The following is a 53,631-nucleotide window of genomic DNA, read 5'->3' as shown; positions in this document are numbered from 1 at the left end:
GCGAACAGGCCGGGGGGGCCCCCCCACACGAGGCCGCGGGGCCGGGGCCCCCACCCTCGCCGGCCCGGGGGCCGGCCCCCCCCCCCCCCCCCGCCCCTCTCGTCGTTTCCGGGTCAGCCGCGCAGGTGCTCCTCGGAGACCTCCCAGAGCCGCTCGGCGGCCTCCGGATCGCGGGCGTACGGGGCGTAGCCGGTGCGGGTGCCCGGCTGGTTCGGCCCGGCCTCCTGGCAGTCCTCGAAGTACCGGCCACCGACCCCGGCGACCAGCGGCGAGGCGGCGACCAGCACCGAGGTGGCCGCTCCCTGCTCGGTGTTCTTCCAGCTCGGCGAGTCCCCGCCGCCGCTCTCGGCGCGCAGCCGGGCCAGGTCCTCGTCGCTCACGTAGCGCTGCAGGTTGGTCCGGATCGCGCCCGGCATGAGCGCGTTGGTGTAGATCCCGTCGTCGGCCCAGCGCCGGGTGGCGTCCACCGCGAAGAGCACGTTCGCCGTCTTGGACTGCCCGTACGCCGCCCACGGGTCGTACGCCCGCTCGCGGAAGTGGATGTCGTCGAACACCACCGGCGAGCGCAGGTGCGCCGAGGAACTGACCGAGACGATCCGGGCGCCGCCCGCGGCCGCCAGGGACCGGTACAGCCCGGTGGCCAGCGCGAAGTGCCCGAGGTGGTTGGTGGCGAACTGCATCTCCCAGCCCTGCTCGGTGCGCATCTCGGGCGAGGCCATGATGCCCGCGTTGTTGACCAGCATGTGCAACGGCCCGTCCCAGGTGCGGACGAAGGTGGCCACCGAGCCGAGGTCCGCCAGGTCGAGCGGGGCGATCAGGATCCGGTCGTTGCCGGTGGTGCCCGTGATGTCGGCGGCGGCCCGCTGCCCGGCCTCGGTGTTGCGCACCGCGAGGGTGACGTCGGCCCCGGCAGCGGCGAGCGCGCGGGCCGTCTCGACGCCGATGCCGGAGGCGCCGCCGGTGACGACGGCCCGCCGGCCGGTCAGGTCGAGGCCCGCGACCACCTCCAGGGCGGTCGTCTCGCGCGAGAACGGCGTGGTGACGGGTGTGCTGGTGGCCATGATCCATCCTTCTCAGCGGCGGCCCGTGGTGCCCGCGTCTTCCCCGGGTGGCGGCGACGTAACGCGGGACTGGCTCCCCCACCAGCCGGCCTGAGCAGAATCGGGCGCGCCGCGGACCCGGCGCTGACAGACTCGTCCGGTGAGCGGCTTCGGGTGGCGGGGACGGCTCGGGCCGGCCGTGCCGGTGGCACCCGGGGCCCGGGTGGACCGGTTCGAGGTCTTCTTCGACCTGGTCTTCGTCTTCTCGTTCTTCATCATCACCCGGGCCACCGCGCTCGAGGTCACCGGCGGCGCGCTGCTGCACGCGCTGCTGGTGCTGGCCGTGCTCTGGTGGTCGTGGGTGGTGCACAGCATCGTGGCCACCCGGATCCGGCTCGGTGAGGGCTTCGTCCCGGTGCTCATGACGGTGGGCATGGCGGCCCTGTTCACCTTCGCCCTGTCCCTGCCGAACGCGTTCCGGGACCCGCGGGGCAACGCGGCCGGGCCGATCGTCGCGGCGGTCAGCTACACCGTGATCCGCGGCGTGCACCTGCTGCTCTACCTGCACGCCGTGCGGGACAGCCCGACGGAGCGCCGGCAGCTCCTCCGGTTCACCCCCGAGCTGGTGGGCAGCACCCTGCTGCTGGGGGTCGCCGCGCTGATCCCGCCGAAGATCGACGACCTCTTCTCGTCGGCGGCGATCCGGGACGGGTTGTGGGCGACCGTCGTGCTGCTCCAGTACTCCACCGGTCTGATCGCGGGCACCTGGGGCTGGGGCGTCGCCTCCGCCGAGCACTGGACCGAGCGGTACGACCTCATCCTGATCATCGCCCTGGGCGAGTCGGTCATCTCGGTCGGCGTCGGCAGCAACCTGCTCGGCCAGCCGCCGACCTGGCCGGCCGTGGCGGCGGCTGTGCTCGGCATCTTCTTCACCGCGGCGCTCTGGTGGGCGCACTACGACATGGTCGGGCCGGCCGCCCGGATCGCCCTGCACGCCGCCGAGGACGGTCCGCGCGTCGCCATGGCCCGGGACGCCTACGGCTACCTATTCCTGCCGATGATCGCGGGCATCATCCTGTTCGCGCTCGGCGCGGAAATGATCGTGCACCAGATCGCCGACCCGCACGTGCCGCAGCACCTCTCCGCGCAGGGCCCCGGCGTCCCGCTGCTCTTCGGCGGGGTCATCTGCTACATCTGCGGCAACATGCTCTTCCAGCTCCGTACCCTGCGCACCGTGAGCTGGACCCGGGTGGGCGCCGTGCTACTGCTCGCCGTGAGCATCCCGGTGGCCGCACACCTGCCGGCGCTGGCCGCCCTGGCACTGCTGACCGCGATCACCATCGGCATGGTCGCCGCCGAGGTGGTGGTCTTCGACGAGGGCCGGCGGGCGCTGCGGGGGTTGGTCTTCGAGGAGCGCACCAGCCACGAGGCCCACGAGGCGGCCTACCGGGCGCGCTGGCACGAACCGCACGAGCGCGACGAGGCCGAGTGAGGCCCCCCGTGCTCTAGACTGCTGCGCAGCGTCGCGGTGCACCCGGCAGGAAGGCCGCCGTGGGCATGGAGGCGCGGGACGGCAGGGGACCATGTGCACCCATCCCACCCACCGAGCGCGCGGCTGACCGCCCTCGGCACCCAGTTGATCGAGATCCATGACTGGCTCCGCGAGGAGCTGGCCGGGCTCCGCGCGAGCCTCGACTCCCCCGACGGCGACGGCGCCGCCCTGACCCGGGAGCTGCGCGCGCACTGCGTCGGCTTCTGCGCCGCACTGGACCGGCACCACACCGGCGAGGACGGCGGCGCGTTCCAGGCCCTGGCCGAGCAGGCGCCCGAGCTGCGCCCCGTGCTCGCCGAACTGAGCGCGGACCACCGGGTGGTCGCCGACCTGCTGCGCCGGATCGACGCCCTGCTCGCCGGGGCGACCGACGGCCGGTCCGTCCGGGCCGAGCTGGACGGGCTGGCCGCGCTGCTGGAGTCGCACTTCAGCTACGAGGAGCGGAAACTGGTCGCCGCATTGAACCGGCTGGGCGGCGACCCCGTGGAACTGCTCGGCGTCACGCCACCCGGAAACGGGGACATCCTCGAACGGACGGAGACCGCATGACCATCGACACCGTCGACGCCGCCGCGGCGGGCACCTGGCAGCTCGGCGACCGCACGGTCAACCGGATCGGCTTCGGCGCGATGCGGCTGACCGCGAACGCGGACGGCAGCCCCAGTGACCGGGACCGGGCGGTGACGGTGCTGCGCCGCGCGGTCGAGCTCGGGGTCAACCACATCGACACCGCGGCGTTCTACTTCTCGCCGCTGCGCTCGGCCAACGAGCTGATCAACCGGGCGCTGTCGCCGTACCCGGAGGATCTGGTCATCGTCACCAAGGTGGGGCCGGGCAAGGACCCGTCGGGGCGGTGGTTGCCGATGGCCCGGCCGGACCAGCTCCGCGGCCAGGTCGAGGAGAACCTGCGCCAGCTCGGCCGGGACCACCTCGACGTGGTCAACCTCCGGGTGTACGGCCCGGAGCCGCTGGCCGAGCACTTCGGCGCGCTCGCCGAACTGCGCGTCGCCGGCCTGATCCGTCACCTCGGCGTCTCGGCCGTGACGTCGGAGCAGGTCGCCGAGGCGCGTGCCATCGCCCCGGTGGTCTGCGTGCAGAACTCGTGGGGTCTGGGCTACCGCCGGAGCAACGACGCGCTGATCCGGGACTGCGCCGCGCACGGGACCGCGTTCGTGCCGTTCTTCTCCCTCGCCACCAGCGGGCGGGAGGCCGGGGCGAGCGGCGAGGAGCACGACGAGGTGCGCGCGGTGGCCGGAGCGCACGGGGTGACCCCGGCGCAGGTCCGGCTGGCGTGGACGCTGCGGCAGGGGCCGAACGTGCTCGCCATCCCGGGCACCGGCAACCCGGCGCACCTGGAGCAGAACGTCGCGGCGGCCACCCTGCGGCTCACCGACGACGACCTGTCCCGCCTCGCCGCCGTGCACGAGTCCGCCTGAAAGGAGGGGCCCCCGGTTAACGCCTGGCGTTGTACAGGGGGCCCTTCCTAACATCCGGGCCGGGTTCGGCCCTCGGCAGAATCGGCCCGCGCGGGCTGGCTCGGGAGGTGGCGCGGCGGGAATGCTGGGCTGATGGCGATCTTCTCCGTGCAGGCCCGGCCCACCGACGCGGCCGGCTGGACCGGCCTGGCCCGGCGGGTCGAGGCCGCCGGCTTCGACGCGCTGCTGGCCTCCGACCACCCGGGTCACGGCGCGTCGCCGTTCGTGGCCCTCGCCGCCGCGGCGGCGGTCACGTCGACGCTCGGCCTCGGCTCGTACGTGTCGAACGCCGGTGTGCGGGAGCCGATCCTGCTCGCCACCGATGTGGCCACCCTCGACGTGGTCTCCGGCGGGCGGGCCCGGCTCGGCCTCGGCGCCGGGCACACCCCGGCCGAGTGGCGGGCCGTCGGGCGCGAGCGCCCCGACGTCGCCGCCCGGGTCCGCCGCTGCGTCGCGGTCGCCGAGGCCGTGCGCGACCTGCTGGCCGGGAAAGAGGTCAGCGTGGACATCCCGGAACTGGTCGCCCGGGCCGCCCGGCTCACCGAGCTGCGACCGGTGCAGGGCCGGGTTCCCCTCACCATGGGTACGGCCAACTCGACGCTGCTGCGCTGGGCCGGCGCCCACGCCGACGTGGTCGGCCTGACCGGCTTCGGGCGTACCCTCGCCGACGGTCACCAGCACGACGTGCGGTGGCGGGGTGAGCAGATCGAGGCGCAGCTCGCGCACGTGGCGGCCGGGGCTGCCGGGCGGGACGCCCCGCCCGCGCTGGAGGCCCTGGTCCAGCAGGTGACCGTGACCGACGACGCGGAGGCCGCCGCCGCCCCGATCGCCGCCGAGACCGGGCTGCGCGTCGCCGACCTGCTCGCCACCCCGTTCGTGCTGATCGGTACGGCCGACGAGATCGTCGCCGCGGTCGCCGAGCACCGGCGCCGCTGGGAGGTCACCCGCTTCGTGGTACGCGCCGACGCCGTCGACCAGCTGTCCCCGCTCCTCCCCCGCCTGGCCGCCGTCGCCTGACCGACTCCGGCCGCCCCGGTGCGGCGCCCGGGTTGCTCAGCCGTCGAGGTCCGCGAGCGTCTCACGCAGCCAGGTCAGCTCGGTACGTGTCGTTGCCGTCGCGATCGTGAACAGCCCCTGCCGGAACGGGTCGTCGAAGTCGGCGGCGCGCAGCGGCCGGTCGCCGTCCCAGAAGAAGCTGGCCGGCTGGGTGAGGAAGGTCAGGCGCCGCCGCAGGACCGCCGCCTGGGCGGCCGGGTCGTCGAGGTGCCGCAGGAACGCGAGCAGGGTGAACCAGCGGTTCTCGTCGGTGACGAACAGTTCGTCGGGCTCACGCAGCCGGTCGAGCAGGGCCTGGCGGCCGGCGGCGGTCAGCGACAGCACATGTCGCGGTGCGGCCACCTGGCCGGGCTGGAGCTCGCGGGTCAGCAGTCCGGCCGCTTCCAGACGCTTGAGCAGCGGGTAGAGCGTGCCGTCGGCGATCGGCCGCACGTGCCCGGTCAGGGCGGCGATGCGCTTACGCAGGTCATAGCCGTGCAGCTGTTCGTCGTAGAGGAATCCGAGGGTCGCGAGTTCCAACATGATCCAGATCATACCCTCTCGTCGAGATACCCTCTTGCCTTTATACCTCGGATACAAGGTATCTTCCGTTCTATGCATAGCGCCCTCGTGACCCCGGATGGTTCCCGCATCCGCTGGGTCGAGCTCCCCGGCACCGAACCCACCCGCGTCTACCTGCACGGACTCGGTGCCAGCTCCGCGCCCTACTACGGCGAGGCCGTCGCACATCCCGCGCTGACCGGGCACCGCTCACTGCTCATGGACCTGCTGGGCTTCGGGATCAGCGACCGGCCGGCGCACGCGGCGTACACCCTGGACATGCACGCGGACCTGCTGGCCCACGCGCTGGACCGGGCGGCGGTGAAGGACGCCGACGTGATCGCGCACAGTGCGGGCGGCGCCGTCGCGGTCCTGCTGGCGGCGCGCCACCCCGGGCTGGTACGCCGCCTCGTGCTCGTCGATCCCGCCCTCGACGCGGTGGAGACGTTGCCGACAACGAAACGGCCCGGCAGCTCGGGCATCGGCGTCTACCACACCGAGCAGGCGTTCCTGGACCACGGCTGGGACGAGACGCTGGCCTTCGTCGGGCCGGAGTGGGCGGCCACCATGCGCCTGGCCGGACGGGAGGCGCTCTACCGCACGGCGATGAGCCTGCTCCGCGGCACGACCCCGGGCGTGCGCGAGGAGTTGGCGAGGCTTCCCGTGCCGCGCACGGTGCTGTACCCGGCGGCCGACGGGCCGCGGTTCGACGCGGACCGGCTGGCGGCCGCGGGTGTCGGCGCGGTGGCCATCCCGGACTGCGGCCACAACATCATGGTCGACAACCCGGGACGGTTCGCGCTGGCCGTGGCGGCCGCACTGACCAGCCAGGAATGAGACAACTCGCGTGGAGCCGCGACCGGTTGACCGGGCCGGGGTCCACCACCAGGAGTCGAACGCGCGTACGATGCGAACGATGATCGATGAACGTTTCGCGTTGCCGGCCACCGTGGACGAGCGGACGTTGCTGGAGACCTTCCTGGACTTCCAGCGGGACGCCCTGGTCCGCAAGTGCGCCGGGCTCACCGACGCGCAACTCCGGCTGCGGCCGGTGCCCTCGTCCGGCCTGTCGCTGATCGGCCTGGTCCGGCACCTGGCCACCGTGGAGCGGTGGTATTTCCAGGCGGTGCTCGCCGGCGCCTTCCCGGGCGACCTCTTCGACCTCACCGACGATCCGGACGCCCCGTTCACCGACGTCGCCCGGGCCACCGGCGCGGAGACGTTCGCGCTCTGGCGGGCGGAGGTGGCCACCGCACGGCTGATCACCGCCGAACGCCCGCTGGACGCGGTCGGCCACCACCCCGGCACCGGGAGCGCCCACTCCCTGCGCTGGATCCTCGCGCACATGACCGACGAGTACGCCCGCCACCTCGGGCACGCCGACATCCTGCGTGAGGCGGTCGACGGCCGGACCGGGGAGTGAACCGTGGCTCACTCACGGGAGTCGCGTCGGTGCCGGAGCGAAGGTCAGCGGGCAGGAGTCGGGAACGACGAGTGAGTGATTTCGCTCAACGCATCCGATCCGGCGTCCGTACCCGAAGATATGCGCATGCGGATCCTCATGGCCGGAGTGTCCGGCTTCCTCGGCACCCGACTGGTCGACCGACTCACCGCGGACGGGCACCAGGTCACCCGCCTGGTCCGCCGCGCACCCCGCACCCCTGACGAGCGGCGGTGGAACCCGTCCGCCGCGCAGCTCGACCCGCAGGTGATGGCCGACGCCGACGCGGTGGTGAACCTGGCCGGCGCGGGGGTGGGCGACAAGCGCTGGAACGACGCGTACAAGGGGTTGATCCGGTCGAGCCGGGTGGACAGCACCACCACGCTGGCGATCACCATCGCCGGGCTGCCCGCCGCCGACCGGCCCGCGGCGCTGCTCAACGCCTCGGCGGTCGGCTGGTACGGCAACACCGGTGACCGGACGGTCGAGGAGGACTCGCCGGCCGGCGAAGGCTTCCTGGCCGACGTCTGCCGGGTGTGGGAGGCCGCCACCCGCCCGGCCGAGGACGCCGGGACCCGGGTGGTACGGCTGCGTACCGGGCTGCCGCTGCACCGCGACGGCGGCATGCTCAAGCCGCAGCTTCTGCCGTTCCGGCTCGGGGTCGGCGGCAAGCTGGGCAACGGCCGGCAGTGGGTGCCGTGGATCGCCCTGCGGGACTGGCTGGACGGCGTGGCCTTCCTGCTGGCGCGCGACGACCTCGCCGGTCCGGTCAACGTGGTCGGTCCAGCCCCGGTCACCAACGCCGAGTTCACCCGGGAACTCGCCCGCCAGCTGCACCGGCCGGCGGTCATGCCGGTCCCCGCGCTGGCCCTGAAGGTCGCCCTCGGCGGCTTCGCCCACGAGGCGCTCACCAGCACGCGGGTCCTGCCCGGCGTGCTCGGCAGGGCCGGCTTCACCTGGACCCACCCGGACCTGCCGGGCGCGCTGCACGCCGCCCTCACCGACTGAGCCGGCGAGGGCGGCGGCGTGGTCAGCAGCCGATGACCCAGTAGGCGGGGCCGGTCTGCTTGAGGGTGCTCGTGTAGAAGGTGTTGTAGAGGCCCATCCGCTGGTTGCTGCCCAGCGCGTAGGCGTAGCCGCCGGACTGGTAGGCGCGGCCGGCCGTCACGTGCGCGTAGTTGCTCGCGGTGACGCAGACCGGCGCGGTGGTCGGGGTCGGCGACGCGGTGGCCGTCGGCGTCGGGCTGGGCGTGCCGCCTCCGCCGTTCAGGCCGAAGAAGAGCGCGTCGCGGTAGGTCGAGCAGATGGTGTCGAGGAAGTACGCCCCGGCGGTGCCGCACTGGTCGGTCGCCGAGCCCGGGTCGACCGGGGTGCCGTGGCCCATGCCGGAGACCCGGTAGAGCCGCACCTGGTCGCTGCCGTAGACCTCCAGGCTCGTGCCGGCCGGCAGGGCGGCGGTGCTGGTGGGGGTCTGCGAGACGCCGAGCACGTTGGTCCACTGGTCCCGCGACTCGGCGGCGTTCAGCGGCGCGACCGTGGTGTCCGCGGTGCCGTGCCAGATGGCCACCCGGGGGCGCTTGCCGGTGTAGCCGGCGTAGGCGTTGCGGACCAGGTCGCCCCACTGCGCCGGGGTCTTGTCGACGCCCGGGTTCATGCAGGAGAAGGCATTGACCATGCTGGTGGCGCAGCGGTAGGGGATGCCGGCGATGACCGAGCCGGCGGCGAACACGTCCGGGTAGGTGGCGAGCATGACGGCGCTCATCGCCCCACCGCCGGACAGGCCGCTGACGTAGACCCGGCTCGCGTCGGTGCCGTAGTTCGCCCTGGCGTGGTCCACCATCTGCTTCACGGACAGCGCCTCGCCCTGGCCCCGGGCGGTGTCCCCGGTCTCGAACCAGTTGAAGCAGGAGTTGGCGTTGTTGGCCGAGGGCTGCTGCGGCACGATCACCGTGAACTTCCACTGGTCGGCGTACTTCTGCCAGCCCGAGTTGGTGAAGTAGGTCGAGGCGTTCTGGGTGCAGCCGTGCAGCAGCACCACGGCCGGGGCGTTGGCCGGCAGGCCGTCCGGGCGGTAGGCGTACATGGCCAGGTTGCCGGGGTTCGAGCCGAAGCCGGTGACCTGGGAGAGCGTGGCGGCCTGCGCGGGCAGGGCGGCGACGAGGACGGCGGCCGCGGCCAGCACGACGCCGGCCGCCACCCCGGCCAGGCGGGTGAGAAGGGATGAGGATCGGCGCACGGCGACCTCCTGACGACGAATTGTGAACTGGGTCACTGTCGAGTTGCCGCGACGTTACGTCCGTGTTTCACGCTCCCGGAATGGCCGCCGCTCACACATTCACGAACGCCGAAGTGTGCGGCCGGGGCCGCGCCCGCCGGGTTTCGTGTCTGCCCGGCGGGTCCAGGTCCGGTTGGTAACGTCCGCTGCGTGCCGTCCTCCCCGTCCCTGGCCACCGGCCCGTCGACCGCGCCCGCCACCCGGAACCGGCGGGCCGACCTGGTGCTGGTGCTCGCCGCGGTGGCCCTCGCGCTCTGGGTGACCAGCGGGATGTGGCGGGACCCGAACGCCCTCACGATCACCGTGAACTCCAGCGACCAGGCCCTCTTCGAGTGGCTGCTGGCCTTCGGCGGGCACGCCGTGACCCACGGGGAGAACCCGCTCTTCACCCACCTGATCAACGTCCCGGACGGGGTGAACCTCGCGGTCAACACCTCGATCACCGCGTACGCGGTCGTCTTCGCCCCGCTGACGTACCTCATCGGGCCACCCGCGACGTTCCTGGTGATCCTCACGCTCAACCTCGCCGCCACCGCGGTGGCCTGGTACTGGCTGCTCAGCCGGCACCTGGTCGCCAGCCGGCTGGCCGCCGGGGTGGGCGCGCTCTTCATCGCCTACTGCCCGGCCATGGTGTCGCACGCCAACGCGCACCTGAACTGGACCGCCGGCTGGCTGGTGCCGCTGCTCGTCTGGGGCGTGCTCCGGCTGCGCCGCCCCGGGCGCGCCGTCGCCGGCGGCGTCGTGCTCGGCGTGCTGGTGGCCGTCGCGTTCTCGATCGCCGCCGAGGGGCTCTTCTTCACGGCGCTGGCGCTCGCCCTGTTCCTCCTGGTGTGGGCGCTGCACCCGGCCCGGCGGGCCGAGGCGCGGGCGGCCCTGCCGAGCTTCCTGCGCGGCCTCGGCGTGACCGCGCTCGTCTCCGGGGTTCTGCTCGCGTACCCGCTGTGGCTGCACTTCGCCGGGCCGCAGCGGTTCCACGGCACCGGCTTCGACCCGATGATCCACTCCGAGGACATCGCGGCGTTCGGGTCGTACCCCCGCCGGTCCCTGGCCGGCTGGGCCGGGCTGGGCACCTTACTGGCGCCCAACCCGACCGAGGAGAACTCCTTCTTCGGCATCCCGCTGCTGCTGCTCGCCGTGGCCTGCTTCGTCCTGCTCCGGCGGCGCGCCGACCGGGCGTTCCGGGCCACGCTCACCGCGCTCGGCGTGACCGCGCTGGTCTTCGCCGTGCTCTCCTGGGGGCCCACGGCCAAGTGGAACGGCCGGCAGACCGACCAACTGCTGCCGTTCGGGGTGCTGGACAACCTGCCGGTGGTCAACGCGGCGCTGCCCTCGCGGCTCGCCCTGGTGGTGGCACCGGTGATCGGGCTGCTGCTGGCGTACGCGGTCGACTCGCTGCGCGCCCGGCCGCCCCGGCACCGCTCCACCGAGCTGGCCTGGGCGCTCGGCTTCGCCGCCGCGCTGCTGCCGCTGCTGCCCACCCCCCTGCTGACGAGCGTCCGGGAGCCGGTGCCGGCGTTCATCACCACCGGCGCCTGGCAGCGCTACGTCTCCCCCGGCGGGGTGCTCACCCCGCTGCCGCTGACCGTGGACATCTATCCCGACGGCCAGCGCTGGCAGGCGTACGCCCTGGCGCACCGGCAGGGCGAGTTCCGCATCCCGGCCGGCTTCTTCCTCGGTCCGGGCGGGCCGGACGGCCGGGGCCGGATCGGCCCGGTCCCGCGCACCTTCAGCGCCCTCATGGACCAGGCGGGGCGGACCGGGCTGGTGCCGATCATCACCGACGGCAGCATCCGGGAGTCCCGGGCCGACCTGCACTACTGGGGGGTCGAGACGGTGGTGCTGGCCGACCGGGTGCACGGGGCGAAGTTCGACGTCGACGAGGAGGCGGTGCGGCGCACCGCCACGGCCCTGCTCGGCGCGCCCGAGCGGGTCGAGGACGTCTGGGTCTGGCGGGTGCCGCCCGCCTGACCGGCTGCCGGTCAGGCCGCTGTTCTTGCGACGAGGCTCACGGGGGCCGGTCGGTCCCGGCGGGACTAGGCTGGACGGGTGACCGTGACGACTTCCGGGCTGACCGCCGTCCGCGCCGGCCTGATCGAGTACCAGGCCGCCTGGGACGAGCAGCGCCGGGTGCACGAGGCCGTGGTGGCCGGCGAGCAGGGCGACACCGTGCTGCTGCTGGAGCACCCCAGCGTCTACACCGCCGGCAAGCGGACCGAGCCGTGGGACCGCCCGATGGACGGCACCCCGGTGGTCGACGTGGACCGCGGCGGCAAGATCACCTGGCACGGCCCGGGGCAGCTGGTCGGCTACCCGATCGTCCGGCTGCCCGACCCGGTCGACGTGGTGGCGTACGTCCGGCGCACCGAGCAGCTGCTGATCGACGTCTGCGCCGAGTTCGGGCTGGCCGCCGGCCGGGTCGAGGGGCGCAGCGGCGTCTGGGTGCCGGAGGACGACCGGGGGCCGGCCCGCAAGGTCGCCGCCATCGGCATCCGGGTGGCCCGGGGCGTGACCCTGCACGGCTTCGCGATCAACTGCGACTGCGACCTCGGCCACTACGACCGGATCGTGCCGTGCGGCATCCGGGACGCCGGGGTCACCTCGCTCACCGCCGAACTGGGCCGCCCGATCACGGTCGCCGACGTGCTGCCGGTGGTCGAGCGGCACCTGCCCACCCTGATCCAGGTCTGACCCGGGGTGCGGATCGACCTCGTCACCCTCGTCGTCGCCGACTACGACCCGGCGATCGCCTTCTTCACCGAGGTGCTCGGCTTCGAACTGGTGGAGGACAAGCCCTCGCTGACCAACGACGGCCGGCCGAAGCGCTGGGTGGTCGTCCGCCCGCCGGGTGGCGGGACCGGGCTGCTGCTGGCCCGCGCCGACGGGGAGCGGCAGGCGGCCGCCGTGGGCGACCAGACCCACGGCCGGGTCGGCTTCTTCCTCCAGGTCGACGACTTCGACGCCACCTACCGGCGGATGGTCGAGGCGAAGGTCGAGTTCGTGAAGCCCCCGCGCACCGAGCCGTACGGGCGGGTCGCCGTGTTCCGCGACCTCGCCGGCAACCCCTGGGACCTGCTCGGCCCCGCCTGACGAGGAGAGGACCCCCGATGACCGACGTGATGTCGACCCAGCAACGGATCGCCGAGGAGCTCCGGGTGCCGGCGACCTTCGACGCCGCCGAGGAGATCGAGCGCCGGGTCGTCTTCCTCGCCGATCGCCTGGTCGACACCGGCCTCACCACGCTGGTCCTGGGCATCAGCGGCGGCGTCGACTCGACCACCGCCGGCCGGCTCTGCCAGCTCGCCGCGGAGCGCGCCCGCGCCGCCGGCCACCCGGCCGTCTTCGTCGCCATGCGCCTGCCCTACGGGGTGCAGGCCGACGAGCACCACGCCCAGGCCGCGCTGGAGTTCATCCGCCCGGACCGGGCGCTCACGGTCGACGTCAAGCCGGCCGCCGACGCCGCCCTGGCCGCGCTGGTCGCCGGCGGGCTGACCTTCCGCGACGCCGCCCAGCAGGACTTCGTGCTCGGCAACATCAAGGCCCGGCAGCGCATGATCGCCCAGTACGCGGTGGCCGGCGCGGCGGGCGGGCTGGTGGTCGGCACCGACCACGCCGCCGAGGCGGTCACCGGCTTCTTCACCAAGCACGGCGACGGGGCGGCCGACGTGATCCCGCTGACCGGGCTCACCAAGCGGCGCGTGCGGGCGCTGGCCGCGGCGCTCGGCGCCCCCACCGAGCTGGTCGGCAAGGCGCCCACAGCCGACCTGGAGACCCTGGCCCCGGGCAAGCTCGACGAGGACGCGCTCGGCCTGGCCTACGAGCACATCGACGACTACCTGGAGGGCCGGCCGGTGCCCGCCGAGGTGGAGGCGGCGCTGGTGGCCCGCTACCAGGCCACCGACCACAAGCGCCAGCTCCCGATCGCACCCTGACGCGCCGGGGGGGCGGGTCACCGCACCCGCCCACCACCGGTCAGCCGGGACCGCAGCCACGGCTCGCAGAGCACGATCGCGCCGCCGACGACCCCGCCGATCACCGTCTCCACGCCCCGGTCATAGAGCAGTTGCCCGGCCGGGCGGGCCACCGCGAGCTGCCCCATGAGCAGCGCCATCGGGGTGATGAACAGCAGCGCCAGCCCGTAGTTGCGGCCCACCAGCAGCTCGGTGACGATCTGGAGCACCGCGACCACCAGCACGGTCGCGTACGGTGGCAGCGCCGGGGCCAGCAGCACGGCGCTGGTCAGCAGCCCGAGCAGCGTGCCGAGGATCCGGTGCGCGGCGCGGACCAGTTGGGCGGTGACCCCGGTGGCGCTGAGCGGGGCGACCGCTGCCACCATCGCCCAGTACGGGTGGCCGATCCCAACCGCGGTCGCCACGCCGCCGGCGAGCACCACGGCCAGGGCGTAGCGCATCGGCTGCCAGGTCCACACGTGCGCGAGCCGGGCCGGCCGGCTCCGCTGCCGCCGCAGCACGCTGCCCGCGTTCCCAACCAGCAGGGAGAACAGGGCGCTCAGCCCGGCCAGCGCGGCGGCGACCGGCACGTCCGACACCGTGTGCGGCGCCGAGGCGACCGCGCCGAACGCGAACACCAGGAACAGCGGCCCCGGCGGGTGCCAGTCCTGCGCGGCGGCCAGCACCGCGCCCAGCGCCGCGACGACCGCCGCCACCGGCACCGCGACCCACGCCCGGGACGGCAGCGCGCCGACCAGCACGCCGAGGACCACCGACCCGGTGAGGGCCGCCCCGGCGCTGGCCTGCATGGCCACCCGGGACAGGTGCACGTGGTTGCGGCCGTAGAACGAGGTGAACGCCCCGAAGACCGCGTACACGGACCAGCCCGGGTGACCGGCGGCGAGCACCGCGAGCAGCGGCACGAGGACGCTGATCCCGGCCCGCAGCGCGACCCGGTGGGCGCCCGGCGCCGGCCGCACGTGCAGCAGGCCGCGCAGCGTCGCCCGGAGCTGCTCGGCCATGCTCCTCCTTCGCCTGTGCGTCCTTCATACCGCGCCGCCCGGCGGCAAGGAGGGCCCCCTGTCAACAGACGGGTGCGGCAAGGGGCCTCTCCTTCCCTCAGGGCGTGAGGCGGTGCAGGTCGCGCGGGAAGGCGGTCACCTCCCGGACGTTGGCCGCGCCGGTGAGCCGGGCGACGAAACGCTCCAGCCCGATGGCGAAGCCCCCGTGCGGCGGCATGCCGTGGCGGAACGCGTCCACGTACCCGGCGTACGGCTCGACCGGCTCGCCGCGCGCCGCCAGGGCGGCCAGGTAGTCCTCGTGCCGGTGCAGCCGCTGCCCGCCGGTGACCAGCTCCATCCCCCGGAACAGCAGGTCGAAGCCGTTGGAGTGGGCCGGCCGCGCCGGGTCCGGGTGGGTGTAGAACGGCCGCTTCGCCATCGGATAGCCGGTGACGAAGAGGAAGACCGAGCCGTGCTCGCGCAGTGCCCACTCCCCCAGCGCCCGCTCGTGCGCCGGGGCGAGGTCCGGCTCGTCGGCCGGCGCTCCGGCGATCTTCAGCGCCTCGGTGAAGTGCACGGCGGGGATCTCGGCGGGCACCTCGGGCAGGGTGAGCCCGAGGGTGGCGACGGCCCCGCCGGCCCGCGCCGCGACCTCGGCCAGCATCCCGGCCAGGGTCTCCCGCAGCACGGCCATCACGTCCCGGTGGTCGGCCACGAAGCCCAGCTCGACGTCGAGCGACGTGTACTGGGCCAGGTGCCGGACGGTGTCGTGCGGCTCGGCGCGGAACACCGGCCCGACCTCGTAGACCCGTTCGAAGACGCCGACCATGAGCTGCTTGTAGAACTGCGGCGACTGGGCCAGGTACGCGGGCCGGCCGAACCAGTCCAGCGCGAACACGTTCGCCCCGCTCTCGGTGGACGAGGCGACCACCTTCGGGGTGTGGATCTCCACGAACTGGCGAGCGTCCAGGGCGGCCCGGAAGCCGGCCACCGCCGCCGCCGAGATCCGCAGCGCGGCGGAGCGGGTCGGGTGGCGCAGCGCGGTGGGCGCGTGGTCGAGCTGGGTGGGCAGGGTGGCGGTGAGCGCCGGCCGGTACAGGTCGAACGGCGGCGGGACGGCGGGCGGGCCGAGCGGGCGTACCGTCGGCTCGGCCAGCTCGACCCCGGCGGGCGCCGTGGCGTTCGCGACCACCGTGCCGGTGACCTCGACGACGGTCTCCTCGGGCAGCGACTCGACGGCCGCGCGCACTGCGGGGTCGGTGACCACCACCTGGGAAAGGCCGGCGGCGTCCCGGACGATCAGGAAGGCCACCGACTTGAGCAGCCGGCGGCGGTGCACCCAGCCGGCGATCCGAACGGACTCGCCGACATGGTGGGTGAGCTGGAAGGACAGGATGCGTTGCACGGCGGTTACCTCCTCGATCAATCGCAACGCGATCCCCGGGAGGTGTGGGCGAGCGGGAAACCTCGCGGTGCCACCACACCTTCGCCCCGCGGAAGCGGGGCCTCGTTCGTCGCCTTTTCACCGGGGCCAGCCGGGCGGGGTCTACTGGGCGCGGACGCCGTTCTTCCCGCAGCTCGGGAGGGTCTTCGTGGGCCGGCGCCAGACCGCCTTCCAGCACATCGGCGGCTCTCTGCGCTGGCGGATCGGCCCGCTACTCGGCTCCGTCGCAGCTCTGCCGGGCACGCTAGCACCCGCCGCCGGCACGTGTGACGGGGATTTCTGGTGGCTCGTGTCCGGTGTCACATCATTCGGGGCGTGACGCCGGTCGCCCGACGTTCATCGACGGCCGCCGACCGGCGTACGCTCGGTTTCGTGACGATCGAGCACTCCGCGCCGACGACCGAGCAGGCAGCGCCAACCGCGACTGTCGCACCTGAGGGGCGGCGCATGCTGCGGATCGAGGCGCGCAACGCCGAGACGCCGATCGAGCGCAAGCCGCCGTGGATCAAGGTCAAGGCCAAGATGGGCCCGGAGTACACCCAGCTGCGCGGGCTCGTCTCGCGCGAGGGGCTGCACACCGTCTGCCAGGAGGCCGGCTGCCCCAACATCTACGAGTGCTGGGAGGACCGGGAGGCCACCTTCCTCATCGGTGGCGACCAGTGCACCCGGCGCTGCGACTTCTGCCAGATCGACACCGGCAAGCCGGCCGAGTTCGACGCCGACGAGCCGCGCCGGGTCGCCGAGTCCGTCGCCGCCATGGGCCTGCGCTACGCCACGATCACCGGCGTGGCCCGCGACGACCTGCCCGACGGCGGCGCCTGGCTCTACGCCGAGACGGTCCGGCAGATCCACGCCCTCCAGTCCGGCTGCGGCGTCGAGCTGCTGATCCCCGACTTCAACGCGGTGCCCGAGCAGCTCGCCGAGGTGTTCGGCTCCCGCCCGGAGGTGCTGGCCCACAACGTCGAGACCGTGCCGCGGATCTTCAAGCGGATCCGCCCGGCGTTCCGCTACGAGCGCTCCCTCGACGTGATCCGCCAGGCGCGCGCCGACGGCCTGGTCACCAAGAGCAACCTGATCCTCGGCATGGGCGAGGAGCGGGCCGAGGTCTCCCAGGCGCTGCGCGACCTGCACGAGGCCGGCTGCGAGCTGATCACCATCACGCAGTACCTGCGCCCCTCCCCCCGGCACCACCCGGTCACCCGCTGGGTCAAGCCGGAGGAGTTCGTCGAGCTGCGCGAGGAGGCCGAGGAGATCGGCTTCGCCGGCGTGATGAGCGGCCCGCTGGTGCGCTCGTCGTACCGGGCCGGACGGCTCTACCAGCAGGCGCTCGCCGCCCGCGACGAGGTCGTCGCCGCCGGCTGAGGCCGGCCGTCCACCGCGTCACCCACCGCCGGCCACCCGCCGGATGCCATGATCCCAGGGATGACCGCCGGGGTACGCCAGCAGCCGCGCGAGGCCACCCGCCCGCGCACGCCCCGGCGTCCCCGACTTCCGGCGCTGCTCGCCCTGCTGGTCGGGCTCGCCGGGATCGGCTACCGGCTGGCGCTCCTGCTCGCCGACGCACCGCCCACCAACAGCGACGAGGCGACCATGGGGCTGGCCGCCCTGCACATCGCCCGCGGTGCGGACTTCCCCGTCTGGTTCTACGGCCAGGCGTACATGGGCACGCTGGAGGCGTACCTGGCCGCGCCGCTGGTCGCCCTGGCCGGGCCCTCGGTGCTCGCCCTGCGGCTGCCCACCCTGGCGCTCTACGCCCTCTTCCTCGCCCTGTCCTGGCGGCTCACCCGCCGGCTCGGCGGCGACCGCTGGTACGCCCTGCTGGTCGTGGCCGTGCTCGCGCTCGGCGCCGACCGGGTGGTGAAGAACCAGCTCATCGCCGGCGGCGGCTACCCGGAACTGAACCCGGCCGCCGCGGCGCTGGCGCTGCTCACCGTGGGGCTGTGCGCCGCCGGCCCCGGAGCGCGGCTGCCACTTCGGGCGGGCGGCGCGTCCCGGCCGGCGGCGCGGCCGGCGCCTCAGGCCGTTGCGCCCCGGTCGGCGGTGCGGCTGTCCGGCTGGGCGGCCTGGGGGCTCGTCTCCGGGCTGCTGCTCTGGGTCGACCCGTTGATCCTGCCGTTCGTGCTGGCGCTCGGCGGGGTGCTGGTGGAGCGGCGCCGGCGAGAGCTGGTCGGGCGGGCCGGGGCAGCCCTGGCCGGAGGGCTGCTGCTGGGCGCGGCGCCGATGCTGCTGGACAGCCTCCGGCACGGTCGCAACCCGCTCGCCGCGGTGCTGGCCGCCAGCGGCGCCGACGCGGCGGCGAGCTGGGGCGAGCGGCTGCACGGCGGGCTCGTGCTCGGCCCGCCCCTGGCGATGGGCTTCTGCTCCCCCGGCCACTGCGCCGGGTGGCAACTCTGGTGGGCCCCGGCGTTCCTTGTCCTGCTGCTGCTCGCGGCGATCACCGCCGGGCGCACCCTCCGCCGGCCCGTCCCGCCCGTCCCGCTCTCGTCGTCTCCGGATCTTGGCGACTTTCCGTTCGCCGCGAACGACAACTCTCCAAGATCCGGCGATGATCCCGCCGTGACAGCGGACCGGCGGGTGTCGGCGGCAGTGCGGCTCGCGCTGCTCGCGGGGGCGGCGGCGGTGCTGGCGGCCTACGCGGCGAGCAACGCCGCGGGGCGGACCCCGGTGGAGAGCGCCCGCTACCTCTCGGTCCTGGCGGTCGCCACGCCGGCCCTGCTCTGGCCTCTCTGGTCCGCCGCCCGCCGCGCCGGCCGGGCGCGGGTCCGGGCGGCCGGAGTGGCGGCGGTCGCCGTGCTGGCGGGGATGCTCGGCACCGGAGCGGTCGCGACGGCGGGCGCGATCGGGACCGTGCCGGCCACCCACGCGGAAGCCGACCGGCACCGGGCGCTCGTCGACACGCTCGGCGCGCTGGGCGTGCGACACGTGCGCGCCGGCTACTGGACGTGCAACCGGCTCACCTTCGCCACCGGCGAGGAGGTGCGCTGCGCCGTGGTCGACGACGAGCTGCGCCCCGGGTTCGACCGGCTGCCGGCGTACCGGCGGGCCGTGGACGCCGACCCCGGCGCGGCGTGGGTGGCTCCGGCCGGATCCCCGCTGGCCGCCCGGCTGGACGGGCGGGTCGGATCCGGCCCGGGCGCGCTCGAGGTGGTCACCGCCGCCGGCTGGCGGATCTACCTGCCCCGACGCTGAACCGACCGGCGGGCCGCGTCCTTCCCCGCCCGCCGAGAGGCGACGCCGAGCGCGGCGCCCGGCCGGCTCGCCGACGCCGCCTCGGCTAACCCCGCCGCTGGGCCGGCGGCGCCGGGTCGAGCAGGCCGAGGCGGTGGGCCAGTGCGGCCGCCTCCACCCGGTTCGTGACGTCCAGCTTGGCGATGATCCGGGACACGTGCACGCTCGCCGTCTTCGGCGAGATGAAGAGCCGCTCGGCGATCCGGCTGTTGCTGTGCCCCTCGGCGACCAGCCGGAGCACCTCCTGCTCCCGGTTGGTCAGCAGGTCCGGGCCGGGCCGGCCGGCGCCCCGCAGCCCGACCCGGCGGGCCAGGGTGGCGGCCTGCTCGCCCAGCGGGGCGGCGCCGAGCCGGGTGGCGATGTCCGCGGCCTCGCGGACGGCGGCGGCCACCTCGTCCCGCTCGCCGGCCGCCGCGGCGGCCTCGGCCAGCGCGAGCAGGGCCCGGCCCAGCGGGTACGGCTGCCCCACCGCCCGCCACTCCGCCACGGCCGCCCGCCACGCCGGCAGCGCGGCGGGGGTGCCGCCGGTGAGGATCGCGGTGACCTGGGCGGCGTGTGCCTGCTCCGCCGGATAGCGGACGGGCAGCACGGCGGCCACCGCGGACGCCTCGGCGGCCAGTTCGGCGTCGCCGACCAGCGCGGCCGCGGAGGCCACCGCGCTGAGCACCGGCCAGCCCTCCCGGGGCAGGTCGACCAGGCGTTCGTCGGCCAGGGCGGCCCGGCTCGCGGCGAGCGCGGCCACCTTGTCGTCCGCGGCCAGGGCGGCCTCGATGCGCAGCTCGCGCAGCGGCAGCCGGTGGTTCGGCCAGAGGTACGGCCGGGCCAGGAAGGCCAGCGCCCGGCCGACCAGCTCGTCGGCGGCGGGGTGCGCGCGGGCGAGCCGCAGGCCCGCCCGGAGCTGGAGCCAGTGCAGCCCGGAGACGCCCGGCGGGTCGATCCGGGCCGCCTCGGCGCAGGCCGCGTCGGCCTCGTCCCAGCGGCCCAGAGCGATCAGCGCCTCGGCCCGGTTCGACAGCAGGTACGCCCCGGTGGAGCGGCTGATCCCCACCCGGCGCGCCTCGCTCACCCCGGCCGCGGCCGCTTCCTCGCTCTCGGCGTACCGGCCCAGCTCGTAGAGCACGTCGGAGAGGTACACCAGCGCGCTGACCAGCGCCGGCGCGTTGCCGGTCGCCCGGGCCAGCGCCTCGGCCCGGCGCAGCTCGGCCAGCCCCAGGTCGGGGGCGTTGTCGGTGCGGCAGAGCAGGGCGATCCGGGTGGGCAGCAGGGCCACGTCCTCGCCGATCGCCTCGGCCGCGGCCATCGCCTCGTCGGCCACCGAGGCGGCCTGCGCGGGGTCGATCTTGACCAGGTGCGCGGCGATGTCGGCGAGCAGCCGCACCCGCTCCGGCGCGTCCGCCATCCCGCCCGCCAGCCGGTACGCCTCGCGTACCTCGGCGGTGCCGTCGCTCTTGCCGAGCAGGGCGAGCAGCCGGCCGCGCCGGTGGAGCAGGCGGGCGGCGCGCAGCGGCTCGGCGGCGGTGTCCACCTCGGCGAGCCCGGCCCGGGTCAGGGTGAGCGCCCGGCTGTAGTCGCCGGCCGTGGTGGCCGCGGCGAGGGTCTCCTCCAGCACCCGCAGGTGGTCCATGCCGAGCCGGTCGCCGGCGTCGGGCACCAGCTCCCACAGTTCGAGGACCCGTTCCAGCAGCCGGCTCTGCTCCGCGTACGCGTACCGGTCGCCGGCGGCACCGGCGGCCTCCCGGGCGGCGATCAGGGCGCGCGGGTGGTCGTGTGCCGCGTACCAGTGGTGGGCGATCTCGGCCGGGGCGCGGCCGGCGGCCACCAGGTGCGGCTGCGCCTCGATGGCGGCGGCGTACCGGGCGTGCAGCCGGGCGTGCTCGCCGGGGAGCAGGTCGTCGTGGACGGCCTCGCGCACCAGCGCGTGCCGGAACTCGTAGTCGCCGTCCGGGTCGGCCACCACGAGCTGGCCGGCCACGGCGGCGCGCAGCGCGTCCTCCAGCTCGTTCTCGGGCAGGCCGGCCACCTCGGCGAGAAGCTCGTGGGCGAAGCGGGTGCCGCCGGCCGCGGCGATCCGCAGCACCCGCTGGGCCGGCTCGGGCAGCCGGTCCACCCGGGCCAGCAGCAGGTCGCGCAGCGTCTCCGACAGCACCGCGCAGCCGACCGGGTCGCCGGCCGCGGCCAGCTCCTCGATGAAGAACGGATTGCCCTGGGTACGCCCGTGCACGTCGTCGACGGCGCGGGGCGCGGGCTCGACGCCGAGCAGGTCGGCGAGGACGGCGGCGGTGCCGTCCCGGTCAAGCCGGCCCAGCTCGACGCGCCCCACGCCCCGGGCCCGGTCCAGCTCGGCGAGGAAGGGACGCAGCGGGTGGCCGCGGTGCAGCTCGTCGGTGCGGTAGGTGCAGACCAGCAGCAGGCGGGTGGACCGGGCGGCCCGGACCAGGAAGTCGATCAGGTCCCGGGTGGACCGGTCGGCCCAGTGCAGGTCCTCGATCACCAGCACCAGCGGCCGCTCCTCGGCGAGCCGCCGGAACAGGTCGGCGACCAGGTCGAACAGGTAGCCGCGCGGGGTGTCGGAGACGGGCAGTCCGGTCGGCGCGGCTGCGGCCGGCACCCGGGCCAGCTCGGGCAGCAGCCGGGCGAACTCCGCCTCGTAGCCGGCGAAGGCGGCCGGGCCGTCGTGACGCAGCACGTCGCGCAGCGCGGCGGCGAACGGCGCGAAGGGCAGGCCGGCCTCGCCGAGTTCCAGGCACTGGCCGATGAGCAGCCGCGCCCCGGTCGCGGTGGCGTGCGCGCCGAACTCCTCCAGCAGCCGGGTCTTGCCGACCCCGGCCTCGCCGCCCACGAGGACGGTCGCCGGGTCACCGGCCCGGGCCCGGCCGAGCGCCTCGCGCAGCCCGGTCAGCTCGGACTGGCGGCCGACGAGGACGGTGCTGGCGGCGCGTGCGGTCACGCCGTCGAGCATGCCATGGCGTACGCCGGCGCCGTCCCGGCCGACCGGCCGGTTCCCCGCCGGCCCGGCCGCCCCCGTGACGGCCGGACCGACGTCGTGGGAACCCGGACCGATCGGGGGCGCCGGCAGCGCCGGGGCGGTCACCGGCGGGCGTCGGAGACGCGGGCGGCGTGCTGCCGGCGGCCCAGCCAGCCGCGCGGGTGGCGGCGGGGCAGGGACCGGGCGAGCCGGTCGCGGGCCGCGTCGGCCTGCAGCTCGGAGGCGTGGCTGCGGTGGATGCTGAGGAGCAGGTCTGCGTCGTTGCCGAACATCTCGGTTCTCCTGTCGTGCGGTGTCTGTCGCTGTCGACACTGACTTTCCGCGCGAAGGTGCCCCCGGGGCATGGGTGCGCAGCCTGATCTTCGGCCGCTCCCCCTCCTTACCGCGGGGCCTCAGGGGCCCGGCGGCGACGTAAGGTACTCAGCTCGGCGGTGGAGGGGCAGCCACGGATCAACGGGCCGGGCGGCGACCACTAGACTCTGCGGCATGGCAAAGCCCCAGGAGAAGGTCTCGTTCGGCCAGCGGCTGAAGCAGATCGGGATGGTGTTCCAGTTCACCGCCAAGCAGGACCGGTGGTTCGCGCCGCTGACCGCGGCGGCGGTGCTGATCCCGCTCGCGCTCACCGTGGTGGCGGTGCTCCTGTGGGGTTGGATCTGGCTGCCGATCGGCATCCTGTTCATCCTGCTGGCCGTGCTGATCGTGCTCAACCTGCGGTCCAACAAGGCGATGATGAACGCCGCCGAGGGGCAGCCCGGCGCGGCGGCCCAGATCATGGAGAGCATGCGCGGCGACTGGCGGGTCACCCCGGCGGTCAGCTCCACCACCCAGATGGACATGGTCCACCTGGTGATCGGCCGGCCGGGCGTGATCCTGCTGGCCGAGGGCAACCCGCAGCGGGTGCGCGGCCTGCTCGGCCAGGAGAAGCGCCGGCTGGCCAAGGTGATCGGCTCCGCGCCGCTGCACGACTACGTGATCGGCCAGGGCGAGGGTGAACTGCCGATCCGCAAGCTGCGGATGACGCTGATGCGGCTGCCCCGCAGCCTCGCCCCGAAGGACGTCAACGCCCTCGACAAGCGGCTCAAGGCGCTCACCGCCCGCCCGCAGATGCCCAAGGGCGCGGTCCCGAAGAACATGCGGCCGCCGCGGGGCGCGTTCCGCCAGACCCGGGGTCGCTGACCCTCGTCGTACGCGAGAAGGAGCCGGTCCCACGCAGGCCGGCTCCTTCGTCGTGCCGGGCGGGGATCAGCGGCGGGTGGGGCGGGGGGCGTCGGCCACGACCGACCCGGTGAGCCGGTCGTGCAGGCCGCGCCGGTGCCCGTCCATGATCAGAGCGGGCACCACGAGGGCCAGCAGCACGCCGCGCAGCAGCGCCCGGAGCAGCCCGATCCGGCCCCCGTCGGCCCAGGACAGGCAGCGGATCCGGGTGAGGTACATGCCGGGGGTCTGGGCGAAGAGGCCGAGGAAGAAGCCGTACTCCAGGATCAGCACCAGGACCGGGGCCCAGCCGTCCCGGACCGGGTCGGCGAAGATGTTGGCGATCAGCAGGCAGAGCAGCCAGTCCACGAGCAGTGCGCCGAAGCGGCGGCCGAGGCTCGGGGGCGTGAAGGTCGGGTCCGCGGCGGGCGGCACCGGCACGGCGGCGGTATCGGTCACAGCGGCCAGGGTAGCCAGCGGCCGGCCCGGGGCCGCCGGGTACGCCGGTCGGCACGGAGCGGGGAACAGGACCAAACCGTCAAACAGCGGCAGACCGGGGTGTTGAGCGGCCGGGATGACGCTCCGCGAGGGACGTAACACGGCGGAAACAGAGGAGACACGGCCGGGCAACCCCGCGGCCATAGCGTCGCCAGGAAGACAGCGACCGGAGTGGACCCGCCAGGAGGACCTGTGTTCGCCAATCCCGAGGAACTGCTGCGCTACCTCGCCAACGAGGACGTGAAGTTCGTCGACGTACGTTTCTGTGACCTGCCCGGCGTGATGCAGCACTTCAACCTGCCGGTGGAGTCCGTCGACGACAGCCTGTTCACCGACGGCCTCGCGTTCGACGGTTCGTCGATCCGCGGCTTCCAGGCGATCCACGAGTCGGACATGCTGCTGCTGCCCGACGTGGCGACCGCCTTCATCGACCCGTTCCGCGCGCAGAAGACGCTGGCGTTGAACTTCTTCATCCACGACCCGTTCACCCGCGAGGCCTACTCCCGGGACCCCCGCAACGTGGCCAAGAAGGCCGAGGCGTTCCTCGCCGCCAGCGGCATCGCCGACACCGCCTACTTCGGCGCCGAGGCGGAGTTCTACATCTTCGACTCCATCCGCCACGAGACCTCCGCGCACCAGTCGTTCTACTACATCGACTCCATCGAGGGCGCCTGGAACTCGGGCCGGGAAGAGGAGGGCGGCAACCGGGGCTACAAGACCGCCTACAAGGGCGGCTACTTCCCCGTCCCGCCGGTGGACCACTACGCCGACCTGCGCGACAGCATCGTCCGCCGCCTGGTCGACACCGGGTTCACCGTCGAGCGTTCGCACCACGAGGTCGGCACCGCCGGCCAGTCGGAGATCAACTACAGGTTCTCCACCCTGCTGCACTCCGCCGACCAGCTCCAGCTGTTCAAGTACATCGTGAAGAACGAGGCGTGGGCCAACGGCAAGACCGCCACGTTCATGCCCAAGCCGCTGTTCGGCGACAACGGCTCCGGCATGCACACCCACCAGAGCCTGTGGCTCAATGGTGAGCCGCTGTTCTACGACGAGACCGGCTACGCCGGCCTCTCGGACACCGCCCGCTGGTACATCGGCGGCCTGCTGCACCACGCCCCGTCGCTGCTGGCCTTCACCAACCCGACGGTCAACTCCTACCGCCGCCTGGTGCCGGGCTTCGAGGCGCCGGTGAACCTGGTCTACTCGCAGCGCAACCGCTCGGCGTGCACCCGCATCCCGGTCACCGGGGCCAACCCGAAGGCCAAGCGCGTCGAGTTCCGGGTGCCGGACCCGTCCAGCAACCCCTATCTCGCGTTCTCGGCGATGATGATGGCCGGCCTGGACGGCATCAAGAACAAGACCGAGCCGCCGGCCCCGATCGACAAGGACCTCTACGACCTGCCCCCGGAGGAGTGGGGCGACGTCAAGCAGGTGCCGGGTTCGCTGCCGGAGGTGCTGGACGCGCTCGAGGCCGACCACGACTACCTGCTCGACGGCGGGGTGTTCACCCCCGACCTCATCTCCACCTGGGTGTCGTGGAAGCGGGCCAACGAGGTCGACCCGGTGCGCCTGCGCCCGACCCCGCACGAGTTCGCCATGTACTTCGACTGCTGAGCTGACAACCTGGGTACATTCGACGGGCCGTCGATCGCCGGGTACGAGCGATCGATGGCCCGTCGTGCTCGGTAGGCCGCCGAGGGCACCGGGTGCGTGTACATCCGCGGGGCCTTAGCCAGCGGTTTTGGCGATGATGCGACCCATCTCCTCCCGACCGAAGGCCCGCAGGGTCGTGGTACGGACGTTGCCCGCCCCGCCGAGCTGCAGGAGCGCCGCGGCCCCGGTTTCGTCGTCGGGCGCTTCGACGACGGCCACGAGGTCGTACGGACCGACGGTCCAGTAAATGTTCAGGAGCTTCGCCCCGACGTTCTGAGTCGCTGCGGCGAAGGCCTCGGCGCGCTTCGCGGTGTCCTTGTAGCCGCGGATTCCCTGATCGGTCCAGCTCAGCAACGCGACATACGTCGGCATGGTCCTTCACCTCCATGAGGAGACCTCATCGTAAGGTCGAATCCGGGTGCTAACGGCTGAAATCCGCATCAACTGCACACCGACCGGCGCGCGAAACCGGCCCAGCCGGCCCCGCGACAGCGGGGCCGGCCCCGGCCGGTTCGCGCGTCCGCCCTCAGCGGGCGAGCAGCGCGTCCAGCTTGGTGAAGGAGCTGCCCCAGCCCTGCTCGGCACCGGACCGCATCTCCGGCGCGAACGGGCCCTGGCGCAGCACCAGCCGGGTCCGGTCGCCGGGCTCGGCGTGGAACTCCAGCCGCAGCGTGAACCGGGTGCCGTCGGGCACGCCCGGCACGCCGTGCGCCTCCTCGTAGCCCACCAGCAGCTCGTGCTCCACCACCTCGCTGAAGGTGCCGTCGGCCGGCGAGGTCATCGCCGGGTCCTCGTCATTGACCATCACGAAGCGCTGGTGGCCCCCGACCCGGACGTCCATGTCGACGGTCTCCCGCGGCACGGACCAGCCGACCGGGGCGAACCACTCGGCGAACTGGTCCGGGTCGGTGAACGCACGCCAGACCAGCTCCCGCGGGGCGTCGAACACCCGGGTCATCACGAGTTCCTGGGTCGCCTGCGTGTCGGTCATGCTGCTGTCCTCTCTCATCGGTCTTCCCGTTCGGTCTGCGCCTGGATCCGCCTGAGGTGCGCGTCGAGCCGGTCGAAGTTGGCGTCCCAGAACTGCCGGTAGCGCTCCATCCAGGCCGTCGCCTCGCGCAGCGGCTCCGGGTTGAGGCTGCTGGACCGCCACTGCGCGCTCCGGCTCCGGGTGATCAGCCCGGCGTGCTCCAGCACCTTCAGGTGCCGGGAGATCGCCGGCAGGCTGATCGCGAACGGTTCGGCGAGCTCCGAGACGGTGGCGTCCCCCTCCGCGAGCCGGGCGAGGATCCCCCGGCGGGTCGGGTCGGCCAGCGCCGCGAAGATGACGCTCAGTCGATCCTCGGCCACTGCTTAACCATTCTGTTAATTAACGGATGCGTTAAACATAGAGGCCGAGTGGGTCGGCGTCAACCACTTCGGGAAAGTTCAGCGGGCGCGGCGGGCCCGGACCGCGGCCACCACCACGACGGCCAGCACCAGCGCGGTCATGAGGATCGCGCCCGGCGCCTTGGTGAACCGGGCCAGGTTGGTGCCGTCCGGCAGGGCGAGCAGCGAGGCCACCGCGCAGGGCGCCACGAACCACACCGTCCTGGCCACGGCTACCGTCGCCAGCGCGAGCAGCGCCAGCGGCCAGGTCGCGTACCAGGGGTGGAAGACCGGCGCGAGCAGCACGGTGGCGGCCAGGGCCAGGCCGCCCCCGGCCAGGGCCACCCGGGGCCGGGCGGCGGCCAGGCGAACCACCGGCTGCCGGACGTCGCCCAGCCGGCGCAACGCCGTCCACGACCGCCACCAGAGGACCAGCAGCAGCACGGCGAGCACGGCGAGCGCGACCGCCCGGACCACCGGCACGGCCTGCGGGTCCCGGCCCGCCAGCGCGCCCGCGTAGTCGACGACCAGACCGACCGCGGTCGGTGGGGACGTCCACTGCTCGGAGTCGCCGCTGCGGGCCAGGCCGCGCACCCAGCCGAGGCCCAGACCCGTGAGCAGGCTGCTGATCGCCAGCGCGGCCAGCGCTCCCCCGGCCAGCCAACCGCCGTCGCGCAGCACCGCCCGCCACGTGTACCGGCCCGGCACGGCGGCCAGCACCGCGAACGGCAGCACCACCACGGCGACCGCCTTCACCGCCACGGCCAACCCGAACAGCACCCCGGCGACGACCAGCGCCCGCGGCCGGCCGGGCCGGCGGACCAGCACCAGCAGGCCGAACAGCAGCAGCCCGAGGCCGACCGCGTCGCTGTGGGCGCCGGCCACCAGGTGCACCCCGACCAGCGGGCAGGCCAGCGCCAGCCAGGCCGCCCGCCGGGTCGGCACCCCCACGGCCCGGGCCAGCCCGGGCAGGCAGAGCGCCGCCAGCAGCACCCCGGCCAGGGCCAGCACGCGCAGCACCACGATCGCGCCGACCAGACCGCCCCCGAGCAGCACGGCCAGGCCGGCGAGCAGCACGAAGAACGGCCCGTACGGTGCCGGCGTGTCCCGCCAGATCGGCGACACGCTCTCCGCCCACGGGCAGCCGGCCGCCACCACGCCGACCCGGTACGGATCGACGCCGTGCGTCCACGACCAGCCCTGGCAGGCGTACGAGTAGACGTCCCGGCTGCCGAGCGGCGGCGCGGCCAGCAGCGGGACCAGCCAGAGCCCGGCGGTCACGTACGGCCACCGGCCCGACGGCGGGCCCCAGCGCAGCGACCACCAGGCACCGACCAGCAGGACCGTGCCGGCCAGCCAGCAGCCGAGCACCGCCGGCCCGTGCGGGGCGCGCCAGGCGTCGCCGAGGCTGGTCACGGCGGGGGCGTCGGGCAGCGCGCCGCCGAGCCAGCCGGCGACGGTCAGCAGCGCCGCCCCGGCGAGCCCGGCGTACCGGGCGAGCGCGGGCGCCACCGGTCGGACCGGTCCGTCGGGCAGCGCGCCGGGCTCGCTCACCGGCACCTCTCTCAGTCGGCTCCTCGGTCGGCGGGGACCGGCCGGCGGGCCGCCCGAGCCGAACGTACCAACCGGACCACCACCACGATCACCAACAGCGTCATGAGGGGCGCGCCCGGCATCTTGGACCACCGGGGCAGGCCGGTGCCGTCGGCCAGCACCAGGAACGCCGACACCAGCGCCACCAGCGCGAACCAGCCGGTCCGGCGGGCGGTGGCGGCGAGCACGGTGAGGGGCCAGATCCAGTACCAGGGGTGGAACAGCGGCGAGAGCGCGACCGTCGCGGTCAGCGCCAGGCCGGCGTGCCAGAACGGCTCCCCGCGGCGCAGCGCCCGGAACCAGAGCCAGACCAGCACCGCCACGAGGACCACCACGGCGATCCCCCGGGTGACCGGCAGCGCGTCGATGTGCGCGCCGAAGAGGGCGGCCACGTACCCGGCGCTCTGCCCGACCGCGGTGGGCGGCGAGGTCCAGGCCACCACCAGGCCGCCCTGTTCCAGGCCGCTGATGAAGCCGAAGTCGAGGCCGGCGGCCAGGGTCACGGCCACCACGGTGGCCACGGCCGCGCCGACCACCCAGGCGCCGTCGCGGACCAGCGCCCGGATCCGGTACGGCCCGACGATCGCGGCCAGCGCGGCGAACGGCACCACGACCAGCGCGGTGACCTTGACGGCGGCGGCCAGGCCGAGCAGCACCCCACCGGCGAGCAGCGGCAGCGGCCGGCCCGGCCGGGCCGCCACCACGGCCAGCCCCGCGATGAGCAGGCCCACCATGAGCGCGTCGTTGTGCGCCCCGGAGATCAGGTGCACGGGCACCAGCGGGCAGGCCAGCGCCAGCCACAGCGCCCGCTGCGGCGGCACCCCGCAGCGGCGGGCCAGCACCGGCAGGGCCCAGGCGGTCAGCCCCACCCCGGCGACCGCGAGCAGCCGGAACAGCGCCACGCTGCCGGCCAGCGACCCGGCCGCCGACACCACGGCGCCGGAGAGCACCACGAACAGCGGCCCGTACGGCGCCGGGGTGTCCCGCCAGATGTAGGAGATGGTGTCCAGCCACGGGCAGGGCAGCGCCGACACGCCCTGCTCGTACGGGTTGATCCCGGCCGAGTAGCTGGCACCCTGGCAGGCGTAGGCGTACGCGTCCCGGCTGCCCAGCGGCGGGGTGAACAGCATCGGCAGCAGCCAGAGGGCGACCGTGACGAGCACCCAGCGGGTCGAGGGCGCCCGGTCGCGCAGCGACCACCAGGCCCCGGCCAGCAGGGCGGTACCGACCAGCCAGAGACCGATGATCAGGGGCCCGTTCGGGCCCTGCCAGATGCTGACCGGGGTGGGTCGCAGGTCTCCGTGCGGCAGCGCGCCGCCGAGGTAGGCGGCGACGGCGAGCAGCACCGAGCCCGCCAGGCCGATCCAGCGCGAGAGGTGGTGAGGCACGCCGGACATGCTGCCAGTACGGTGGGTCGCGATCAGGAGGTGGGCATGCGGGGCGGTCGTGTGGTGGCGGTGTCCGCCGCGTCCGCGCTGGTCCTCGCCGTGCTGTATCTCACCCTGCCGGCCACCGGATCGGACCTGTCCGCCCAGGTGGCCCGGGCCGGCTTCTTCGCCGCACACGGGCCCGCCCTGGTCGACCTGCGCTGGTACGGCGGGGTCCACCCGTGGGGCTACAGCCTGGTCTCGCCGCCGCTCATGGCCCTGCTCGGGGTCCGCCCCACCGGCGCGCTCACCCTGCTCGCCTCGGCCAGCGCGTTCGCCGCCCTGCTGGTCCGCACCCGCGTGCCCCGCCCGCTGCTGGGCAGCCTCGTCGGGGTGCTCACGATCGCCGGCAACCTGGTCTCCGGCCGGGTCACGTACGCCCTCGGGGTCACCTTCGGCCTGGCCGCGCTGCTCGCGCTGACCCTGCCCGCCGGAGGCGCCGGCCGGGCCCGGTGGTGGCGCGCCGGGCTGGCCGTCGTCGCCGCGCTGCTCGCCTCCGCGGCCAGCCCGGTGGCCGGGCTCTTCGTCGGCCTGGCCGGGGTCGCGCTGCTGCTCACCCGCCGGTACGCCGACGGCCTGCTGCTCGCCGTACCCGCCGCCGCGCCTCTCGCCGTGACCGGCCTGCTCTTCGGCGAGGGCGGCTGGATGAACATCAGCCGCACCGACACCGTGCACGCCGTGGTGACCAGCCTCCTGGTGGCCGCGCTGGTGGCCCACCGGCCGGTGCGGGTCGGCGCGCTGCTGTCCGCGGCCGGGGTACTGGCCGCGGCCCTGCTGCACACCCCGGTCGGGTTGAACGCCACCCGCCTGGCGGTGATGTTCGCACTGCCCGTGCTGGCCGCATCCGCGACGCTCCCCCGCCGCCTGACCGACTGGCGATCCGGACGCAACCCCGCCAACCCACCGGGCGAGCCCAAGCCGGCAGGCGAACCGGCGCCGCCGGGCGAACCTAGCCCGGCAGGAGAACTGGCATCGGCGGTCGAACCGAGCGCGGCGGGCGAACCGAGCCCGGAGGGCGAACCGAGCCCGGAGGGCGAACCGAGCCCGGCGGGCGAACCGAGCCCGGAGGGCGAACCGAGCCCGGAGGGCGAACCGAGCCCGGAGGGCGAACCGAGCCCGGCGGGCGAACCGAGCCCGGCGGGCGGCCCTAAGCCCGTGGGTGTGCTCAGGCCGGCGGCGTCGGCATGGCGACGGCGGGCGGCAGCGGCGGTGGCCCTGGCCGCGCTGCTCGTGGCGGTCTGCGTGTGGCAGCCGCCGGTGGTCGTCGCCGATGTGGCCAGCGCGGATGACCCCACGGCCGACCCGGCGTACTTCGCGCCGCTGCGGGAGGAGCTGGACCGGCGCGGGCTCACCGGGCGGGTCGAGGTGCCGCCGACCCGCAACTACTGGGAGGCCGCCCACCTCGGCGAGGTGCCTCTCGCCCGGGGCTGGCTGCGCCAGGCCGACATCGCCCGCAACCCGCTCTTCTTCACCACCCTCCCCGGCGCGCCCGGCACGGGGGTCCCGCTGACCGCCGACACCTACCGCACCTGGCTGGCGGAGAACGCCGTGCAGTACGTCGCCGTGCCCGACGTCGAGCTGTCCTGGGTCGGGCGGCCCGAGGCGGACCTGGTGAGCACCGGCCTGCCCTACCTCGCCGAGGTCTGGTCGGACCCGCACTGGCGGCTCTACGCGGTGGCCGACCCGACCCCGCTGGTCGGCACGCCGGGCGAGCTGGTCCGCCAGGACGCCGCCACGGTGACCTTCCGCGCCCCCGGCCCCGGCCCGGTGCCGCTGCGGGTACGCCACGACCGCTGGCTCACCGTCTCCGGCGGTGCCACCCTTGTGCGCTCGGGCGAGTGGACGACCGTGACCGTCCCCCACGCCGGCACCTACACCCTCGGGGGCTGACCGGCCGCGCCCGTGAGCCCTCGCACCTTGATGCCGTGAACGACCTTGGACCGTGCCGCACGCCGGCACGAACACCTTCGCCGGCTGGCTGGGCGGCCGCGAGCGCCACGACGTCGACGACACGCACCCGCTGGACCGTGCCGATCGCCGGCACCAAAACACTCGCCGGCTGACCCGGCAGAAGGCCGTGAGCCGCTACGAACTTGATGACGTGGACGACTCAGTTCGCGCAGGCACCCGATTGGCGCGAGTGATCCGCCTGCGTCATCAAGTTCGTAGGCGTGGGCGAGGATCTGCGGCCCGGCCGGGCACCGGAGCACGCCTTTCGAGCTGATATCGCGGACGACTCATCGCTGTCGCACCCGCAGGCGCACCCGCAGGGCCGGCAGGAGCGGACCGGATGGCGTCCACGAGTGAGTCGTTCCCGGCATCAGCTCGAAAGGCCCGCTTGACCACAGACTGACCCCGCCACCCCGCCACCCCGCCACCCCGCCACCCCGGCAACCCGCGCCGCCGCCCCCGTTCGGGGCACCGTCGGCCGCACGAGCCCCCCACCCCGACCGCCCGGCTGTCGGCGGCGAGGAGAGGCGAGAAGCCGGGTCGACAGCGACCAGCGGCGTGGCTGACCGGCAACAGATCTGCAGGGCACGGCACGCAGGCCACGGCACGGACGCAGGCCACGGCACGCACGGCAGGGCACGGCACGCACGGCAGGGCACGGCACGCACGGCAGGGCACGGCACGCACGGCACGGCACGCAGGGCACGGCACGCAGGCCGAGGCGGGCTGGAGGGCTTTCAGTAGCGGCAGGCCCGGTCGCGTGCCCGAACTCGGCCTGCACTGACAGGGGCCGCGGCAGGACAGGATCGCGCGGGCCCGGTCCCCGCACGGCCGCTGCCGTCGACGGCCGGGACCAATCGTCAGGACGGGGAGTCGAGCACCCGTTCCATGGCGGTGCGGGCACGGCGGCCGGTGCGCAGGTATTCGTCGAGGAACTCGCCCGGGTCGTCCCCGCCGAGCAGCCGCACCACACCGGCCAGTTCGACCCCGTGCCGGGGCAGTTGGTCACCGGCCCGGCCGCGGACCAGCATGAGCGCGTTGCGGACCTGGGCGGCGAGCGTCCAGCCGGCCGCCATCTCGGCGGCGTCCTCGGGATCGACCAGCCCCGCGTCGCGGGCCGCGGCGAGGGCGGCGAGGGTGCTCGTGCCGCGCAGCGCGGGCAGCCGGCCGGCGTGCCGGAGCTGGAGCAGCTGCACGGCCCACTCCACGTCGGCGAGGCCACCCCGCCCCAGCTTCGTGTGGGTGGCCGGGTCCGCGCCCCGGGGCAGCCGCTCGGTCTCCACCCGGGCCTTGATCCGGCGGATCTCCACCACCTGCTCGCGGGTCAGGCCGTCGGCCGGGTAGCGGACCGGGTCGACCATCGCCTCGAACTCGGCGCCCAGGTCGGCGTCGCCGCAGACGAACCGGGCCCGTAGCAGCGCCTGCGCCTCCCACACCCTGGACCAGCGGGCGTAGTACTGGGCGTACGCGGCGAGGCTGCGTACCAGTGGGCCCTGCCGGCCCTCGGGGCGCAGGTCGGCGTCGACCCCGAGGGGCGGGTCGGGGGCGGGGGCGGAGAGCAGCCGGCGCAGCTCCTCGGCGATCGCGTGGGCGGCGGCGGCCGCGCCCTGCTCGTCCGCGCCCGGCGGCGGGTCGTAGACGAAGAGCACGTCGGCGTCGGAGAGGTAGTTCGCCTCGCGCCCGCCGAGCCGGCCCATGCCGATCACGGCGAAGCGCAGGCCGGGTGGGCCCGGTTGGGCGGCCCGGGCGGTGCGCAGCGCGGCAGCCAGGGTGGCGTCGGCGACGTCGGAGAGGGCGGCCCCGACCGCGGCGACGGCCGCCAGGATGGGCAGCCGCCCGCCGCCGTCCGGCGACCGCGGGGTGAGCGGGGCGAGCGCACCCGCCCGGCTGAGCACGTCGGCGCAGGCGAGCCGGACCAGCTCGCGGCGGCGCAGCGCGCGTACGGCGCGGGTCGCCTCGACCGGGTCGTCGTGCCGGGCCGCCGCGGCGGTGAAGCCCTCGCCGAGCACCTCGCGGGGGCGCGGGGTCAGCTCGGTGTCCTCGGCCAGCAGCCGCAACGCCTCGGGCTCCCGGGCCAGCAGGTCGGCGGCGTACCGGGAGGAGGAGAGCACCCGGGCCAGGCGGCGGGCCACCGGGCCGGAGTCGCGCAGCAGGCGCAGGTACCAGGGGGTGCTGCCGAGCTTGTCGGAGACCTGCCGGTAGTTGAGCAGCCCCCGGTCCGGTTCGGGCGCGTCGGCGAACTCGCTGAGCAGCACCGGCAGCAGGGTGCGTTGGATGGCGGCGGTGCGGCTCACCCCGCCGGTGAGCGCCTGCAGGTGCCGCAGCGCACCGGCGGGGTCGGCGAAGCCGAGGATCTCCAGCCGGCGGCGGGCCGCCTCCGGGGTGAGCCGCAGCCCTTCGGCGGGCACCCGGGCGACCGACTCCAGCAGCGGCCGGTAGAGCAGTTTGGCGTGCAGCCGGCGTACCTCGGTGGCGTGGATGACCCACTCGGCGCGGAACTCCTCGACGGCGCTGCGGCCCGGGGTGGCCGCGTAGCCGAGCGCGGCGGCCAGCCACCGCAGCGCGGCCGGCTCGGTCGGCACGGTGTGGGTGCGGCGCAGGCCCTGGAGCTGGAGGCGGTGCTCGACGCCGCGCAGGAAGCGGTAGCCGCGCAGCAGCGCCTCGCCGTCGGCGCGGCCCACGTAGCCGCCGGCGACCAGGGCGCGCAGCGCGGGGATGGTGCCCGGCGCCCGCAGCGACTCGTCGACCCGGCCGTGCACGAGCTGGAGCAGCTGGACGGCGAACTCGATGTCGCGCAGCCCGCCCGGGCCGCGCTTGATCTCGCGTTCCAGCTCCTTCGGCGGGATGTGGTCGATGATCTTCCGGCGCATCGCCCGGACGTCCTCGACGGCCTCCGGCCGCTCGGCGGCGGTCCAGACGAGCGGGGCGAGCGCGTCGATCCATTCGCGGGCCAGCGCCAGGTCGCCGGCCGCCGGCCGGGCCTTGAGCAGCGCCTGGAACTCCCAGGTGCGGGCCCAGCGGCGGTAGTAGGCCAGGTGGCTGGCGAGGGTCCGGACCAGCGGCCCGCGGTTGCCTTCGGGACGCAGCGCGGCGTCGACCGGCCAGGCCACCAGCCCGCAGATGTGGATGAGCCGGGTGGCGACCTGGGTCGCGGCGGCCAGGTCGTCGTCGGTGGCGGCGACGAAGATGACGTCGACGTCGGAGACGTAGTTGAGCTCGTCGCCCCCGCACTTGCCCATCGCCACCACGGCCAGCCGGGGCCGGGCCGTGCCCTCCGGCAACTCGTCGACGGCGATGTCGTGGGCGGCGGCCAGGGTGGCGTCGGCGAGCCCGGACAGCGCCGCCATGGTCTGCTCCAGGCCGCGGCCGCCGGTCAGGTCGGCCGCCGCGATCCGCAGCAGCGCCAACCGGTACGCCTGCCGCAGCGCCGGGATCGGGCCGGTGCCGGCGGTCAGCCGGGCGCCCGCGGCCAGGTCGAGCCGGCCGTCGGCGGAAGGCGCGAGCCCGTCCGCCTCGGTGGCCAGCACGGGCCACTGGTCGGGGTGGGCCACCAGGTGGTCGCCGAGCGCCGACGAGGCGCCGAGGACCGCGACCAGGCGGCGGCGCAGCCCCGGGTCGGCGGCGAGCGCGTCCAGCACCGCGGGCTTCTCCCCGGTACGCCGTTCCGCCTCGACGATGCGGTGCAGCTGGCGCAGCGCCAGGTCGGGGTCGGCGGCCCGGGACAGGGCGGCGAGCAGCTCACCGGCCGCCTCGTCGGTGGGTTCCTGCTCCTCGACGCGCCACAGGCCGAGCCCGTCCGGCCCGAGCAGGTCGGCGGCGCGCGCCGAGCCGTCGCCCTCGGCGAACCCGTAGCGGGCCAGGCGCCCGCGGGCCGGTCGGGCCATCTCAGTGCCCGAGCAGCGGCAGGGTGGGGCGGATGGTGACGCCCTCCAGCTCGCCGAGCGCGAGGGCGGCGAACCGGACGGCGAACGGCTGCCAGACCTCCTCCACGTCGGCCATCGCCCGGTCGCAGGCGGCCACCACCAGCTCCGGGTCGTAGCCCAGCTCGGCCAGCAGCTCCGAGTCGCGGGCCCAGTCGGCGATCATGGCGGTGTCGCACTCGATGTGGAACTGGAGGCCCCAGGCCCGGTCGCCGAGGCGGAACGCCTGGTGCGGGTAGCGGGTCGAGGCGGCCAGCAGGGTGGCCCCGTGCGGCAGCGCGGTGATCTCGTCGGTGTGCCACTGGAGCACGTCCGGCATCAACGGCACGTACCGGAAGAGCGGGTCGGTCTCGGCGGCGTCCCGCTTGCCCACCACCGCGGGCCCCACCTCCGGCCCGGACGGGCTGCGCTCGACCTGCCCGGCGTGGGCGGTGGCCAGCAGCTGCCCGCCGAGGCAGACCCCGAGGGTGGGAATCCGCTGCCGGACCGCCTTGCGCAGCAGCCCCTCCAGCGCGGGGAACCAGGGCGCGCCGGGGCTGCCGTCGGGCAGCCGGTAGGCCTGCTGCTCGCCGCCGAGCACCACGAGCGCGACGTAGCCGTCGAGGTCGGCGGGAAGCTCGTCACCCGCGTGCGGGCGCAGCACGAACAGGTCCAGGCCCCCCTCGGTGAGCCACTCCCCCAAGCGGCGGAGGTCGTCGGTCGGGTCGTTCTCGATCACCAGCGCGGTCGCCACGACGTCGAGGCTATCCGGTACGCCCGGCGACGGCCGGTCCGGCTCGGCCGCACTAGGCTCCCGTCGTGCCCACCGACGACTGCCTGCGCCCACCGGTCCTACGCCCCGGCGACCGGGTGATGCTGGTCTCGCCCTCCGGCCCCACCCGCCCGGAGCGGGTGGCCCGCGGCATCGAGCTGCTCACCGGCTGGGGGCTGCGCCCCGTGCCCGCGCCGCACGCGTACGCCCGGCAGGGCTACCTGGCCGGCGCCGACGAGCTGCGGGCCGCCGACCTGAACGCCGCCTTCGCCGACCCCGAGATCCGCGGGGTGATCTGCACCCGGGGCGGCTACGGCGCGCAGCGGGTGGTCGACCTGATCGACATGGCGGCGGTCCGCCGGGACCCGAAGGTGGTGGCGGGCTTCTCCGACATCACGGCGCTGCAGTTCGCGCTGTGGCGGGGCGCCCGGCTGGCCGGCGTGCACGGCCCCGGCGCGGCGTGGCGGGACGAGCGCACCCCGCTGCGCTCGGCGGAGTCGCTGCACACCGCGCTGATGACCACCGAACCGGTGACCATCGAGGCGGTGAAGGAGGAGGAGACGTACGCGGTCCGGGTGCCCGGGCGGGCCGAGGGGCGGCTGCTCGGCGGCAACCTGTGCCTGATCACGGCGTCGATCGGCACCCCGGACATGCCCGACCTGACCGGGGCCGTGCTGCTGGTCGAGGAGGTGGAGGAGCCGCCGTACAAGGTCGACCGGATGCTCACCCACCTGCGCCGCTGCGGCGCCCTGGACGGGATCGCCGGGGTGGCGGTGGGCCAGTTCACCGAGTGCGCCGACGGCTGGGACACCACGATCACGGACGTGCTCACCGAGCGCCTCGGCGACCTCGGCGTCCCCGTCCTCGGCGGCCTCCCCATCGGCCACGGCCCCGACCAGCTGACCGTCCCGGTGGGGACGCCCGCCGTCCTCGACGCCACCACCGGCACCCTCACGGTCACCCCCGCGGTCCGCTGAACCCCCGTCAGGGGGTGAGGTGGGCGACCGCGCCGGTTTCCAGAGCGACCCAGACGGTGCCGTCGGGGGTGACCGTCAGGCCGTGCGGTTCGGACTGCGGGGTGGGCAGGGCGTGACCGGTGATGCGGCCCGCCTCGTCGATGTGGCCGATGCGGTTGGCGCCCCACTCGGTGAACCAGCAGCCGCCGGCCGGGTCGGCGACGATGGCGTGCGGGCGGGCCGCCCGGTCCGGCAACGGGAACTCGTCGATCCGGCCGTCCGGGGTGATCCGGCCGAGCTGGCCGGCGGCGATCTCGACGAACCAGAGCGCCCCGTCGCCGCCGAGGGTGATGCCGACCGGTCCGGCGGCCTCCGTCGGCAGGGAATGCACGGTCACCCGGCCGTCCAGGGCGACCCGGGCGATCCCGTTCGCCTGGTTGAGGGTGAGCCAGAGAGCGCCGTCCGGCCCGGCCGCCAGCATCGAGGGGAAACCCTTGGCGACCGGCAGCGGAAACGTGGTGACCGCCCCGTCGACGGTGACCCGGCCGACGGTGTCGTCGCCCATCCCGGCGTACCAGAGGGCGTCGTCCGGGCCGGCGGCGAGGCCGCACGGCGCGGTCCCCGGCGGGAGCGCGACGGAGCTGGTCTCCCCGTCGACGGTGATCCGGCCCAGCCGGTCGTCCCCGGAGCGGGTGTACCAGAGCGCGCCGTCCGGGCCGGTGGTGATGATCAGCGGGCGGCTCTCCGCCGGGTCGGCCAGGTGGGTGCGCACCTCCGCGTCCGGCGCGACCCGGGCGACACCGCCCGTCCCGGCCAGCGTCAGCCAGAGCGCGCCGTCCGGGCCGGCGGTGATCCCGTACGGCCCCGAGCGCGGTTCCGGCAGCGTGATCTCACGGATGGAGGGGTTCGTCATGCGGCTTCGCCTTCCGTCGGTGACCGGCCCACCCTCCCGGCCCGCGCAGCCCGTCGCAACTGGTTTGTCCCGGTTCTCGGGCGCGATTGCCAGCGCGCTGACAGGTTCGCCACGGGTTGCCCCCAGCTACGCCGGTCACTGTCGGTGACGTCATCGCACCACCACCGAACAGGAGAACCGCATGATCCGCAGGATGTCGAGGAAGCACCTGCTGGCCGGCCTGGCCGCCGCCGGCGTGCTCGGCGTCGGGATCGCCGCCCCGACGGTGGCGCTCGCCGACCACAAGAGCCCGAGCCCGACACCGAGCGCCAGCACGAGCACCGACCAGGGCACCGACCGACAGCAGCAGCGGGCCGACCGGCAGGCCGAGTTCGCCGAGTCGCTCGCCAAGGAACTGGGTGTCCCGACCGACAAGGTCACCGCGGCGCTGGAGAAGCTGCGCGAGCAGCGCCAGGCCGACCGGCCCGAGCGGCCGTCGACCGGGGACCGGCAGGCCGCGCTGAAGGACCGCCTGGACCAGGCCGTCAAGGACGGCAAGCTCACCCAGGAGCAGGCCGACGCGGTGCTGAAGGCCGCCGAGGCCGGCGTCTTCCCGGGCCCGGGCGGTCACGGCCCCCGCGGCGGGGACGGCCGCTGGGGCAGGTGACCCGGGTGGCCCCGCCGCCTCCTCACCGGCCGCACCTCCCTCCCGGCCGGCACCGGCGGGGCCACCCGCCGAACCAGCGCTTCGGGTGCGTGTGTTGTCGTCACGGCGACGACACCCGCACCAGAATGCTCATCCGGCCACCGGCGGGGTGAAGACGCCGATGTGGTTGCCCGACGGGTCGAGCAGCTGGGCGTGGGTCAGGCCGCTGGGCGCGCTGCGCGGCGGCGCCAGCACCTTGCCGCCGGCCGCCTCGGCCCGCCGGCAGGTCTCCGCCACGTCGGCGACCTCGGCGTAGAAGATCGCGTAGTTCGGCGTGCTGCCGTCGGTGGCCCGGATCGCGCCACCGATGCCACGCTCCCCGCCGGCCGCCGTCTGCCGGTACGACGCGCCCGGGCCGCCCTGCTCCTCGAAGGCCCAGCCGAACAGGTCGGCGTAGAAGCGCTCGACCTCGGCGGGGCGGTCGGAGCCGATCTCGAACCAGGTCACGGGCGTGCTGGACATGCTTCCTCCTGAGGTTCGCGCCGGCCGGTCGGCCCGCGTCGTCAGGAGTCAGCCTCGGCGACCTCCGCGACACCGTCCTGTCGGTGTTTCCCCGGGAAGCCGAGAATTCAGACCAGGCTCAGTGGACGGACCCGCCCGGCGGGGATGTCCAGGTCGTCGGGGCGCAGCTCCCGGGTCACCGGCTCGGCAAGCGGGCGCACCGCCACGATCCGGTCGGTGCGGAAGCAGCGCAGCCCGTCGCGCAGCCGGCACCACCCCACCAGGTACCAGTGTGTCACGTTGCCCAGGTAGGCCAGCGGCTCCACGTCGCGGGCCGAGGTGGCGCCGGCCCGGTCCGCGTACCGAAGGCGGAGCACCCGCCGCGCGGCGACCGCGTCGGCGACGGCGGCCGGGACGGGCGTGGCCGGCCCGCCATCCATCAGGTGCACCCGGCCGGCGAGACGGTGCGCCTCGGCGGCGTCGGCGGGCGGCATCACGGCGACCAGCTTGCGCAGCGCCGCGCCGGCGGCCGGGGCGAACGGCGTGCCACCCAGCCGATGCAGCGCGACGGCCATGGCCACGGCCTCGCCCGGGGTCAGGTTGACCGGGGGGAGGGTGCGGGCCCGGTCCACCACGTAGCCACCGGTGCGGCCCGGCTCGGCCCAGATCGGCACCCCGGCGCCCTGCAACGCGGTGATGTCCCGCTCGATGGTGCGGGTGCTGACCTCGAAGCGCCCGGCCAGCCACCGGGCGCTGCGCGGCCGGGGCGAGACCGCCCGCAGCTCCTCCACCAGGGCGTAGAGACGGTCGGTGCGGTTCACGCCCGGAGGCTATGCCCCCGGTACGACACCGCTCAGGCGATGCAGGCGCAGACGATCAGCGCGGCGCCGAAGTGGGTGGCGGCGCTGACCCGGGCCGCCGGGTGCGGCTCGTCGGCGCAGATGATGTCGCCGAGCCGGCCGGGGGTGAGCAGGTCGAGCACGAGGAAGGCCAGCGCCATCACGAGCAGGCCGACCAGGCCGAAGACCACGGTGGAGGCCAGTCCCTTGCCGAAGGAGCTGTAGCTGGTGAGGATCGCGGTGAAGACGATGCCGGCGATGCCGAGCTGGTTGGCGGCGAGCAGCAGCGCCGCGTTTCCGTTGCGCCGCACCCAGATCAGCTCCCGCAGCCGGCCCGGGGTGAGCAGGTCGACCAGCAGGAAGCCGGCGGCCATCAGCGCCACCCCGACGACCCCGAACACGATGCTCTGCCACGCCCCGTTGAGCAGGTCTCCCAGCACCGAACGCCCTCCCCGGCTCCGCCCTCCCGGCGCGGCTGCCGGGCGGTGCCGCAGACGATAGCGGCACCGCACCACCGTGATCTAGAGCGACAGGTAGCGCTGCCGCTCGTAGGGGGTGACCTCGCGGCGGTACTGCTCCCACTCGGCCCGCTTGTTGCGCAGGAAGAAGTCGAACACGTGCTCGCCGAGCACCTCGGCGACCAGCTCGGAGCCGGCCATCACGTCGATCGCCTCGGCCAGGTTCTCCGGCAGCGCCGGGTAGCCCATGGCGCGGCGCTCGGCGGTGCTCAGCGACCAGACGTCGTCCTCGGCGCCCGGCGGCAGCTCGTAGCCCTCCTCGATGCCCTTGAGGCCGGCGCCGAGCATGACCGCGAAGGCCAGGTAGGGGTTGGTCGCCGAGTCCAGCGAGCGGACCTCGACCCGGGCCGAGTTCGGCTTGCCGTAGGCGGGCACGCGGACCAGCGCGGACCGGTTCAGGTGGCCCCAGCAGACGTACGCGGGGCTCTCCGTGATCCGGTCCGGCAGCGCCTGCGGGAAGAGCCGCTTGTAGGAGTTGACCCACTGGTTGGTGACGGCCGTGTACTCCCGGGCGTGGGTGAGCAGCCCGGCGATGAACGACTTGGCCACCTTGGAGAGCTTCATGGGGTCGCCGGCGTCGTGGAACGCGTTGCGCTCCCCCTCGAACAGCGACAGGTGGGTGTGCATGCCGTTGCCCGGCTGGTCGGTGAAGGGCTTCGGCATGAAGCTGGCCTGCACGCCGGTGGAGAGCGCGACCTCCTTCACCACGTGCCGGAAGGTCATGATGTTGTCGGCGGTGGTGAGCGCGTCGGCGTAGCGCAGGTCGATCTCCTGCTGGCCGGGGGCCACCTCGTGGTGGCTGAACTCCACCGAGATGCCGATCCGCTCCAGCGCCAGCACGGCCTGCCGGCGGAAGTCGCGGGCCACCGCGTGGGTGGTGTGCTCGAAGTAGCCGCCGGTGTCGACCGGGATCGGCACTGAGCCGTCCTGCGGCCCGTTCTCCAGCAGGAAGAACTCGATCTCGGGGTGGGTGTAGAAGGTGAAGCCCTTCTCGGCCGCCCGGGAGAGCGCCCGGCGCAGCACGTGCCGAGGGTCGGCCCAGGACGGGCTGCCGTCGGGGAGCAGGATGTCGCAGAACATCCGGGCGCTCTCGCCGCTGACCCCGCCCTCGAAGGGGAAGACCTGGAAGGTCGTCGGGTCGGGCATGGCGACCATGTCCGACTCGAAGACCCGGGCGAAGCCCTCGATGGCCGAGCCGTCGAAGCCGATGCCCTCCTCGAAGGCCGCCTCCAGCTCCGCGGGGGCCACCGACACGCTCTTGAGCGTGCCGAGCACGTCGGTGAACCACAGCCGGACGAACCGGATGTCCCGCTCTTCCAGCGTACGGAGGACGAACTCCTGCTGACGGTCCACTTCCACCCCTCGTGACACGTACGTCCGCACCGGTCGGGCCGGCCGCGCCTGACCGCCCAGTCTCCACCGGGCTCGTTACGCCGACGTTACGCCCCCGGCGTCTCCCGCGTCCGGTCGGATTCGGGCCCTCCGGCTGGGGCAAGATGAGGTCATGCCCACGCTGCGTCTCGCCCTGTGCCAGGTCGACCCGACGGTCGGCGACATCGCCGGCAACGCCGACCTGGTCCGCGGCTGGGCCCGCAGGGCCGCCGACGCCGGCGCCCAGCTCGCCCTCTTCCCGGAGCTGATGCTGACCGGCTATCCCGTGGAGGACCTGGTCTTCCGCCGGTCGTTCGTGGCCGCCTCGCGGGCCGCGCTGCACCGGCTCGCCGCCGACCTGGCCGCCGACGGCCTCGGTGACCTGCCGGTCCTGGTCGGCTACCTCGACGCGGACGGCCCGCCGCAGGTCAGCGCCGACGCCGAGCCGGGCAAGGGGGCCCGCAACGCGGCCGCGCTGCTGCACGGCGGGGCGGTGGCGGCAACCTATTTCAAGCACCACCTGCCGAACTACGGCGTGTTCGACGAGGACCGCTACTTCGTCCCCGGCGACGCGCTGACCGTGGTCCGGATCGGCGGGGTGGACGTGGCGCTGACCATTTGCGAGGACCTGTGGCAGGCCGGCGGGCCGTTCGCGGTGGCCCGGCAGGCGGGCGTGGGGCTGGTGCTCAACATCAACGGCTCGCCGTACGAGCTGAACAAGGACGACATCCGGCTGCCGCTGGTGCGCCGCCGGGCGGCCGAGGCGGCCGCCACGGTCGCGTACGTGAACATGGTCGGCGGCCAGGACGAGCTGGTCTACGACGGCGACTCGATGATCGTCGACGCGAACGGCACGCTGCTCGCCCGGGCGCCCCAGTTCGTCGAGCACCTGCTGGTGCACGACGTGGAGCTGCCGGCGGCCAAGGAGTCGGTCGGCGGCGAGGAGGTCGCCGACGACATGCGCATCGTCCGGGCCAAGGTCAGCGACATGCTCCCGCCGGCGCCCCTGGGCGAGGTCGCGGTCGGCGGGATCATCGCCCAGGTCGCCGACGAGGCGGAGGTCTGGCAGGCGCTGGTGCTGGGCCTGCGTGACTACGTCAACAAGAACCGGTTCCCGTCGGTGGTGCTCGGCCTGTCCGGCGGCATCGACTCGGCGGTGGTGGCGGCGCTCGCCGTCGACGCGCTCGGCGCGAAGCGGGTGGTCGGGGTGTCGCTGCCCAGCCAGCACTCCTCCGAGCACTCCCGCGCCGATGCCGAGGAGCTGGCCAAGCGCACCGGCCTCGACTTCCGGGTCGAGCCGATCCAGCCCATGGTGGACGCCTTCCTGGCCAACCTGTCGCTCTCCGGCGTGGCCGTGGAGAACCTCCAGGCCCGCGTCCGCGGCGTGATCCTCATGGCGCTGTCGAACCAGGAGGGCCACCTGGTCCTCACCACCGGCAACAAGAGCGAGCTGGCGGTGGGCTACTCCACCCTGTACGGCGACTCGGTGGGCGGCTACAACCCGGTCAAGGACGTCTGGAAGACGCTGATCTGGCGGCTGGCCAAGTGGCGCAACGCCGATGCCGAGCGGCGCGGCGAGACGCCGCCGATCCCGGCGAACTCGATCGGCAAGCCGCCGTCGGCGGAGCTGAGCCCGGGCCAGCTCGACAGCGACAGCCTGCCGGAGTACGACGTGCTCGACCCGATCCTGATCGGCTACGTCGACGGCGACCTGGGGCGGGAGGGACTCATCGCGTCCGGCCACGACCCGGCGGTCGTCGACCGGGTGCTGCGGATGGTGGATACCGCCGAGTACAAGCGCCGCCAGTCCGCCCCGGGCACCAAGATCTCCATGAAGGCGTTCGGCCGGGACCGGCGGCTGCCGGTCACCAACCGGTGGCGCGAGGACGGCTGACCCGAGCCGCGCCGGGAGTGAAATCCTCCACTCCGCCCTGCCCCCGGCCGGTGCCCCGGTGCGACGATCGCGGCGGAACCCGGGGACCGCGAACGCGGCCTCGAGGAAGGAGAGAGTCATGGTGGAGTCCACCCCGACCGAGGTGACCGCCCTCTACGGCGGGCCGGCCACCCGACGGGTCCGCACCCGCGACCTGATCGCCGCCAAGGAGCGCGGCGAGCGCTGGGCGATGCTCACCTCGTACGACCAGTACACCGCCTCGATCTTCGACCAGGCGGGGATCCCGGTGCTGCTGGTGGGCGACTCGGCGGCGAACAACGTCTTCGGCTACGAGACCACCCTGCCGGTGACCGCCGAGGAACTGCTCCCCCTGGTCCGCGCGGTGGTGCGGGCGACCCGGCAGTCGCTGATCGTCGGTGACCTGCCGTTCGGCTCCTACGAGGAGGGGCCGACGCAGGCGCTGCGGACCGCGGTGCGGTTCATGAAGGAGGGCGGCTGCCACGCGGTGAAGCTGGAGGGCGGCCGGCGCTGCGCCGCCCAGATCGAGGCGATCGTCGGCGCGGGCATCCCGGTGATGGCGCACATCGGCTTCACCCCGCAGAGCGAGCACACCCTGGGCGGCTACCGGGTGCAGGGCCGGGGCGACACCGCCGAGGAGGTCGTCGCCGACGCCCGTGCGGTGGCCGAGGCGGGCGCCTTCGCGGTGGTGCTGGAGATGGTCCCCGGCGAGGTGGCGAAGCGGATCACCGCCGAGCTGCGCATCCCGACGGTGGGCATCGGCGCCGGCCCGGACACCGACGGGCAGGTGCTGGTCTGGCAGGACATGGCCGGGCTGCGCACCGGCAAGGCCCCGCGCTTCGTGAAGCGCTACGCCGACCTGGCCGGCGCGCTGACCGACGCGACCCGCCGCTACGCCGAGGAGGTGCGCGGCGGCCAGTTCCCGGCCGCCGAGCACACCTTCTGACCCGCACGCCGGGCGGCGCGGCTCCCGGGCTGCGCCGCCCGGCCGGTCAGACCACGAAGAACTGGGTGCCGCACGGGTACGACGTCACAGGTCGGTGACGCGGATGCCGGCGTGCGCCTTGTAGCGCTTGTTGATCGCGATCAGGTTGGCGGTGAACGCCTCGATCTGGTGGGCGTTGCGCAGCCGGCCGGCGTAGATGCCCCGCATCCCGGGGATCCGGGCGGCGAGCGCGGCGACCACGCCGACCAGCTCCCGGTCCTCGGTGCAGATCAGCACGTCCAGGTCGATCCGGTCGACCTCGGGGTCGGCCAGCAGGGGCGCGCTGACGTGGTTGAACGCGGCGCAGACCCGGGAGTCGGGCAGCAGCCCGGCGGCCTGCTGCACGGCGCTGCCCTCGGCGACGGTCAGCGCGTACGGGCCCTGCTTGTCGAAGCCGAGCGGGTTGACGCAGTCGATGACGATCTTTCCGGCGAGTGGGCCGGCCAGCGCACCGACGATGGCGGCGTGGCCGTCCCACGGCACCGCGATGATGACCACGTCGCTGCGGCGGGCGACCTCGTCGTTGTCCGCGCCGGACACGGTGGCGCCGGCCGGCACGCCGGGCAGGGCGGCGATCTCGGCGGCGGCCTGGGCGGCCCGGTCGGCGGCGCGGGAGCCGATCAGCACGGTCTGCCCGGCCCGGGCGAACCGGTAGGCGAGGCCCCGCCCCTGGTCGCCGGTGCCACCGATGATGCCGACGGTCAGCCCGGAGACGTCGGGCAGGGTGGTCGCGTCGTAAGCCATACGGGTCATCCTCGCAAAGGTCACCGCGAGGCGGCGCGGCCGGGCGCTGTGAGAATCCCCGCGCTCCCGGCCTCACGCCTTCTCGAAGGCGACCTTGCGCTGGACCGGGTCGGCGGCGGTCAGGCGGACCCGGACGCGCTCGCCGAGCGGCAGGTCGCCGGTGCAGCGGGCGCGCACCGGCGGCTCGTCCAGGGCGACCGTGCCGCCGGGCTGCCGCCCCGGACGGCCGTTGCCCGCCGGGCGCGGCTCGTCGACGTCCACCACCGCCGCCTCGAAGGTCTCGCCCACCCGGTGCGCCAGCAGCACGGCTTCGGCCAGCTCGACCGCGCCCCGGGTGGCCGCGGACGCGGTCCGGTCGGTGGTCGCCATCACCTCGGGCAGCTTCGGCAGCGCGGCGCGGACGTGGTCGGGCACCTCGCGGCCCTCGTGCAGGGCCAGGCATGCCTCGGTGGCGTACCGGTCGGCGAGCCGGCGCAGCGGCGCCGTGACGTGGGCGTACACGGCGGCCACCCCGCCGTGTTCCGGCTGCTCGGGCAACTCGCCGTCGAACGCCGTGTACGCGGCGCCGCGCATCAGCTCGGCGGCCTGGTCGACGAAGGCCGCCGCCCGGGGTTGCGAGGCGTCCAGCCCGGCGAGCACCGCGCCGACCGTCGCGCCGGCCGGCCAGGGCACGCCGAGCGGCCCGGCGGCCAGCCGCAACCGGTCGACCGCCTCGGGCCGGGGCGGCGGCATCGTGCGGAGCAGGCCGATCCGGCCGGCCAGCATGATGTCGGCGGCGGCCATCCCGGTCAGCAGGGAGATCTGGGCGTTGTGTTCCTCCATGGGGCCCGGCCCGCGCAGCACCAGCCGCCAGCCGTCGCCGTCCGGCTCGACGTCCTGCTCGGGCAGCGGCAGGTTGATCGCTCCCCGGCGCAGCCCGCGGGCGGTGAGCAGGGCGCCGATCTCGGGCAGCAGGGCGATCGGCTCGGGCAGGCGGCCGGCGTCGGCGTCGCGCTGCACGCCCGAGTAGTCGAGCTTGGCCCGGCTGCGCACCCGGGCCCGTTCGAGGGTGACGGCGACCGTGCCGCCGTCGGCGTCCAGGTCGATGGTCCACAGCACCGCGGCCCGGTCGGCGTCGGGCAGCAGGCTGGCCGCCCCCTCGCTGAGCGTGTGCGGGTGCAGCGGCACGTTCCCGTCGGGCAGGTAGACGGTCTGGCCCCGGCGCCACGTCTCCGCCTCGAGCGCCCCGCCGGGTCGGACGTGGGTGAACACGTCGGCGATCGCGTACCGGATGCGGAAACCGCCACCGGGACGGCGGGCGAGGTGCATGGCCTGGTCGAGGTCGCGCGACGCCGCCGGATCGACGGTGACGAAGGGGACGTCGGTCCGGTCGGCGACGGCCGGCAGCGGCGCTGCGGCGGCCGCGTCGGCCTCGCGCTGCGCCGCGGCCGGGAAGTCTTCGGAAAGTCCCAGCTCGCGGCGCAGCGCGCCGAAGTCGATGCGGGGCGCCAGTACGCGTCGGATCACCACGGGGTCAATCCTGACAGCGCCCCGCGTGATCCGCTGACCGGCGCGCGCCGGTCAGCGGACGGCGAACCCCGTCAGGCGGTGGCCTTGCGCGCCGGCGCCTTGCGCGCGGTGGTCTTCCGGGCGGCCGTCGTCTTCTTGGCCGGGGCCTTCTTCGCCGCGGTGGTCTTCTTCGCGGTGGTGGCCTTCTTGGCGGGCGCCTTCTTCGCCGCCGTCTTGCGCGCCGCGGGACGCGTCGAGGCGGTGGTCTTCTTGGCGGGCGCCTTCTTGGCGGCGGTGGTCTTCTTCGCGGCCGTGGTCTTCTTGGCGGGGGCCTTCTTCGCCGCCGTGGTCCGCTTCGCCGCGGTCGCCGTGGTCCGCTTGGCCGCGGTCGCCGTCGTCCGCTTCGCCGCGGTCGTCGTCTTCCTCGCCGCGGTGGTCTTCTTCGCCGCCGTCGTCTTCTTCGCGGCCGCCTTCTGCGCCGTGGTGGTCTTCTTCGCGGTGGTCTTCTTGGCGGGGGCCTTCTTGGCGGTGGTCTTCGTGGCCGGCGCCTTCTTCGCAGGCGCCTTCCGTGCCGCCGACACGGCCTTCCTGGCGGTCGCCTTCTTCGCGGCGGCCTTCTTCGCCGGCACCCGACCGGCGCCGGCGCCGGAGGCGTTCGGGGACGCCTTGGTAGCCGTCGTCCTGCCCGCGGTGGTCCTCTTCGCGGTCGTCCGTTTCGCGGCCGGGCGGGTGGCCTGCTGTGCTTCGGCCATCTCGGTTCCCTTTCCTGGGGACGTGCTCTCGCCCTCGCGGAGCACGGATCACCTCGACGCGGGCCGTCCCGCGCCGTCTACCTGTCCTCCCCGGCCCAACGGGCGTCCTCGGCCTCCCACGCTTCGTTGCGCTCCCGCACCTGCTGCAGGGCGTTCTCCGCATCGGCGGCTGAGGCGTACGGTCCGAGAACGTGCTTCGCGGGACACACGTCGGCATCGGTCTCGACCCGGTGGTGGCGGGTGCACCAGTAGTAGTGCCCGCCACCACGTCCGTCGTCGCTCATGCGATCACTGTGCACCGCGAACCGCCCGGCCGCCACCGGAACGGCGTAAATAGTCGCCGATGTCCTCCACAGTAGACCTGGTCAGAGCGGTTCCGGGCCGGAACGGCGGAAGACGGGGCAGCCGGCTGCCGGGTCGAGGGCGCACAATCCCGGGGTGCGGTTCGGGGGACGACGGTCGGCACGCCGGCGGGGGCTGGTGGCCGCCACGGCGCTGGCGGTGCTCGTGGCGGTCGGTCTGACGCTGGGGGTTCCGCTGCTGCGGGACCGGTCCCAGCACCGGCTGGAACGCCGGGCCGACCGGGAGGTGACGGCCACCGCCCAGCGCACCCGGACCCTCCTGCTGGCCGAGCCGGCGGCGCGGGAGGCCGACCTGCGGCTTGCCGCCGACACCGTGGACGGCGTCGACGTCCTCTCGGCGGCGGCGGGTGTCGCCGAGGTCCGGCTGGTCTTCCGGGTACGCGTGGCGAAGACCGCCGCGTCGGTGTTCGGCTGGCAGCGGGCCGAGGCGGCCGGCTGTTTCGCCCAGTCGGTGCGCCCGGGGGCCACCCCCGCGCCGCTGGAGCGGCTGCCCTGCCCCCGCTGACCGGCGCCTCCCCCGAACAGCCGGTACCCGCGGCGGCCCGTTCCCGACAGGATCACCGCTCATGATCACCACGTTGGCGGGCACGGAAACGTGTCCGAAGTGCGGGGCTGCGACGGTCTCGATCCGCGAGGCGCTGCCCTGGTGCGCCGGTTGCGAGTGGAACCTCGACGGATACGACCGGGCCCGCCAGGCACCCGAGCTGGGCTGGTCCTGGATCGACCGACGGACCCACCGGCTGGCCGCCCGGCTGACCCGCCAGCAGTACGCGGCCCTGGTCGGCCGGCCCCTGGAGTCGGCCGGGTGGAGCCTGGCCGGCGCGCTGACCGTCGGCATCTCCGTACTGCTCCTGGCCGGGGTGCTGGCCCTCGCGGTGACCGGGGTGTGGCTGCTGTTCGCGTACCCGTTCCCGAACTTCGCGGTCGTCCTGGGGCTGGCTTTCATCGGGCTGGCGCTGGCGCTGCGCCCCCGCTTCGGCCGCGTCCCGCCGGACGTGGACGTGCTCACCCGCGCCGAGGCGCCCGAGCTGCATGCCCTGGTCGAGGAGGTGGCGACCCGGATCGGCGCGCCGGTGCCGCAGGTGCTGGGGGTCGACAACGACCTCAACGCGTACGCGACCGCGGTGGGCCTGCGCCGGCGGCGGCTGCTCTGCCTCGGACTGCCGCTGTGGGGCGCACTCGACGGGCCGGCGCGCGTGGCGTTGCTCGGTCACGAGCTGGGCCACTTCGTCAACGGCGACGTACGGCGTGGTCCGCTCACCCAGCCGGCCCTGACGATGCTCGGCAGCGCCGCCGACCTGTTCCGGCCGGCGCCCGGCACGCACGACGCGGGCTTCATCGTGCTGATCGGCGAGTGGCTGGGCCGGATGGTGTCCTGGGCGCTGTCCCGGCTGCTCTTCGTCGGCCACCTGGCGCTGGCCGCCACCGCGCTGCGCGGGAGCCAGCGGGCGGAGTACCTGGCCGACGAGATGGCCGCCCGGGCGGCGGGCACGGCGGGCGCCACCCGCCTGCTCGACGTGCTGCTCAGCACCGAGTCGGTGGCGCTGGTGGTGCGGCAGGCGGCCCGGGGCGGGCGCGGGCCGGCGGCCTGGCGGGCCGGGACGGCCCGCTCGCTGGCCGCGGCGGTCGACCGGCTGCCGCTGGTGCGCCAACTCTCCGTCCGGGAGGAGATGTCGCTGTTCGCCACCCATCCCCCGGCCGGCCTGCGCCACCGGATGCTCGCGGCGCGGTCCTGGCAGGACCCCGCCGTGGTGCTCACCGAGGCCCGGGCCGAGCGGATCGACGCGGAGCTGGTCCGGCACTACGAGCGAGCCGGCCGGATCGCGGCCTGGGAGAGCTGACCCGACCGGGTCGGCCCGTCGTGCGGCGGGCCGGCCGCCGGCGTCAGGCGGATGTCGGGACGGGCTCCGGCACGGGTTCGACGGCCGGCGCCGGCCGGGCGGCGGCGACGGTGTAGGCCACCGCGTACGGGGTGCAGGCCAGGTAGAAGACGGGCTCGACGAGCACCTGGTCGGTGATGAGGAACCGTTCCCAGGCGGTAGGGCGGGGCAGCCCGAACGACGAGTCGGTCCAGCAGGTGAGCAGCCACAGCGGGGCGGAGACACGGTCCACCGTGTCCGCGGGCAGACCGTCGGCGACCGGCCCCACGGGGGTCGCCGGGATGGCGGAGACCACCGCCAGGACGACCGCCGCGTCGGCCGCGACCAGTGCGCCGAGCACCCCGACGAACCAGGCCAGCCGGGTCCGTCCCCGGCGCGCCAGGACCCCCGCGCCCCAGAGGACCGGCACCAGCACGGCGAGCCAGAGCAGGAGCCCGGGTACGGTCCCCGGCAGGCCCGACTCGCCCCGGCCGGCCAACGCGGCGAGGACCACCGTCACGGTCAGCCCGATCGGCAGCACGACGCCGAGCGCGGTGGCCAGCTGTCCGGTGCGTACGGTCCGCCGCGCGGCCCGGGTTACGGCGAGGGCGAGCAGCGCGCCCGCCCCGGCGGTGAGGCCGGACCAGAGCGGCAGCTGCACGGCGCTCGCCCAGGCGACCCGGACGTCGAGCACGGCGTACGCCAGGTTCATCACCACGGCGGCGAGCAGCACGACCGTGACGCACGCCGGCGGGGCGAGCAGCAGCACCCCGGCGGTGCGCCGCAGCCGCCGGTGCAGCACGGCCCGGTCGACCACCGGCGCATCGGCCCGGCTGGCGGCGAGGCTGGCCGCGAAGCGGAGCATCCGCCACCGTTGCCCGTGGCCGGCCAGGACGTGCAGCTCCGCGTCCCACTCGCGGATCAGCGCGGTGCGCAGCTCCGCCGGCCAGCGCCGCGCGGCCCGCCGGAGCAGGAGAACGGCCAGCCGCCGCGTCACCACGCCGGGGCTCCCGTCGGCTCGGCGCCGCCCCGGGACGCCCGGCCCGGCGGGGCGAGGGCGCGCAGCTCGGCCAGCGCCAGCCGGGCGGCACGCACCCCCTCGCCGGTGAGCCGGTAGTAGCGGCGGGCGGGCCGGCCGGCAGCGACCGGATCGACGTCCTCCCAGTCGGCGGCGAGCCAGCCGGCCGCCTGGAGCCGGTGCAGGACCGGGTAGAGGGTGCCGCTGGGCAGGCCGGTGAGCTTCATGAGGTCGAGCCCGTAGCGCGGGGCCTCGGGGTCGGCGAGGAGCGCGGAGAGCACCTTCGCCACCGGGATCGTCAACCGCATGACGGGACTATATCGCTACTCTACATAGAGTGGGGTGCGCGGTCACTCGACGACCCGCTGGAGGAAGGCGGCCAGGTTGGCGGCGGTCCGGTCGATCTTCTCGGCGAGCGTGATGGACTCGTCGAGGCGGCGGCCGGCGTTCTTCTTCCCGCGCAGGTAGAGCGAGCAGGCGAGGTCGGCGCAGAGGTAGCTGCCGACCGAGTTGCCGGCCCGCCCGTCCGGCCCGGCCTTGCGGGCGGTCATCAGCGAGACACCGTCCCCGGTGTGCGTGGTCAGGCAGAGCGAGCACATGCTGCGCCGGGCCCGCCCGGCGTGCGACGCCACCCGCAGGGCCACCCCGAGCAGCCCGGCGCCGGACTCGGCGACCAGGTAGGCCCGCTCGGCCGCGCCGGGGTCCCGCCAGCCGAGGAAGTCGAGGTCGGCCCACGGCCGCTCGGCCAGATCCCGGGGCAGGGCCAGGCGCTTCGCCTCGCCCTTGGTGCAATTGACGAAGGAAGCCCGGATGGCGGGCTCGGACAGGGGTGTCATAGGCGCTAGCCTAGACCTCCTAGGTTAAAGGCTAGAAGATTTAGACGTGGGGTGGGACACATGGCCCGTACGGGGTTGACGGTCGAGCGCCTGACCCTGGCGGCGGCGGACATGGCCGACGAGGTCGGCTTCGAGAACGTCACCGTCTCGGCGCTGGCCCGCCGGTTCGGGGTGAAGGACGCGAGCTTGTACTTCCACCTCAGGAACGCCCAGGAGCTGCGCGTCCGGGTGGCGATGCTGGCCCTGGCGGAGATGGCCGACCGCGCCGCCGAGGCACTCGCCGGCCGGGCGGGAAAGGACGCGCTGGTCGCCTTCGCCGACGCCTACCGCGGCTACGCCCTCCAGCACCCTGGCCGGTACGCCGCGGCACAGCTGCAACTCGACCGGGAGACGGCCGAGGCGAGCGCGGCACGGCGGCACGCCGACATGACCCGGGCGATCCTGCGCGGTTACCAGCTGGCCGAGCCCGACCAGACCGACGCGGTGCGCCTGCTGCACAGCACCTTCCACGGCTACGTGTCGCTGGAGCGGGCCGGCGGCTTCCGCCACACGCCGCGTACGACCGACGCCAGCTGGTCCCGCACGCTCGACGCGCTCGACGCCCTGCTGCGGAACTGGCCGGCGGGCTGACGCGGGGCTACCGGGGCAGCCGGCGGACGGCCAGCAGCGCGATGTCGTCGGTGGGGTGCTCGGTGTCCAGCGCGTCCATGACCGTGGCGGCCACCGTGTCGACGGGAGCCAGCGGGACGGCCGCGGTCAGCCGGGCCACGCCGGCGTCGAACAGCTCCCCGCGACGCTCGACCAGCCCGTCGGTGTAGGCGACCAGGACCGAGCCGGGCAGGAATTCGGCCGTCATGGCGCGGCGCGCCCGGATCCGGCCCGCGCCGAGCGGCGGATCGATGGGCGCGTCGAGCACGATGTTCGGGTGGCCGGGCGCGGCCAGCACCGGGCGCGGGTGGCCGGCCACCGAGATGCGCAGGGTCTCCCGGTCGGGAGAGATCATCACGTACAGCGCCGTGGTCAGGCTGCCGGCCTCGAAGTGGACCACCTTCCGGTCGAGCAGGGTGAGCACCTCCGCCGGGTCGTCGGAGACCAGCGCGTAGGCGCGCAGCGCGCTGCGGACCCGGCCCATCACCACGGCCGACTGGAGCCCGTGCCCGGAGACGTCGCCGACGACCACGCCCAGCCAGCCGGACGGCAGGGGGAAGACGTCGTACCAGTCGCCGCCGACGCCGGAGGCGTGACCCGGGACGTACCGGCCGGCCAGTTCCAGGTCGGGCAGGCGGGGCAGCTCGGCGGGGATCAGGCTCCGTTGCAGGGCCAGGGCCGCGGTCTGGTCCAGGGTGTTCGCCCGGGCGCTGCTGGCCAGGCTGACCCGGTCGGCGACCAGTTCGAGCAGGCGGACGTCGTCGAGGTTGAACTCTCGGGGGGACAGGGTGCCCACGTGCAGCACACCGACGAGGTTGCCCCGGGCCATGATCGGCACGCCCAGGAGGGACCGCACCCCGGTCTGGAGGAGCACCGGGTTGACGACGTTGTCGCCGGTCACGGTCTGGATGATCACCGGCTGGCGGGTGAGCGCGACCTGGCCCGCGAACCCGCGGCCGACG

At 74.7% G+C, this 53,631-nt stretch carries 51 protein-coding genes (1 of these 51 running past the window's edge); 23 read left to right on the top strand and 28 right to left on the bottom strand.

The window, feature by feature from the left end; all coding sequences use genetic code 11:
- Positions 1 to 113: 113 nt before the first annotated feature.
- On the bottom strand, positions 114 to 1,061 hold the full coding sequence (locus ABZS80_RS21625; RefSeq protein ID WP_355058366.1) for an SDR family NAD(P)-dependent oxidoreductase: 948 nt from the start codon (positions 1,059 to 1,061) through the stop codon (positions 114 to 116).
- A 139-nt stretch (positions 1,062 to 1,200) separates the two neighbouring features.
- Between ABZS80_RS21625 and ABZS80_RS21620 the strand changes: the two genes are divergently transcribed.
- The 4 genes from ABZS80_RS21620 (at position 1,201) to ABZS80_RS21605 (ending at position 5,084) form a co-directional block, all read left to right on the top strand.
- Complete coding sequence (locus ABZS80_RS21620) at positions 1,201 to 2,532, top strand: low temperature requirement protein A (RefSeq protein ID WP_355058364.1); 1,332 nt, start codon at positions 1,201 to 1,203, stop codon at positions 2,530 to 2,532.
- 93 nt (positions 2,533 to 2,625) lie between these two features.
- A complete protein-coding gene (locus ABZS80_RS21615; protein ID WP_355058362.1) occupies positions 2,626 to 3,141 on the top strand; it encodes a hemerythrin domain-containing protein in 516 nt (171 codons plus the stop codon).
- Complete coding sequence (locus ABZS80_RS21610) at positions 3,138 to 4,028, top strand: oxidoreductase (protein WP_355058360.1); 891 nt, start codon at positions 3,138 to 3,140, stop codon at positions 4,026 to 4,028. Before ABZS80_RS21615 ends, ABZS80_RS21610 begins: the two co-directional genes overlap by 4 nt.
- A gap of 132 nt (positions 4,029 to 4,160) precedes the next feature.
- Positions 4,161 to 5,084, top strand: a complete 924-nt coding sequence (locus ABZS80_RS21605) for an LLM class flavin-dependent oxidoreductase (RefSeq protein WP_355058358.1) — start codon at positions 4,161 to 4,163, stop codon at positions 5,082 to 5,084.
- 36 nt (positions 5,085 to 5,120) lie between these two features.
- On the opposite strand, the gene ABZS80_RS21600 is transcribed toward ABZS80_RS21605, so the two are convergent.
- A complete protein-coding gene (locus tag ABZS80_RS21600) occupies positions 5,121 to 5,645 on the bottom strand; it encodes a PadR family transcriptional regulator (RefSeq protein ID WP_151460964.1) in 525 nt (174 codons plus the stop codon).
- Between the two features lie 72 nt (positions 5,646 to 5,717).
- Between ABZS80_RS21600 and ABZS80_RS21595 the strand changes: the two genes are divergently transcribed.
- From ABZS80_RS21595 to ABZS80_RS21585, 3 genes are all read left to right on the top strand, one after another.
- On the top strand, positions 5,718 to 6,500 hold the full coding sequence (locus ABZS80_RS21595; protein WP_355058356.1) for an alpha/beta hydrolase: 783 nt from the start codon (positions 5,718 to 5,720) through the stop codon (positions 6,498 to 6,500).
- A gap of 79 nt (positions 6,501 to 6,579) precedes the next feature.
- Positions 6,580 to 7,086, top strand: coding sequence for a DinB family protein (locus tag ABZS80_RS21590; RefSeq protein ID WP_355058354.1), 507 nt, complete (start codon positions 6,580 to 6,582; stop codon positions 7,084 to 7,086).
- A gap of 126 nt (positions 7,087 to 7,212) precedes the next feature.
- Positions 7,213 to 8,112 carry a TIGR01777 family oxidoreductase gene (locus ABZS80_RS21585; protein ID WP_355058352.1) on the top strand — a complete coding sequence of 300 codons (900 nt, stop codon included), beginning with the start codon at positions 7,213 to 7,215 and terminating at the stop codon, positions 8,110 to 8,112.
- A 22-nt stretch (positions 8,113 to 8,134) separates the two neighbouring features.
- Here ABZS80_RS21585 and ABZS80_RS21580 read toward each other — a convergent pair whose 3' ends face one another.
- Positions 8,135 to 9,340, bottom strand: a complete 1,206-nt coding sequence (locus ABZS80_RS21580) for a PHB depolymerase family esterase (RefSeq protein WP_355058350.1) — start codon at positions 9,338 to 9,340, stop codon at positions 8,135 to 8,137.
- A 189-nt stretch (positions 9,341 to 9,529) separates the two neighbouring features.
- Between ABZS80_RS21580 and ABZS80_RS21575 the strand changes: the two genes are divergently transcribed.
- From ABZS80_RS21575 to nadE, 4 genes are all read left to right on the top strand, one after another.
- Positions 9,530 to 11,347 (top strand): DUF2079 domain-containing protein, encoded by a 1,818-nt coding sequence (locus ABZS80_RS21575; RefSeq protein ID WP_355058348.1) that lies wholly within the window; start codon positions 9,530 to 9,532, stop codon positions 11,345 to 11,347.
- A 78-nt stretch (positions 11,348 to 11,425) separates the two neighbouring features.
- Positions 11,426 to 12,067, top strand: a complete 642-nt coding sequence (gene lipB / locus ABZS80_RS21570; RefSeq protein ID WP_355058346.1) for a lipoyl(octanoyl) transferase LipB — start codon at positions 11,426 to 11,428, stop codon at positions 12,065 to 12,067.
- A gap of 6 nt (positions 12,068 to 12,073) precedes the next feature.
- Positions 12,074 to 12,466 carry a VOC family protein gene (locus tag ABZS80_RS21565; RefSeq protein ID WP_091319942.1) on the top strand — a complete coding sequence of 131 codons (393 nt, stop codon included), beginning with the start codon at positions 12,074 to 12,076 and terminating at the stop codon, positions 12,464 to 12,466.
- A 17-nt stretch (positions 12,467 to 12,483) separates the two neighbouring features.
- Complete coding sequence (nadE, locus tag ABZS80_RS21560) at positions 12,484 to 13,308, top strand: ammonia-dependent NAD(+) synthetase (RefSeq protein ID WP_355058344.1); 825 nt, start codon at positions 12,484 to 12,486, stop codon at positions 13,306 to 13,308.
- Between the two features lie 17 nt (positions 13,309 to 13,325).
- Here the strand turns inward: nadE and ABZS80_RS21555 are convergent, their stop codons facing one another.
- Positions 13,326 to 14,348, bottom strand: a complete 1,023-nt coding sequence (locus ABZS80_RS21555; RefSeq protein ID WP_355058342.1) for an FUSC family protein — start codon at positions 14,346 to 14,348, stop codon at positions 13,326 to 13,328.
- Positions 14,349 to 14,445: 97 nt separating this feature from the next.
- The gene (gene aspS / locus ABZS80_RS21550; RefSeq protein WP_355058340.1) at positions 14,446 to 15,732 is read right to left on the bottom strand and encodes an aspartate--tRNA(Asn) ligase; all 1,287 of its coding nucleotides are present in this window, start codon (positions 15,730 to 15,732) and stop codon (positions 14,446 to 14,448) included.
- 354 nt (positions 15,733 to 16,086) lie between these two features.
- Between aspS and lipA the strand changes: the two genes are divergently transcribed.
- Both lipA and ABZS80_RS21540 read left to right on the top strand, forming a co-directional pair.
- A complete protein-coding gene (gene lipA / locus ABZS80_RS21545; protein ID WP_355058338.1) occupies positions 16,087 to 17,133 on the top strand; it encodes a lipoyl synthase in 1,047 nt (348 codons plus the stop codon).
- 60 nt (positions 17,134 to 17,193) lie between these two features.
- Positions 17,194 to 18,960, top strand: coding sequence for a DUF423 domain-containing protein (locus ABZS80_RS21540; RefSeq protein WP_355058336.1), 1,767 nt, complete (start codon positions 17,194 to 17,196; stop codon positions 18,958 to 18,960).
- A gap of 85 nt (positions 18,961 to 19,045) precedes the next feature.
- On the opposite strand, the gene ABZS80_RS21535 is transcribed toward ABZS80_RS21540, so the two are convergent.
- Positions 19,046 to 21,946, bottom strand: coding sequence for an AAA family ATPase (locus ABZS80_RS21535; RefSeq protein ID WP_355058334.1), 2,901 nt, complete (start codon positions 21,944 to 21,946; stop codon positions 19,046 to 19,048).
- A 140-nt stretch (positions 21,947 to 22,086) separates the two neighbouring features.
- On the bottom strand, positions 22,087 to 22,257 hold the full coding sequence (locus ABZS80_RS21530) for a hypothetical protein (RefSeq protein ID WP_192579699.1): 171 nt from the start codon (positions 22,255 to 22,257) through the stop codon (positions 22,087 to 22,089).
- A gap of 214 nt (positions 22,258 to 22,471) precedes the next feature.
- Between ABZS80_RS21530 and ABZS80_RS21525 the strand changes: the two genes are divergently transcribed.
- A complete protein-coding gene (locus tag ABZS80_RS21525) occupies positions 22,472 to 23,161 on the top strand; it encodes a DUF4191 domain-containing protein (protein WP_151460953.1) in 690 nt (229 codons plus the stop codon).
- A gap of 66 nt (positions 23,162 to 23,227) precedes the next feature.
- Here ABZS80_RS21525 and ABZS80_RS21520 read toward each other — a convergent pair whose 3' ends face one another.
- Entirely contained in the window at positions 23,228 to 23,620 is a 393-nt protein-coding gene (locus tag ABZS80_RS21520) for an RDD family protein (protein ID WP_355058378.1), read from the bottom strand.
- A 249-nt stretch (positions 23,621 to 23,869) separates the two neighbouring features.
- On the opposite strand from ABZS80_RS21520, the gene glnA (ABZS80_RS21515) reads away from it, so the two are divergent.
- On the top strand, positions 23,870 to 25,294 hold the full coding sequence (gene glnA / locus ABZS80_RS21515; protein ID WP_355058331.1) for a type I glutamate--ammonia ligase: 1,425 nt from the start codon (positions 23,870 to 23,872) through the stop codon (positions 25,292 to 25,294).
- Between the two features lie 114 nt (positions 25,295 to 25,408).
- Here glnA (ABZS80_RS21515) and ABZS80_RS21510 read toward each other — a convergent pair whose 3' ends face one another.
- The 5 genes from ABZS80_RS21510 to mptB (ABZS80_RS21490) all read right to left on the bottom strand — a co-directional run bounded on the left by ABZS80_RS21510 (position 25,409) and on the right by mptB (ABZS80_RS21490) (position 29,682).
- Complete coding sequence (locus ABZS80_RS21510) at positions 25,409 to 25,705, bottom strand: GYD domain-containing protein (RefSeq protein ID WP_355058329.1); 297 nt, start codon at positions 25,703 to 25,705, stop codon at positions 25,409 to 25,411.
- Positions 25,706 to 25,859: 154 nt separating this feature from the next.
- Positions 25,860 to 26,324, bottom strand: coding sequence for an SRPBCC domain-containing protein (locus tag ABZS80_RS21505; RefSeq protein ID WP_355058327.1), 465 nt, complete (start codon positions 26,322 to 26,324; stop codon positions 25,860 to 25,862).
- A 14-nt stretch (positions 26,325 to 26,338) separates the two neighbouring features.
- A complete protein-coding gene (locus ABZS80_RS21500) occupies positions 26,339 to 26,683 on the bottom strand; it encodes a metalloregulator ArsR/SmtB family transcription factor (protein WP_355058325.1) in 345 nt (114 codons plus the stop codon).
- A gap of 78 nt (positions 26,684 to 26,761) precedes the next feature.
- Complete coding sequence (gene mptB, locus ABZS80_RS21495) at positions 26,762 to 28,255, bottom strand: polyprenol phosphomannose-dependent alpha 1,6 mannosyltransferase MptB (protein ID WP_355058323.1); 1,494 nt, start codon at positions 28,253 to 28,255, stop codon at positions 26,762 to 26,764.
- 11 nt (positions 28,256 to 28,266) lie between these two features.
- Positions 28,267 to 29,682 carry a polyprenol phosphomannose-dependent alpha 1,6 mannosyltransferase MptB gene (mptB, locus tag ABZS80_RS21490; RefSeq protein ID WP_355058321.1) on the bottom strand — a complete coding sequence of 472 codons (1,416 nt, stop codon included), beginning with the start codon at positions 29,680 to 29,682 and terminating at the stop codon, positions 28,267 to 28,269.
- Positions 29,683 to 29,727: 45 nt separating this feature from the next.
- Between mptB (ABZS80_RS21490) and ABZS80_RS21485 the strand changes: the two genes are divergently transcribed.
- Positions 29,728 to 31,611 (top strand): hypothetical protein, encoded by a 1,884-nt coding sequence (locus ABZS80_RS21485; RefSeq protein WP_355058319.1) that lies wholly within the window; start codon positions 29,728 to 29,730, stop codon positions 31,609 to 31,611.
- Between the two features lie 920 nt (positions 31,612 to 32,531).
- Here ABZS80_RS21485 and ABZS80_RS21480 read toward each other — a convergent pair.
- Both ABZS80_RS21480 and ABZS80_RS21475 read right to left on the bottom strand, forming a co-directional pair.
- Positions 32,532 to 35,555 (bottom strand): bifunctional [glutamine synthetase] adenylyltransferase/[glutamine synthetase]-adenylyl-L-tyrosine phosphorylase, encoded by a 3,024-nt coding sequence (locus ABZS80_RS21480; RefSeq protein ID WP_355058317.1) that lies wholly within the window; start codon positions 35,553 to 35,555, stop codon positions 32,532 to 32,534.
- 1 nt (position 35,556) lies between these two features.
- Positions 35,557 to 36,324 carry a type 1 glutamine amidotransferase gene (locus ABZS80_RS21475; RefSeq protein WP_355058315.1) on the bottom strand — a complete coding sequence of 256 codons (768 nt, stop codon included), beginning with the start codon at positions 36,322 to 36,324 and terminating at the stop codon, positions 35,557 to 35,559.
- A 65-nt stretch (positions 36,325 to 36,389) separates the two neighbouring features.
- Here ABZS80_RS21475 and ABZS80_RS21470 point away from each other — a divergent pair, with 65 nt between their 5' ends.
- Positions 36,390 to 37,319 (top strand): LD-carboxypeptidase, encoded by a 930-nt coding sequence (locus tag ABZS80_RS21470; protein WP_355058313.1) that lies wholly within the window; start codon positions 36,390 to 36,392, stop codon positions 37,317 to 37,319.
- A 7-nt stretch (positions 37,320 to 37,326) separates the two neighbouring features.
- Here the strand turns inward: ABZS80_RS21470 and ABZS80_RS21465 are convergent, their stop codons facing one another.
- Positions 37,327 to 38,211, bottom strand: a complete 885-nt coding sequence (locus ABZS80_RS21465) for a virginiamycin B lyase (RefSeq protein ID WP_355058311.1) — start codon at positions 38,209 to 38,211, stop codon at positions 37,327 to 37,329.
- A gap of 181 nt (positions 38,212 to 38,392) precedes the next feature.
- Between ABZS80_RS21465 and ABZS80_RS21460 the strand changes: the two genes are divergently transcribed.
- Positions 38,393 to 38,857: a hypothetical protein gene (locus tag ABZS80_RS21460; protein WP_355058309.1), complete on the top strand. Its 465-nt coding sequence runs from the start codon at positions 38,393 to 38,395 to the stop codon at positions 38,855 to 38,857.
- Positions 38,858 to 38,986: 129 nt separating this feature from the next.
- Here the strand turns inward: ABZS80_RS21460 and ABZS80_RS21455 are convergent, their stop codons facing one another.
- From ABZS80_RS21455 to glnA (ABZS80_RS21440), 4 genes are all read right to left on the bottom strand, one after another.
- Positions 38,987 to 39,358 (bottom strand): VOC family protein, encoded by a 372-nt coding sequence (locus ABZS80_RS21455; protein WP_151463519.1) that lies wholly within the window; start codon positions 39,356 to 39,358, stop codon positions 38,987 to 38,989.
- Between the two features lie 107 nt (positions 39,359 to 39,465).
- Positions 39,466 to 40,158 carry a YafY family protein gene (locus tag ABZS80_RS21450; protein ID WP_355058306.1) on the bottom strand — a complete coding sequence of 231 codons (693 nt, stop codon included), beginning with the start codon at positions 40,156 to 40,158 and terminating at the stop codon, positions 39,466 to 39,468.
- Between the two features lie 32 nt (positions 40,159 to 40,190).
- Entirely contained in the window at positions 40,191 to 40,616 is a 426-nt protein-coding gene (locus ABZS80_RS21445) for a DUF350 domain-containing protein (RefSeq protein ID WP_355058304.1), read from the bottom strand.
- A gap of 81 nt (positions 40,617 to 40,697) precedes the next feature.
- Complete coding sequence (gene glnA, locus ABZS80_RS21440; protein WP_151463522.1) at positions 40,698 to 42,047, bottom strand: type I glutamate--ammonia ligase; 1,350 nt, start codon at positions 42,045 to 42,047, stop codon at positions 40,698 to 40,700.
- 151 nt (positions 42,048 to 42,198) lie between these two features.
- Between glnA (ABZS80_RS21440) and ABZS80_RS21435 the strand changes: the two genes are divergently transcribed.
- Positions 42,199 to 43,959 (top strand): NAD+ synthase, encoded by a 1,761-nt coding sequence (locus ABZS80_RS21435; RefSeq protein WP_355058302.1) that lies wholly within the window; start codon positions 42,199 to 42,201, stop codon positions 43,957 to 43,959.
- Positions 43,960 to 44,077: 118 nt separating this feature from the next.
- The gene (gene panB, locus ABZS80_RS21430; protein ID WP_151463524.1) at positions 44,078 to 44,923 is read left to right on the top strand and encodes a 3-methyl-2-oxobutanoate hydroxymethyltransferase; all 846 of its coding nucleotides are present in this window, start codon (positions 44,078 to 44,080) and stop codon (positions 44,921 to 44,923) included.
- Positions 44,924 to 45,007: 84 nt separating this feature from the next.
- Here the strand turns inward: panB and npdG are convergent, their stop codons facing one another.
- The 4 genes from npdG to ABZS80_RS21410 all read right to left on the bottom strand — a co-directional run bounded on the left by npdG (position 45,008) and on the right by ABZS80_RS21410 (position 48,230).
- On the bottom strand, positions 45,008 to 45,706 hold the full coding sequence (gene npdG, locus ABZS80_RS21425) for an NADPH-dependent F420 reductase (RefSeq protein ID WP_151463525.1): 699 nt from the start codon (positions 45,704 to 45,706) through the stop codon (positions 45,008 to 45,010).
- A gap of 72 nt (positions 45,707 to 45,778) precedes the next feature.
- Entirely contained in the window at positions 45,779 to 47,215 is a 1,437-nt protein-coding gene (locus tag ABZS80_RS21420) for an RNB domain-containing ribonuclease (protein ID WP_355058299.1), read from the bottom strand.
- Positions 47,216 to 47,286: 71 nt separating this feature from the next.
- Positions 47,287 to 47,946, bottom strand: a complete 660-nt coding sequence (locus ABZS80_RS21415; protein WP_355058297.1) for a histone — start codon at positions 47,944 to 47,946, stop codon at positions 47,287 to 47,289.
- A gap of 77 nt (positions 47,947 to 48,023) precedes the next feature.
- A complete protein-coding gene (locus tag ABZS80_RS21410; RefSeq protein ID WP_355058295.1) occupies positions 48,024 to 48,230 on the bottom strand; it encodes a hypothetical protein in 207 nt (68 codons plus the stop codon).
- Between the two features lie 154 nt (positions 48,231 to 48,384).
- Here ABZS80_RS21410 and ABZS80_RS21405 point away from each other — a divergent pair, with 154 nt between their 5' ends.
- Together ABZS80_RS21405 and ABZS80_RS21400 are read left to right on the top strand one after the other, a co-directional pair.
- Positions 48,385 to 48,813 carry a hypothetical protein gene (locus tag ABZS80_RS21405; RefSeq protein WP_151463529.1) on the top strand — a complete coding sequence of 143 codons (429 nt, stop codon included), beginning with the start codon at positions 48,385 to 48,387 and terminating at the stop codon, positions 48,811 to 48,813.
- 61 nt (positions 48,814 to 48,874) lie between these two features.
- On the top strand, positions 48,875 to 50,149 hold the full coding sequence (locus ABZS80_RS21400; protein WP_355058292.1) for a M48 family metalloprotease: 1,275 nt from the start codon (positions 48,875 to 48,877) through the stop codon (positions 50,147 to 50,149).
- Positions 50,150 to 50,192: 43 nt separating this feature from the next.
- Here the strand turns inward: ABZS80_RS21400 and ABZS80_RS21395 are convergent, their stop codons facing one another.
- From ABZS80_RS21395 to ABZS80_RS21385, 3 genes are read right to left on the bottom strand one after another with little or no spacing between them, the layout of a single operon-like run.
- Positions 50,193 to 51,167: a hypothetical protein gene (locus tag ABZS80_RS21395; protein WP_355058291.1), complete on the bottom strand. Its 975-nt coding sequence runs from the start codon at positions 51,165 to 51,167 to the stop codon at positions 50,193 to 50,195.
- Positions 51,161 to 51,493: a PadR family transcriptional regulator gene (locus ABZS80_RS21390; protein WP_151463531.1), complete on the bottom strand. Its 333-nt coding sequence runs from the start codon at positions 51,491 to 51,493 to the stop codon at positions 51,161 to 51,163. The genes ABZS80_RS21395 and ABZS80_RS21390 overlap by 7 nt, the downstream gene beginning before the upstream one ends.
- A 42-nt stretch (positions 51,494 to 51,535) precedes the next feature.
- Entirely contained in the window at positions 51,536 to 52,021 is a 486-nt protein-coding gene (locus ABZS80_RS21385) for an FBP domain-containing protein (protein ID WP_355058289.1), read from the bottom strand.
- 60 nt (positions 52,022 to 52,081) lie between these two features.
- On the opposite strand from ABZS80_RS21385, the gene ABZS80_RS21380 reads away from it, so the two are divergent.
- The gene (locus ABZS80_RS21380) at positions 52,082 to 52,651 is read left to right on the top strand and encodes a WHG domain-containing protein (protein ID WP_355058287.1); all 570 of its coding nucleotides are present in this window, start codon (positions 52,082 to 52,084) and stop codon (positions 52,649 to 52,651) included.
- Positions 52,652 to 52,658: 7 nt separating this feature from the next.
- Here ABZS80_RS21380 and ABZS80_RS21375 read toward each other — a convergent pair whose 3' ends face one another.
- Positions 52,659 to 53,631: the 3' portion of a GAF domain-containing SpoIIE family protein phosphatase gene (locus ABZS80_RS21375; RefSeq protein WP_355058285.1), read on the bottom strand. It continues 239 nt past the right edge of the window; the window shows 973 of its 1,212 coding nt (coding positions 240-1,212); its start codon lies beyond the right edge, outside the window; the stop codon is at positions 52,659 to 52,661.

The sequence above is a fragment of the Micromonospora sp. NPDC005305 genome (assembly GCF_040607315.1).
Lineage (GTDB): Bacteria > Actinomycetota > Actinomycetes > Mycobacteriales > Micromonosporaceae > Micromonospora.
This window is presented reverse-complemented; position numbering and strand designations above follow the sequence as displayed.

Bases quoted from the DNA above. Each gene is read 5' to 3' on its own strand.
- ABZS80_RS21465 (WP_355058311.1), bottom strand. From the start codon at position 38,211: ATGACGAACCCCTCCATCCGTGAGATCACGCTGCCGGAACCGCGCTCG.
- ABZS80_RS21385 (WP_355058289.1), bottom strand. From the start codon at position 52,021: ATGACACCCCTGTCCGAGCCCGCCATCCGGGCTTCCTTCGTCAATTGC.
- ABZS80_RS21610 (WP_355058360.1), top strand. From the start codon at position 3,138: ATGACCATCGACACCGTCGACGCCGCCGCGGCGGGCACCTGGCAGCTC.
- nadE (WP_355058344.1), top strand. From the start codon at position 12,484: ATGACCGACGTGATGTCGACCCAGCAACGGATCGCCGAGGAGCTCCGG.
- panB (WP_151463524.1), top strand. From the start codon at position 44,078: ATGGTGGAGTCCACCCCGACCGAGGTGACCGCCCTCTACGGCGGGCCG.
- ABZS80_RS21595 (WP_355058356.1), top strand. From the start codon at position 5,718: ATGCATAGCGCCCTCGTGACCCCGGATGGTTCCCGCATCCGCTGGGTC.
- ABZS80_RS21605 (WP_355058358.1), top strand. From the start codon at position 4,161: ATGGCGATCTTCTCCGTGCAGGCCCGGCCCACCGACGCGGCCGGCTGG.
- ABZS80_RS21585 (WP_355058352.1), top strand. From the start codon at position 7,213: ATGCGGATCCTCATGGCCGGAGTGTCCGGCTTCCTCGGCACCCGACTG.
- ABZS80_RS21600 (WP_151460964.1), bottom strand. From the start codon at position 5,645: ATGTTGGAACTCGCGACCCTCGGATTCCTCTACGACGAACAGCTGCAC.
- ABZS80_RS21400 (WP_355058292.1), top strand. From the start codon at position 48,875: ATGATCACCACGTTGGCGGGCACGGAAACGTGTCCGAAGTGCGGGGCT.
- ABZS80_RS21525 (WP_151460953.1), top strand. From the start codon at position 22,472: ATGGCAAAGCCCCAGGAGAAGGTCTCGTTCGGCCAGCGGCTGAAGCAG.
- ABZS80_RS21530 (WP_192579699.1), bottom strand. From the start codon at position 22,257: ATGTTCGGCAACGACGCAGACCTGCTCCTCAGCATCCACCGCAGCCAC.
- ABZS80_RS21415 (WP_355058297.1), bottom strand. From the start codon at position 47,946: ATGGCCGAAGCACAGCAGGCCACCCGCCCGGCCGCGAAACGGACGACC.
- ABZS80_RS21485 (WP_355058319.1), top strand. From the start codon at position 29,728: ATGCGGGGCGGTCGTGTGGTGGCGGTGTCCGCCGCGTCCGCGCTGGTC.
- ABZS80_RS21625 (WP_355058366.1), bottom strand. From the start codon at position 1,061: ATGGCCACCAGCACACCCGTCACCACGCCGTTCTCGCGCGAGACGACC.
- ABZS80_RS21510 (WP_355058329.1), bottom strand. From the start codon at position 25,705: ATGCCGACGTATGTCGCGTTGCTGAGCTGGACCGATCAGGGAATCCGC.
- ABZS80_RS21505 (WP_355058327.1), bottom strand. From the start codon at position 26,324: ATGACCGACACGCAGGCGACCCAGGAACTCGTGATGACCCGGGTGTTC.
- ABZS80_RS21590 (WP_355058354.1), top strand. From the start codon at position 6,580: ATGATCGATGAACGTTTCGCGTTGCCGGCCACCGTGGACGAGCGGACG.
- ABZS80_RS21540 (WP_355058336.1), top strand. From the start codon at position 17,194: ATGACCGCCGGGGTACGCCAGCAGCCGCGCGAGGCCACCCGCCCGCGC.
- ABZS80_RS21435 (WP_355058302.1), top strand. From the start codon at position 42,199: ATGCCCACGCTGCGTCTCGCCCTGTGCCAGGTCGACCCGACGGTCGGC.
- ABZS80_RS21455 (WP_151463519.1), bottom strand. From the start codon at position 39,358: ATGTCCAGCACGCCCGTGACCTGGTTCGAGATCGGCTCCGACCGCCCC.
- npdG (WP_151463525.1), bottom strand. From the start codon at position 45,706: ATGGCTTACGACGCGACCACCCTGCCCGACGTCTCCGGGCTGACCGTC.
- ABZS80_RS21555 (WP_355058342.1), bottom strand. From the start codon at position 14,348: ATGGCCGAGCAGCTCCGGGCGACGCTGCGCGGCCTGCTGCACGTGCGG.
- ABZS80_RS21410 (WP_355058295.1), bottom strand. From the start codon at position 48,230: ATGAGCGACGACGGACGTGGTGGCGGGCACTACTACTGGTGCACCCGC.
- ABZS80_RS21480 (WP_355058317.1), bottom strand. From the start codon at position 35,555: ATGGCCCGACCGGCCCGCGGGCGCCTGGCCCGCTACGGGTTCGCCGAG.
- ABZS80_RS21390 (WP_151463531.1), bottom strand. From the start codon at position 51,493: ATGCGGTTGACGATCCCGGTGGCGAAGGTGCTCTCCGCGCTCCTCGCC.
- ABZS80_RS21380 (WP_355058287.1), top strand. From the start codon at position 52,082: ATGGCCCGTACGGGGTTGACGGTCGAGCGCCTGACCCTGGCGGCGGCG.
- ABZS80_RS21460 (WP_355058309.1), top strand. From the start codon at position 38,393: ATGATCCGCAGGATGTCGAGGAAGCACCTGCTGGCCGGCCTGGCCGCC.